The 57,671-nt window shown below is 36.3% G+C and carries 45 protein-coding genes (1 of these 45 running past the window's edge); 25 read left to right on the top strand and 20 right to left on the bottom strand.

What is annotated here, in order from left to right; all coding sequences use genetic code 11:
* The 6 genes from BUB25_RS06370 to BUB25_RS06395 form a co-directional block, all read right to left on the bottom strand.
* Entirely contained in the window at positions 1-552 is a 552-nt protein-coding gene (locus tag BUB25_RS06370; RefSeq protein ID WP_072941937.1) for a DUF1697 domain-containing protein, read from the bottom strand.
* A 101-nt stretch (positions 553-653) separates the two neighbouring features.
* Positions 654-1,718 carry an ACR3 family arsenite efflux transporter gene (gene arsB / locus BUB25_RS06375; protein WP_072941940.1) on the bottom strand — a complete coding sequence of 355 codons (1,065 nt, stop codon included), beginning with the start codon at positions 1,716-1,718 and terminating at the stop codon, positions 654-656.
* A gap of 2 nt (positions 1,719-1,720) precedes the next feature.
* Positions 1,721-2,353, bottom strand: coding sequence for an arsenate-mycothiol transferase ArsC (locus tag BUB25_RS06380; protein ID WP_170860231.1), 633 nt, complete (start codon positions 2,351-2,353; stop codon positions 1,721-1,723).
* Between the two features lie 19 nt (positions 2,354-2,372).
* Positions 2,373-2,843, bottom strand: coding sequence for a DUF6428 family protein (locus BUB25_RS06385; RefSeq protein ID WP_072941943.1), 471 nt, complete (start codon positions 2,841-2,843; stop codon positions 2,373-2,375).
* Between the two features lie 18 nt (positions 2,844-2,861).
* Complete coding sequence (locus BUB25_RS06390) at positions 2,862-3,194, bottom strand: ArsR/SmtB family transcription factor (RefSeq protein ID WP_072941946.1); 333 nt, start codon at positions 3,192-3,194, stop codon at positions 2,862-2,864.
* A 96-nt stretch (positions 3,195-3,290) separates the two neighbouring features.
* Entirely contained in the window at positions 3,291-3,536 is a 246-nt protein-coding gene (locus BUB25_RS06395; RefSeq protein WP_072941949.1) for a heavy-metal-associated domain-containing protein, read from the bottom strand.
* 254 nt (positions 3,537-3,790) lie between these two features.
* Here BUB25_RS06395 and BUB25_RS06400 point away from each other — a divergent pair, with 254 nt between their 5' ends.
* On the top strand, positions 3,791-4,135 hold the full coding sequence (locus tag BUB25_RS06400; RefSeq protein WP_072941952.1) for a hypothetical protein: 345 nt from the start codon (positions 3,791-3,793) through the stop codon (positions 4,133-4,135).
* A 53-nt stretch (positions 4,136-4,188) separates the two neighbouring features.
* On the opposite strand, the gene BUB25_RS06405 is transcribed toward BUB25_RS06400, so the two are convergent.
* Complete coding sequence (locus BUB25_RS06405) at positions 4,189-5,259, bottom strand: DUF3667 domain-containing protein (RefSeq protein ID WP_072941955.1); 1,071 nt, start codon at positions 5,257-5,259, stop codon at positions 4,189-4,191.
* Between the two features lie 206 nt (positions 5,260-5,465).
* Between BUB25_RS06405 and BUB25_RS06410 the strand changes: the two genes are divergently transcribed.
* The gene (locus BUB25_RS06410) at positions 5,466-6,035 is read left to right on the top strand and encodes a DNA polymerase ligase N-terminal domain-containing protein (protein WP_072941959.1); all 570 of its coding nucleotides are present in this window, start codon (positions 5,466-5,468) and stop codon (positions 6,033-6,035) included.
* Between the two features lie 33 nt (positions 6,036-6,068).
* On the opposite strand, the gene BUB25_RS06415 is transcribed toward BUB25_RS06410, so the two are convergent.
* Positions 6,069-6,851 (bottom strand): RMD1 family protein, encoded by a 783-nt coding sequence (locus BUB25_RS06415; RefSeq protein WP_084089436.1) that lies wholly within the window; start codon positions 6,849-6,851, stop codon positions 6,069-6,071.
* A gap of 276 nt (positions 6,852-7,127) precedes the next feature.
* Here BUB25_RS06415 and BUB25_RS06420 point away from each other — a divergent pair, with 276 nt between their 5' ends.
* From BUB25_RS06420 to BUB25_RS06490, 15 genes are all read left to right on the top strand, one after another.
* On the top strand, positions 7,128-8,291 hold the full coding sequence (locus tag BUB25_RS06420) for an acyl-CoA dehydrogenase family protein (protein ID WP_072941962.1): 1,164 nt from the start codon (positions 7,128-7,130) through the stop codon (positions 8,289-8,291).
* Positions 8,292-8,491: 200 nt separating this feature from the next.
* The gene (locus BUB25_RS06425; protein WP_072941966.1) at positions 8,492-9,460 is read left to right on the top strand and encodes a type I phosphomannose isomerase catalytic subunit; all 969 of its coding nucleotides are present in this window, start codon (positions 8,492-8,494) and stop codon (positions 9,458-9,460) included.
* Positions 9,461-9,678: 218 nt separating this feature from the next.
* Positions 9,679-10,689: a LacI family DNA-binding transcriptional regulator gene (locus tag BUB25_RS06430; RefSeq protein ID WP_072941969.1), complete on the top strand. Its 1,011-nt coding sequence runs from the start codon at positions 9,679-9,681 to the stop codon at positions 10,687-10,689.
* Between the two features lie 273 nt (positions 10,690-10,962).
* Positions 10,963-14,079 (top strand): SusC/RagA family TonB-linked outer membrane protein, encoded by a 3,117-nt coding sequence (locus tag BUB25_RS06435; protein WP_072941970.1) that lies wholly within the window; start codon positions 10,963-10,965, stop codon positions 14,077-14,079.
* A gap of 20 nt (positions 14,080-14,099) precedes the next feature.
* The gene (locus tag BUB25_RS06440; RefSeq protein WP_072941974.1) at positions 14,100-16,010 is read left to right on the top strand and encodes a SusD/RagB family nutrient-binding outer membrane lipoprotein; all 1,911 of its coding nucleotides are present in this window, start codon (positions 14,100-14,102) and stop codon (positions 16,008-16,010) included.
* 367 nt (positions 16,011-16,377) lie between these two features.
* Positions 16,378-18,375: a beta-mannosidase gene (locus tag BUB25_RS06445; protein WP_072942107.1), complete on the top strand. Its 1,998-nt coding sequence runs from the start codon at positions 16,378-16,380 to the stop codon at positions 18,373-18,375.
* Positions 18,376-18,433: 58 nt separating this feature from the next.
* Positions 18,434-20,710, top strand: a complete 2,277-nt coding sequence (locus tag BUB25_RS06450) for a GH92 family glycosyl hydrolase (protein ID WP_072941978.1) — start codon at positions 18,434-18,436, stop codon at positions 20,708-20,710.
* Positions 20,711-20,739: 29 nt separating this feature from the next.
* On the top strand, positions 20,740-21,597 hold the full coding sequence (locus tag BUB25_RS06455; protein ID WP_072941982.1) for an endonuclease/exonuclease/phosphatase family protein: 858 nt from the start codon (positions 20,740-20,742) through the stop codon (positions 21,595-21,597).
* A 90-nt stretch (positions 21,598-21,687) separates the two neighbouring features.
* Positions 21,688-23,970 (top strand): GH92 family glycosyl hydrolase, encoded by a 2,283-nt coding sequence (locus BUB25_RS06460; protein ID WP_072941985.1) that lies wholly within the window; start codon positions 21,688-21,690, stop codon positions 23,968-23,970.
* Between the two features lie 4 nt (positions 23,971-23,974).
* Complete coding sequence (locus BUB25_RS06465; RefSeq protein WP_072941987.1) at positions 23,975-25,435, top strand: glycoside hydrolase family 125 protein; 1,461 nt, start codon at positions 23,975-23,977, stop codon at positions 25,433-25,435.
* Positions 25,436-25,491: 56 nt separating this feature from the next.
* Entirely contained in the window at positions 25,492-26,349 is an 858-nt protein-coding gene (locus BUB25_RS06470) for a glycoside hydrolase family 16 protein (RefSeq protein ID WP_084089438.1), read from the top strand.
* A gap of 41 nt (positions 26,350-26,390) precedes the next feature.
* Entirely contained in the window at positions 26,391-28,700 is a 2,310-nt protein-coding gene (locus BUB25_RS06475; protein WP_072941989.1) for a glycoside hydrolase family 20 protein, read from the top strand.
* A gap of 135 nt (positions 28,701-28,835) precedes the next feature.
* Positions 28,836-29,771, top strand: a complete 936-nt coding sequence (locus BUB25_RS06480) for an ROK family protein (protein ID WP_072941991.1) — start codon at positions 28,836-28,838, stop codon at positions 29,769-29,771.
* 30 nt (positions 29,772-29,801) lie between these two features.
* Positions 29,802-30,794: an isoaspartyl peptidase/L-asparaginase family protein gene (locus BUB25_RS06485; protein WP_072941993.1), complete on the top strand. Its 993-nt coding sequence runs from the start codon at positions 29,802-29,804 to the stop codon at positions 30,792-30,794.
* The gene (locus BUB25_RS06490; protein WP_072941995.1) at positions 30,795-31,466 is read left to right on the top strand and encodes a copper homeostasis protein CutC; all 672 of its coding nucleotides are present in this window, start codon (positions 30,795-30,797) and stop codon (positions 31,464-31,466) included.
* Between the two features lie 133 nt (positions 31,467-31,599).
* Here BUB25_RS06490 and nagB read toward each other — a convergent pair whose 3' ends face one another.
* The 4 genes from nagB to BUB25_RS06510 all read right to left on the bottom strand — a co-directional run bounded on the left by nagB (position 31,600) and on the right by BUB25_RS06510 (position 37,103).
* Complete coding sequence (nagB, locus tag BUB25_RS06495; RefSeq protein ID WP_072941997.1) at positions 31,600-33,528, bottom strand: glucosamine-6-phosphate deaminase; 1,929 nt, start codon at positions 33,526-33,528, stop codon at positions 31,600-31,602.
* A gap of 40 nt (positions 33,529-33,568) precedes the next feature.
* Positions 33,569-34,951, bottom strand: a complete 1,383-nt coding sequence (locus BUB25_RS06500) for a sugar MFS transporter (protein WP_072941999.1) — start codon at positions 34,949-34,951, stop codon at positions 33,569-33,571.
* Positions 34,952-35,123: 172 nt separating this feature from the next.
* Entirely contained in the window at positions 35,124-35,999 is an 876-nt protein-coding gene (locus BUB25_RS06505; protein ID WP_072942001.1) for a sugar phosphate nucleotidyltransferase, read from the bottom strand.
* A 27-nt stretch (positions 36,000-36,026) separates the two neighbouring features.
* The gene (locus tag BUB25_RS06510; protein ID WP_072942003.1) at positions 36,027-37,103 is read right to left on the bottom strand and encodes a GHMP family kinase ATP-binding protein; all 1,077 of its coding nucleotides are present in this window, start codon (positions 37,101-37,103) and stop codon (positions 36,027-36,029) included.
* Positions 37,104-37,500: 397 nt separating this feature from the next.
* Between BUB25_RS06510 and BUB25_RS06515 the strand changes: the two genes are divergently transcribed.
* Positions 37,501-38,541: a LacI family DNA-binding transcriptional regulator gene (locus tag BUB25_RS06515; RefSeq protein ID WP_072942005.1), complete on the top strand. Its 1,041-nt coding sequence runs from the start codon at positions 37,501-37,503 to the stop codon at positions 38,539-38,541.
* Between the two features lies 1 nt (position 38,542).
* Here BUB25_RS06515 and BUB25_RS06520 read toward each other — a convergent pair whose 3' ends face one another.
* Positions 38,543-39,193, bottom strand: coding sequence for a sugar-binding protein (locus tag BUB25_RS06520; RefSeq protein ID WP_072942008.1), 651 nt, complete (start codon positions 39,191-39,193; stop codon positions 38,543-38,545).
* Positions 39,194-39,648: 455 nt separating this feature from the next.
* On the opposite strand from BUB25_RS06520, the gene BUB25_RS06525 reads away from it, so the two are divergent.
* From BUB25_RS06525 to BUB25_RS06555, 7 genes are all read left to right on the top strand, one after another.
* A complete protein-coding gene (locus BUB25_RS06525; RefSeq protein ID WP_072942011.1) occupies positions 39,649-40,974 on the top strand; it encodes a DUF3472 domain-containing protein in 1,326 nt (441 codons plus the stop codon).
* 96 nt (positions 40,975-41,070) lie between these two features.
* A complete protein-coding gene (locus BUB25_RS06530) occupies positions 41,071-42,450 on the top strand; it encodes a Gfo/Idh/MocA family protein (RefSeq protein ID WP_072942014.1) in 1,380 nt (459 codons plus the stop codon).
* 357 nt (positions 42,451-42,807) lie between these two features.
* Positions 42,808-43,809 carry an aldose epimerase family protein gene (locus BUB25_RS06535; RefSeq protein ID WP_072942017.1) on the top strand — a complete coding sequence of 334 codons (1,002 nt, stop codon included), beginning with the start codon at positions 42,808-42,810 and terminating at the stop codon, positions 43,807-43,809.
* A gap of 71 nt (positions 43,810-43,880) precedes the next feature.
* Positions 43,881-45,050 carry a galactokinase gene (gene galK / locus BUB25_RS06540; RefSeq protein WP_072942030.1) on the top strand — a complete coding sequence of 390 codons (1,170 nt, stop codon included), beginning with the start codon at positions 43,881-43,883 and terminating at the stop codon, positions 45,048-45,050.
* A gap of 1 nt (position 45,051) precedes the next feature.
* On the top strand, positions 45,052-46,104 hold the full coding sequence (locus BUB25_RS06545) for a UDP-glucose--hexose-1-phosphate uridylyltransferase (RefSeq protein ID WP_072942033.1): 1,053 nt from the start codon (positions 45,052-45,054) through the stop codon (positions 46,102-46,104).
* Positions 46,105-46,185: 81 nt separating this feature from the next.
* Positions 46,186-47,199, top strand: a complete 1,014-nt coding sequence (galE, locus tag BUB25_RS06550; protein ID WP_072942035.1) for a UDP-glucose 4-epimerase GalE — start codon at positions 46,186-46,188, stop codon at positions 47,197-47,199.
* 150 nt (positions 47,200-47,349) lie between these two features.
* Positions 47,350-49,035, top strand: coding sequence for a sodium/sugar symporter (locus tag BUB25_RS06555; RefSeq protein WP_072942037.1), 1,686 nt, complete (start codon positions 47,350-47,352; stop codon positions 49,033-49,035).
* 101 nt (positions 49,036-49,136) lie between these two features.
* Here the strand turns inward: BUB25_RS06555 and nagA are convergent, their stop codons facing one another.
* From nagA to BUB25_RS06590, 7 genes are all read right to left on the bottom strand, one after another.
* The gene (gene nagA, locus BUB25_RS06560) at positions 49,137-50,255 is read right to left on the bottom strand and encodes an N-acetylglucosamine-6-phosphate deacetylase (protein WP_072942040.1); all 1,119 of its coding nucleotides are present in this window, start codon (positions 50,253-50,255) and stop codon (positions 49,137-49,139) included.
* A gap of 78 nt (positions 50,256-50,333) precedes the next feature.
* Entirely contained in the window at positions 50,334-51,479 is a 1,146-nt protein-coding gene (locus tag BUB25_RS06565; RefSeq protein ID WP_072942042.1) for a sialidase family protein, read from the bottom strand.
* 149 nt (positions 51,480-51,628) lie between these two features.
* Positions 51,629-52,813 (bottom strand): AGE family epimerase/isomerase, encoded by a 1,185-nt coding sequence (locus BUB25_RS06570; RefSeq protein ID WP_072942044.1) that lies wholly within the window; start codon positions 52,811-52,813, stop codon positions 51,629-51,631.
* 99 nt (positions 52,814-52,912) lie between these two features.
* A complete protein-coding gene (locus BUB25_RS06575) occupies positions 52,913-54,952 on the bottom strand; it encodes a GDSL-type esterase/lipase family protein (protein ID WP_244533809.1) in 2,040 nt (679 codons plus the stop codon).
* A gap of 185 nt (positions 54,953-55,137) precedes the next feature.
* Positions 55,138-56,382, bottom strand: a complete 1,245-nt coding sequence (locus tag BUB25_RS06580) for an MFS transporter (RefSeq protein WP_072942047.1) — start codon at positions 56,380-56,382, stop codon at positions 55,138-55,140.
* A 74-nt stretch (positions 56,383-56,456) separates the two neighbouring features.
* Positions 56,457-57,590: a tRNA wybutosine-synthesizing protein 4 beta-propeller domain-containing protein gene (locus BUB25_RS06585; protein ID WP_244533810.1), complete on the bottom strand. Its 1,134-nt coding sequence runs from the start codon at positions 57,588-57,590 to the stop codon at positions 56,457-56,459.
* A 76-nt stretch (positions 57,591-57,666) separates the two neighbouring features.
* Positions 57,667-57,671: the 3' portion of a dihydrodipicolinate synthase family protein gene (locus tag BUB25_RS06590; RefSeq protein WP_072942115.1), read on the bottom strand. Its footprint extends 916 nt past the window's final position; the window shows 5 of its 921 coding nt (coding positions 917-921); the start codon falls outside the window, past its right edge; it ends in the stop codon at positions 57,667-57,669.

A 57,671-nucleotide genomic window follows, 5' to 3' on the forward strand; every position in this document is an offset into this window, starting at 1 on the left:
TTATTGTTCTGATTCTTCGTACATTTTCAATAAATTAGTCACAGTATTCCAATTTCGTATTGTGGCGGTAACATTGAGTTTTTTTTCAATATATTTTTGGTCTAACCTGGTTTTTCCTGCAGAAACGGCATATTTTATAAAAATTCGGCTGGAATCAATATAAACTTCATCAGGTTTTACGGAACTCATCTTGAGATCATGAATGCTCTGATCATTTAAGATAGTCGAGATAAAAGCGACATAAAGTTTTTTAGTATCGACTTCAGATTCTTTCAAAAAAGGATTGTTTTGAAAACAGGCCAACAAATCTTCTTTGGCAATGACCACAACCGGAACATCATGCCCGAAAACTTTAAAAATTTCCTGCTTGATATGGAATCCTACGGCGGCGGCATTCTCTTCGGCGGTGTTTACAAAAACATTTCCGCTTTGAATGTAGGTTCTGACGTCCTCATAACCGCTTTTTTCTAATGCTTTTTGCAAAGCATCCATTTTGATCATATTGTGTCCGGAAACGTTGATGCCTCGAAGAAGGGCAAGATGTGTTTTCATATATTTAGAATGCTTTTGTGAGATATGCTACGACGTAATTTGTCGGGACAAATATAGCGAAGAAACATTTGGGAATATTTTGCTTTTATGGAAATAGAATCTTAAGCGGAGAAGTATTTTTTTCGAAACCAAAAAGCGACATTCACTAAAGCGATTAATGCCGGAACTTCTACTAATGGACCAATGACACCGGCAAAAGCCTGTCCGCTGTTGATGCCAAATACGCCTATGGCAACGGCAATAGCCAGTTCAAAGTTGTTTCCGGTCGCCGTGAAAGCAATGGCGGTACTTTTAGAATAATCGGCACCAAAATATTTTCCGGTAAAAAAACTAATGATGAACATCAGTGTAAAATAAATCACTAACGGAATGGCGATGCGCACTACATCCATTGGGATTTGTACGATTAATTCTCCTTTTAAACTGAACATAACCACAATTGTAAATAGTAAAGCTATTAAGGTTATGGGCGAAATAAATGGAATATATTTGGTTTCAAACCATTCGGTTCCTTTCAAATGGATTAAGCCATAACGACTGATAATTCCTAGTGCAAAAGGAATTCCCAGATAGATTCCCACACTTTCTGCAATTTGAGCGATACTGATGTTGACGTCGAAACCAGTATAACCAAAATATGGAGGAAGAATACTAATGAAAATATAAGCATAGACGCTATACAACAATACCTGAAAAATGCTGTTGAGGGCAATAAGTCCGGCGGCGTATTCCCGGTTTCCGTCGGCGAGGTCATTCCAAACGACCACCATGGCAATGCAACGTGCCAGACCAATCAGGATGACGCCAATCATATATTCAGGATAGCCATTTAAAAAAAATAAGGCTAGAAAAAACATCAGGATAGGACCTATGATCCAGTTCAGGAATAGAGAAGCGCCCAATACTTTAGTGTTTTTGAATACTTCGCCCATTTGCTCATATTTCACCTTGGCTAAGGGCGGATACATCATTAAAATCAATCCAATGGCCAGAGGAATATTAGTGGTTCCACTCGAAAAGGAATTAATAAAATCGCCACTAGAAGGAATGAAGTTTCCGATGCTGACCCCAATTGCCATAGCGAGAAATATCCAAAGTGTTAAATTTCGATCCAGAAAGCCTAATTTTTTTCTTTCTGCTGCGGGTGTACAATTAGTTGCTGACATAATTAGGCGTTGATTTGGGAGAAAACATAAAGCATTTCGGTTCCAATTTGAATACTGCGTTCAAGGTATTTTTCAGCTTGTTGGGCTGTGTTGTCAAATATTTTGGGATCTTCAAAAGGTATGGAAATTCGTTTTTCGGCTCCTGTAATAAACGGACAGTCTCCATCGGCTTGAGAACAAGTTAAAATTGCTGCAAATCCAGATTTGGGATTAAAATCATCATCATAGGTTTTAGAAAAACCAATGATAGGATGTTCGTTATCGCTGTATTTTATAGCATAAACCGGGTTGCTGTCTGTTGAAAGTCTTTTTATTTGAAATCCGCTTTGTTCTACTGTTTTGGCAACCATTGGAAATAAAGCAGTAGCTTCTGTACCTCCCGAATAACAAAAAAGATTTTCTATTTTAAAATAGGCTGCAGCAGTTTGTGCCCAAATTTGGGACAAATGACTTCTTCGAGAATTATGGGTGCAAATAAAATTAAGTCTTATTTGTTGTTGATGACTTACTTTTTCTTGTATAAAATCAATCAGCGGTTGTAAGATGATTTTGCGTTCTTCAGTTATATTTTTTAAATCAAAAGTGCTGATTTGGTTTTCAATTGTTTTGAAAAGAATGGTTTTGCGTGGAATCATAGTAAGGAAAACGTTATAATTAGCAGCAACCACCTCCAGGAGTGCAGTTGTTTGTAGCGGATGCAATTTCGGATAATTTTAATTTCTTTTTTTCTGTAGGAATACCACATTGGTCTTCAGCCAAACAAGCTGTTTGTTTGTTTAGTAAGAGAAATTCTTTGCCGTTGAATCCTAAATCATATTTTCCGATGGTTTCTGCCTGATATTCTACTTCAATTTCAGCCTCTTCGATTCCAAGAACTTTCTCAGATAATTCAATGATATTCAAGAGTTTTTTTGGTTTTAGACGGTGTTCAAAATCATTGGCATCCCATAATTGGAAATTAACTACGGTTTCTTTTCTTACTGTTCCTCCACAATCAATGAAGTTTTTGGTAATCAAGCCTACTTCGGTTACATGAAAATGTTCAGGAACAGGGCTTCCATTTGGTAATATAAAAGCGACATTTTCTAATGTAATGAGCTGTTTTTTAATTTCTGATAGTTTCATTTTTTTATATTTTAAAAATTAGCAACATTGTTTTTTCTGGTTTTCAAAATAGTGGTTTAAATGTTGAAAAAAGGAGCTTATTTTATTAAATCCTTCTTCGTTCAGGCAATAACAAATAGCATTTCCTTCAAAATTTCCTTTGATTAGTCCGGCATTTTTAAGCTCTTTCAGATGTTGTGAAACCGTTGGCTGAGCTAGAGGCAATTCGTTTACAATGTCACCACAAATGCAACTGCCCACTTTTATTAAGTGTTCAATTATGGCAATTCGCGCCGGATGACCAATGGCTTTAGCCAGAATGGCCAATTCGTTTTGTTGATCTGTGAAATGTGCAGTTTTAGTAATTCCCATTGCGATATATCTATATTGCAATATTACGATATAAAATTTAAAATAACACAATTTTTATATTTATTTGAAATTTGATTTACATATTCTTTTTGAATTCTACTTTGGAATAGCATGAAAACCAACTGATTTCACCCTTTTTTCAATAGTATCAATGGAGATTATTTTGGTCGTATATACCGTAAATTCTCTGGGAAAAATAGCGGTGTCCAGTACGACATCTTTAATACCGTCCAATTCTAACAGTTTGTTTTTAATCTCTAATAAGTCTTGGTCTTCCTTGGCGTTTGTCCCAAAAATTCGGCCATGATTCCCAGGAATGACATTTTTTGATAATAAGCTCATGGTTTTACTGTTTAAGATTATAGAATGTTTTTTTTTGTTTTTTTTTTGTTTAATTATCTTAAAGTTAGTTATTTAGGATGGTATTGAAGAGGGAATTGAGATTTTTTTTTACTTAAATTTAGGTAAGATGGTTTTTTATTCAGATTTGCGGGGTAAAAGGTATTTGAAACTATTGAATTGACAAATAAATGGCTTTTTGCTTAAAAATCATTAACTTAGTGTGTTGTAATCCAATAATTTAAAGTTTGTTTAAAATGGAAAAGAAAGACGATAATTCAAAAAAAAGCGATAAAAACAAAGTACCAGATTCGCTACTGTATCCTCCGAGTGAAGACATTTATAATAAGTTTCACAAAGAAAGTGATATCAATCCGGAAGATATAAGCAAAAAGAAAATTCCGGTTGAAATAAACAATAAAAGGGAATGGAATGAAAAAGATTTTGAGGAAGATGTCTCGGGAGGTGATTTAGACGTTCCTGGTTCAGAATTAGACGATGAACAAGAGCAGGTGGGTAGCGAGGATGAGGAAAATAATCATTATAGCATTGGTGGGGATAATCATAACGATTTAGAAGAGAATGATGGAGAAAAAATTTAGTTTTTTTGGAGCATATGCATGGGGATTTTTGACTTTCAAATAACAAAATAAGGCTAAGATAGGTTGGTAAAAGTATAGAGGGCAAATAAAATAATCAGGAGGCTAATAATAACTAGATTAATTAGAATAATAAAGCCGCTTTTGAAAAGGGAAGTAAAGAATTGGTCACCATAGAAGCGTCGGTGGGCTGGGAAAAAATAATAAATCATCCAAAAGATACCAATTGATTTTATGCTAAAATGAGTCCATTTCAGGATTGGATCTTTGCCTAATAGAGGAAAGAGTTTGTCCACAAAAAACAGAGTTAATATGAGTAAAAGTAAGAATGAAAAATAATGAAGGGTAAAAATGCCATGATCAAAATAGTACCATCTTTTTTTATCGTGAAAAAGCCACAATAAGAAGGCAAAAACGGGCATATACATGAATAATACTTTGGGTAAATTATGCGAAAAAGATGTTGTGAATTTTTCAATAATCTGTTCGTTTGAATTGTCTTCTTTTATGGCAAGCCATTTTTTTAGAAACCAGTATTCAGTAGAACTCACCTTTAATTTTTCGTTGGCATTTTTTTGGATAGAATCTAATTCATTGACCGATTTATAGCCAAAATCAGCTACCTCTTTTTTGTCAATTATTTTCGTCTGCTGTAATATTTTTTTTATGGTATCATTATTTTGTTGGGATAGTATTCCCACTTTTGTCAAGCCGTCTACACTTTTTTCTTCAATGTGTAATGAATCTATAGTGGGGATAATTAACTCATTTTTATTTGTTTTTTTCAAAGTATTTTTAACCAGAGTAGTTTCATTAGAAAACAACGATAATAATAAAAAAGTGATAAAACTAACGAAGATATAAAGTCTTATAGGAGCAAGAAAAGACAAACGTTTTCCGGCCATATACGCTTTTGTTAAAGAGGCAGGTTTGAAAAATAAATAAAAAATAGTCCTCCAGAATGCATTGTCGTAATGGGTCAAGTCTTCAAAAAAATGGATAAATAGGTGATGGAAAGTTTTACGACTCAAGGTGTTTTCTTGTCCACAATGAGGGCAATAGCGTTCGTCGACTACGTAGTTACAGTTGAGACAGGTTTTATCTATTCGCAGTTTTTCTTTTGACATGAACAATACTAAAATTAATACAAGATTGTAAAATTATTAAAGATTTATCTGTATTTAGTTAGTATTTCGTTAATTTTATTATTTTTTAAGAAAACGGATAGATTTTGTATAATTTAAATTACCTAATGCTTTTATTAATTTAGAATTATGATGATAAAAGTGAAACGGAAATAGTTGTATTCCCTTTTAACGCTAATTTTTATATTATGTCATTGAATAGATATATCCAAAAGCGCAATTTTAGTTCCACTAGCGAGCCGCAAGGCCAGGTAGGGAAATCAAAATCAGAATTGGTTTTCGTGGTTCAAAAACATGCAGCATCCCATTTGCATTATGATTTTCGTTTGGAAATGGATGGCGTACTAAAAAGTTGGGCTATACCCAAAGGGCCTTCGATGAATCCAGCAGATAAAAGACTGGCGATTATGGTGGAAGATCATCCGTATGCTTATAAAGATTTTGAAGGTGTTATTCCAGAAGGAAATTATGGCGCTGGTAAAGTGATTGTTTGGGATCAAGGAACATATACTTTAACGGACGAAAATCTAAAGAAGGAGGCTGTTGCGGCTATTTTTAAATCTAATTTGAACAATGGTCATCTTAGTTTTGTTTTGAATGGAAAAAAATTAAAAGGAGAATTTGCTCTGGTAAAGCTAAAGATCAAACAGAAAAATGCTTGGCTTTTGATCAAAAAAGAAGATCAATTTGCTGCTGCTGAAAATATTTTGGAAAAAGATAAATCCGTGATTTCTGATATTTCTATAGAAGATTTATAAAGAAATAGATGATTTTTTTTCAGAATTGGCTTTTTAATGAGAAAATAAAGCCATTATGATTTCTATGGCAATCAAAATAATGATAATCCATTCTAAGCGAGAGCTTTCACGTACATTTAAAACATCAGTAAAAAGGGTTAAATTGTTCTCTACAATTTGCAGTCGATAATCCAAGTCTTTGAAACGAGTGTTGATGTCAAAATTAGTCTTTAAACGACGATTCAGTACATTAAGTTCTTCGTTATCCCAAACTAAATTTGGGTCATCAAGAATATACAAATTGTCGACAATACTGTTTTTTATATTCAGCACCTTTCCGATGTATTTGAGTAAATTAGTTTTTGAAATACTTATTTTCCCGGACAATTCCAGTTGTTGAATGTACATTTTAGAGGAAGAAATAAGTTCATCAGTCAATACCTCATAGTATTCTAATGCCACCGATTGGCCAATATTGAGCATCACGATTCGTAAAATGGAAGAATCTATTGCAGGAAGAGTGGTGAAATTGTTTTTGACCGTAATTTTATGTGATTTTTCGTCAGTTTCAATTCGGTATTCTTCAGTCAAATCCAAGTCGACAAAATTAGTCGCATACTGTTTTATGAAGAGCATGAATTCGCTCTTGGCAACAGCATCATAATTAGCAAAGACTACCACACCATAATCAAATAGATATAAATAACGCTGTTTGTCCTCGATGGCATAAAAGGCTTCAGTGGTGGATCCCGAATGGATTTCAGCGCGAAATTCAGCGCGAAATTTTTTGATATTGAAGGATTCAGCAATTTGGATTGCTTCGATTTGAATTTCCATAATCAAATGATTTATATAAAATTACGGAAAAATTTCATTAATATATTCTGAGTTATATTTTGTTTTTTAAATTAAGCAAAGATTTATTCTATGAAAAAAAGATGCAATATTATAGATAAAGTTATGGCGATGTTAAGGTGTTGAATAATAGTTTAATGCGGAAAATCTTGTAAATTGCAGATGATTCATTATCTACTTTCATTACAATAAAATAAAAGAAAGGTAGATTATTGGATTAGAAGAACCTTAATTTGAAAACTGTAAAAGCCAAATTTTATGCTACAAGATATTTTAATTGAGCGAAAAATGTATGCATCTGAAGAGCATAAGATGATGCAAAAAATGATTCAAGAGTTCATTGTCAATGAAATTTTGGATCATATTGATGAATGGGAGAAAAACGGAATGGTAAGCCGTAAAATTTGGAAAAGAGCGGGTGAGTTGGGATTATTGTGCTTAGATATGCCTGAAAAATATGGCGGTGCTGGATTAGATTTCAGCTTCAATGCGTTGCTAATTGAAGAATTAGCCAAAAAAGGGATTAATGGACCAGGATTTTCATTGCATTCTGATATTGTTGCTCCTTATTTATTAAAATATGGAACGGAATTCCAAAAGGAAAAATATTTGCCGCAAATGGCCAAAGGAACTATTATTACTGCTATAGGAATGACTGAGCCTAATTGTGGCAGTGATTTGCAGGCTATTCTAACAACGGCAGAAGACAAAGGGAATCACTATTTGGTCAACGGACAAAAGACTTTTATAACCAATGGTTTTATGTGTGATATGGTAATTGTTGCTGTGAAAACGAAGGTAAAAACCGAAGATGAAGGAATTACTTTGCTTATTCTTGATGCTGAAATGGAAGGTTTTGCTAAAGGGAATCCGTTAAAAAAAATTGGGATGAAGTCCCAAGATACTGCTGAATTATTTTTCGATAATGTAAAAGTTCCTAAAGAGAATCGACTTGGTGATGAAAAGATGGGATTTAAAATCATGATGGAGGAACTGGCTCGTGAAAGGCTCACCGTGGCTATTAATGCGGTAGGTTGTGCCGAAGGAGCCATTGAAAACACAATTACTTACACTAAACAACGTACTGCTTTCAAAACAGCTATTGCGGGCTTTCAAAACACCCAGTTTAAGTTGGCAGAATGTGCTTCTCAATTACAAATTCATCAAGCTTTTTTAGATCGTTGCATTGAATTGCTGATAGACCATAAATTAACTTCAGAAAGTGCTTCCATAATTAAGTATTCTGCCACGGATATGTGTTGCAATGTTATCGACGAATGTTTGCAATTGTTTGGCGGTTACGGTTATATGTGGGATTATCCAATTGCCCGAATGTATGCCGACAATCGTGTCGCTCGAATATATGCTGGGACAAACGAGATTATGAAGTTACTCATCTCCCGCAGGCTGTTCAAAGATTGAATAGAATAATTTTAGATCAATGGTTTTGGATTTTTACTATCTAATCTCAATTTCGCAATTTTGAGTAGTATATTATGTTTTTAAGGATAATGATTTTTTAATACATTTGCTAAAACGATTTAGCAAAAATTAAAATGCTTATTGTTTTAGATAATTAGTTAGATTCGCACAAGTCAGTAACCATTAAAAATATAAACATTATGAAAGCGGAATTTTATCCTTTACAATTTGATCCAATTTTGAAAGAAAGAATTTGGGGCGGTGAAAAATTGAAAACGGTACTCAATAAACCCATTGTATCAAAAATCACTGGTGAGAGTTGGGAATTATCAACCGTAGAAGGAGATGTGAGTATCATTGCAAATGGTGATTTGAAAGGAAAATCATTAACGGAAATTATTGAGCAATGGCCTAACGAGGTTCTAGGAACAGAAGTTTATGCGAGATTTGGAAAGCAATTCCCTTTGCTTTTTAAGTTTTTAGATGCTCGTGAAGACTTGTCGATACAGGTGCATCCAAATGATGAATTGGCAAAAAAACGCCACAATTCTTTTGGTAAAACTGAAATGTGGTACATCATGCAAGCAGACGATGACGCCCGAATAATTGTAGGTTTCAAAGAAAATTCGAATGCAAAAGAATATCTCGAAAGTTTAAAAAATAAAACGCTGTTGACATTATTAGATGATGTAAAAGTAAAAGCAGGTGATGTTTTCTTTCTGGAAACAGGAACAGTTCATGCTATTGGAGCTGGTATGGTTGTCGCTGAGATTCAGCAAACTTCGGATATAACCTATCGTATTTATGATTTTGATAGGAAAGACGCTCAGGGAAATACAAGAGAATTGCACGTTGATTTGGCTTTGGATGCTATCAATTACAATAAAGTGGATACTTTTAAGGAATATACTAAAGTAGTAAATCAATCCAATTCTATTGTAGATTGCCCTTATTTTACGACAAATTTTGTTCCATTAGATGGTGAAATCGAGGTGAAAAAAGAAGGAAAAACATTTACCGTATATATGTGTATAGATGGAAACTTTGAAATTGAATATAAAGGTTCTAAATATCATTATAAAAAAGGAGACACTGTTTTGCTAGCTGCGGCAATGAATAGTTACCTACTAAAAGGTAAGGCTTCAATTTTGGAAGTAGTCATCTCATAGTTTTTAAGGGTAAAATACTTATATGTAAAGGATGGTTTATCGTGACTTTCGAATAATCGTGTTTTAGTGATGCTATTATAAAATTTATTTATCACAGAGATTATTGTATTTTATTAACATAAAAAAAACACTTCTTCGAAAAAAAAGTTTACTAAAACGTTTTTGTAAATGTTTTTATATATATTTGTGATAACATTAAGAAAAAAATAAGCCATTAGATGAAAAAAATCACCATTAAAGATATTGCCTTAGAAGCACAGGTTTCTATTTCTACAGTATCTTTTGTACTTAATGACAAAGGTGAAAAAATGGGTATCAGTAAAGCAGTCATAAACAGAGTACAAGATGTTGCCGAAAAGCTGCAGTATAGACCAAATATGATTGCGACTAGTCTTAGAACAGGGAAGACTAGGTCTATAGGACTTATTGTTGAAAATATTTCGAATCAATTTTTTTCTGTTCTCGCCCGAGTAATAGAAGAAGAGGCAAAGAAGTTAGGATATAGAGTTTTTTATTGTAGTACCGGTAATGATGATGAGAGATCAGCTGAGTTGGTTCAAAGTCTTCTTCAGGCAAATGTAGATGGCTTTATTATTACTCCCACGGAAAAACTAGGAAAGAGTATTGATCAGCTTCTGAAAATGAAAAAACCTGTAGTTTTAATCGATAGGTATTTTCCAGGACAAAATGTTAGTCATGTGGTGATGGACAATTATGAAGGAGCTTATGCAACAACTGAATTTTTGATTCAGAAAGGACGTCATAATATTGCTTTGGTCAATAATAATTCGGCAATGATTCAAATGCAATTAAGGGAAAAGGGTTATGTTGATGCAATGAAAAAGGCAGGTATTTATAATGAAGAACTAATTTTGCATTTAGATTATCACAGTAGCGAAGAGCATAAAATTGAAGAAATGATGCGTTTCTTTCAAAAAAATAAATCCATAGACGGGACTTTTTTTTTAGCAAACTATTTAGGACTCGCTGGACTTCAAGCTATTCGAAAAATTGGATTAAAAGTACCCGAGGAGATGTCTGTTATCAGTTTTGATGATCATTATAGTTTTAGATTGCATTCGCCGTCCATTTCTGTTGTTGAGCAGCCATTAGATGCAATTGGAATAAAAGCCGTTGGCTTACTTATGGATCAAATGCTTCATGAAGAGAATTTTGTGGTAGAAAAAGTGCTGCTAAAGGGAACGCTTGTCGTTAGAGAATCGGTATGAGTGGAGTTTGTAATTTGAAGTCCTTTATATAAAGATTTCAGTTTTTTTAATATATTCTGAATTTGATTCTCAAAAGTCTTTTTGATGATCAAAAAACAAATTATGAATTTGGAAAAGGAGTGTTTGTCATTTAGTATTTTTTTTACAATTTACTAAATCGATTTAGTAAGGCTTATAATGGATAATATGGGATTTAAAAAAAAAATAAATATATTGAAATTGAATTTTACTTATTAATATTTTTTACAAACCAAAACCAAAAAACAAATGCTTATGAAACGAATTTTAGCAGTGTTAGGATTAGTTGTGTTTAGCTGCCTTGGTGCAGCAGCACAGAACCGATCTATAACAGGTGTAGTCACAGACGCGGATAAAAAGGGTATTATTTCCGCCACCATCAAGGTAAAGGGAATATCCATTAGTACAGTAACAGATTTTGAAGGACACTTTACAGTGACAGTTCCTGCTGGTAAAGCCACTCTGGCGGTATCATCAGTTGGTTTTGTGTCAAAATCAGTTGATGTTGCCGGAAATGAGAACAATATTACTATTGTGTTGGCCGAAAGTACACAAGAGTTGGGAGAAGTGGTTGTAACCGCTTTGGGAATCAAAAAACAAAAAAAATCTCTGGGATATGCTGTTCAAGAGATAAAAGGGACTAGTCTGGTTGAGGCGAGAGAACCCAATTTGGCTAATGCTTTAACAGGTAAAGTAGCCGGTTTACAGGTAGTACGTTCCAGTGCCGGTCCTGGAGGATCTTCAAAATTGGTTTTGAGAGGTTTTAACTCATTGACTGGAGATAACCAGCCGCTTATCGTTGTGGATGGAGTGCCAATGGACAACTTTACTGGAGCCTCTAATAACGACTATTGGAATCCTAGCCTTGACATGGGTAACGGTATTTCGGATTTAAATTCCGAAGATATTGAAAGCCTTTCAGTATTAAAAGGACCTTCAGCTGCGGCTCTTTATGGATCCAGAGCTGGAAATGGTGTAATTTTAATTACTACTAAAACCGGTAAAAAACAAAAAGGATTAGGAATTACTTTTACGTCTTCTGTTGGATTTGAGAGTATTTTTACGAGACCAAAACAACAAAACAATTTTGGTCAAGGTTCTGATAATATTTCAGATGCGCGTTCTAATTCAAGTTGGGGACCAAAAATTGAGGGTCAAAGTTTGGTGAATTGGAATGGTGTTACTGAGCCTTTGGCTGCTTATGATAATGTGGGCAATTATTTTAGTGCAAGTGGTATCACTAAAAATAACAGTATTTCGTTTCAGCAATCGATCCAAAAAACATCTATTTATACCTCAATAAACCGAATGGAAGATCAAAGTATGGTTCCTGGGGCTAAATTAGGTAGAACAAACTTGCTTGCCAGAGCAGTAACGAAATTTGGAGATACCGACCGTTGGACAGCAGATACTAAATTTCAGTATACTAATGCAAAAGCAAATAACAGAACAGTAGGCGGACCTAATGGGACTAATCCGTTTTATTTATTAAATATTTTTCCAAGATCGGTTGATATTACACAGTTTAAAGATGCTACTGATGCTAACGGAAATATGATTTGGTTTGGTGGCGGTAGCGGAGTTAATCCATATTGGGCTAATAAATATAATGTAAATGAGGATGTTAGAGATCGTTTCATGATGAATGCATCGTTGAAATATGAAGCTACTAGCTGGTTGAATGCTGAAATTAAAGCAGGTGCTGATATGTACACTAATAATTCTAATGCAAGAACATATGCAGGTAGTCCTATGACGGCTACTGGTAGATACAGTTTAGGAAAAAGTACTTATACAGAAACTAATTATCAAGGTTTATTGATTGCTAAAAAAGATGATTTGTTTGGTAAATTTGGAGGTATGGCTACTCTTGGAGGAAACCTTATGGCGCGTAAGTCGTCATCAATAGGGGCTAGTGCAGGTCAATTAGTAGTGCCTAATTTATTCACCATAAATAATGCCGAAGGCAACCCAAGTGTAAATGAATCATTTAGTAGAAAATCAATTAATTCTCTTTTTGGATCGGCTCAGTTGAGTTATGATGGCTATTTATATTTAGATGCTACTTTTAGAAACGATTGGTCATCAGCATTAAGCAAGAAAAACCGTTCTTTCTTTTACCCTTCAGTAAGTCTCTCTTATGTGTTCTCCGATATGTTTGCAGCAATGAATAAAGAGTTGCCAGATTGGTTCTCTTATGGTAAATTGAGAGCGAGTTATGCTTCGGTTGGTAATGATTTAGACCCTTATAAATTATACAATCTTTATGGTATAGGTAAGGATCCTAATGGAAATACAACTGCTTCAAGAGGAAATGTATTATATAATGAAAATATAGTAAGTGAATTAATTAAGTCAACTGAATTTGGTGCTGAGATGCGTTTCTTCAAAAGTAGATTTGGTATTGATGTAACAGTTTACAAATCTAATGCAACCAATCAGCTGATAGAACTTCCAATGGATCCGTTAAGTGGGTACAGAGCGAAGATAATTAATGCTGGTAATATTCAAAACAAAGGGTTGGAATTAGTGGTTGACGGAAAAATATTGACCAATCCAAATTCACTATTATGGAATATTTCGGCTAATTTCTCCACTAACGAAAATAAAATTGTTTCACTTACTGATGATGTATCAGTATATCCTTTAGGAGGGTTTGATAATATTAAAGTTGTAGCCGAAACAGGAAAATTATATGGAGAAATCTATGGTAATAAATTTTTAAGAGTGACTGATGTTAACAGTCCATCATACGGACAATTAATAATTGGTGCTGACGGATTGCCACAAGCGGCTAGTGGTCCTGCTGTAAGTTTAGGAAATCAACAAGCAAAAGCTATGCTTGGATTAACAAATACCTTTGCTTACAAAGGGTTTTCTATGGCGTTCTTGATTGATGCCAGATTTGGTGGACAAATGTTCTCAGGAACTCTTGCTGACATGCAACAAAGCGGAACAGCATCTCAAACAGTAGTAAACGGATTAAGAGAAAACATCATTGCAAATGGTGTGGTTGTGAGTGGTACTGGTTATGCGCCTAATACTACATCAGTAACTCCTCAATTGTATTGGAGTAGGGTAGCAGGTTCAGGTAATCTAGGTATTACGGAGGCTAATATTTATGATGCGAGTAACATTCGTTTAAGAAATGTTCAATTCAATTATGATTTTCCTGCAAAATTCCTATCTAAAACAGCTATCCAAAAAGCAAAAATAGGATTATCTTGTAATAATGTATGGATGATTAAAAGTCACATGAATGGACTTGATCCGGAATCTGTATTTGCAACTGGTTCTAACGCAACTGGTTTTGAAAATGGTTCAGCACCAACGGTTCGTACTTTCTTAGTTAACCTTGCATTGAGCTTTTAATCAATTATAAAATTTTAATCATGAAAAATATAGTAAAAAAATCAGGTTTAGTTTTAGCAATGGTGGCTATGCTAAGTTCTTGCGATAATTTTGACGAAATAAACATAAATCCGACAGCCGCTAATGGGGATCAGGTACAGGTAGAGTATTTCATAAACAACTCTATAATTGGCGCGCAAATGAATCCGGATGTGGCCGAAAGATCATTTGTGCTTTATTGGAAAACAGCAGGACATCAAATGCTAAGCACCGGTATATCTGGCGGTAGTTATGATGATGGTTGGTCCAGTGCGTATTACAATAGTTCTGCAAACTGGTTAAATGCTGTGAATACAGCAATACAAATAGCCGATGAACAGCAAGCTAAAGGTATTGTCAAGCCGTATTCAGGAAATCTAAAACAAGTGGCACGTATTTGGAGAGCTTATTTGATGAGTGAATTGGCAGATAACTTCGGACCTATAGCTATTGAGGCCTTTCAAGGAAAAAATCCAGAATTCAACAACTTGAAAGATGTTTATTATTTTATGTTGGCCGAGCTTAAAGATGCTTCTGAGAAATTAGACGTGTCGGTTTCTAATAACAGTAATGCAAAATTAAAAAACGAAGATCCGGCTTATGGTTATAATTATGTGAAGTGGAGAAAATATGCCAATTCTATGCGTCTTCGTTTAGCTATGCGTTTATCTGAAGTAGATCCTGCAAAAGCTAAACAAGAATTTGAAGCTGCTGCTGCGGGTGACTTATTAAGAGATGCTGCGGATAATTTTCAGGTACAAGAAAAACCGGGTTGGGATGATTTGACAGGTGTAATGAGTCGCGAATGGAATGCACAGATTATATCTGTAACTCTAAATAATCTTTATATCGGTTTGGGTGGTATAAAATCCACAGACCAGTTGGCCCCTTCTTTCCATGCTAGTGTGAAACCAGCCAATTATATAGGATTAAAATTTGCCAATCATTTTGCAACGAAAACAAACGAACCTGCTGCGGGCTATTGGTTAGATGGTTTGCCAAATATGATAGACCCTCGTGCTTATAAAACATTTAGTATTCCTGGGGATTTCACTAATCCTAATTTTTCACCATACCCTTCTTGGGATAATAGCTCAAAAACGACATCAAGAAATTTGAAGGACGCTAATGGTGCAATAGTAAAAACAATTGACGCTACGAATACTTGGAATGCTTTTGCTACAGGGAATTGGGGTACAATGGCAAGTACAAATGAGGTACGAGCTTTCAATGGTACTATGCCAGGTTTATCTCAAGCATTTAGAGCAAGTAAGAGCCAACGTATCTTTTTTGCCTCATGGGAAACTTATTTCTTGTTGGCTGAAGCAGCTGTTAAAGGTTGGGCAGTACCAATGAGCGGTAAAGAAGCTTATGAAGAAGGTATTAAAGCAAATTTTGCCTATTGGGGAGTTTCTTCTCATCTAAGTGCTTATTTAACATCTGAGGATTACAATAGAGCGGGAACTTCTGTAAGTTGGAGTCATACTACGGAACCAGCTGCAAGTCATACTATGAATTATGTTGATGGATATACAAATACTCCTGGAGTGGCTACAATTCTTTATCCTAAAAATAATTTGTATAAAAATGGAGCTGTTAAAAATGATTTATTGACTAAAATTATAACTCAAAAATTCATAGCGCAAACTCCTTGGTTACCTTTGGAAGGATGGAACGATCATAGAAGATTAGGTTTGCCTTTCTTTGAGAATCCTGCAGTAGAACAACCATTAGTAAATTTACCAGCTTTGACTCAAAGTAATTACATGAGTAATCAAGTTAGTTTCTTTCCACAACGATTGAGATATACTTCAGGATTGAGAAATTCAAACCCGAAAGGTTATGCCCAAGCTGTTGAGTTTTTAGGAGGAGATGATAGCGTCTTTACACCGCTTTGGTGGGCTAAACACTAAATAATTAAGTATAAAATTTGAGTTAGTTTGAAATAAGTCGGGTAGCAATCTGCCCGGCTTATTTTTAATAATAAAAGCATTATTAATAAAATAGAGTAGAGCTAAATAGTTGTAGCTACTTATAGAGAGATAAAAAAACAGTTTAATTTTTTTCTTTTTGCATAAAAACCGGAAGTGTTTCCTGCAAAAAAAATAGAATTTAAAATTCGCCTCTTTAATAAATAGCGATCTAAAAAACTTCTTTGTTTGCTTATCGATGCTTTAAAAGCACTAGATTTTACCTTAATTAAATTTTGAAAAAAAGTTAGCTATGTTTGTTTATTTTTAATAGCTACTTTAAGAAATAAACTTTAAAAATATGTTATTAATGAAATGTGAAAAAAGATTTTATTGGTTAATGATTATTTGCCTGACAATCTTATCATTTGGAGCAAATGCTCAAAATAAGACGGTCAATTTACATGACGGATGGCAATTTCGTCAGGTGGGAGAAACGAAATGGTATGCAGCTACAGTGCCCGGAGAAGTGCATAGTGATTTGTTGAAGAACAAATTAATACCCGATCCCTACTACCGTGACAATGAAAAAAAACTGCAATGGATCGAGAAAAAAAACTGGGAATATAAAAAGTCCTTTCAAGTCAATGCCGAAACCTTAAAGAAAAAACATTCAGAACTCGTTTTTGACGGTCTCGATACTTATGCAACCGTTTATCTGAATGACAAATTAGTATTGAAAGCCGATAATATGTTTCGTCAGTGGCGTGTTGATGTGAAAAAGCATCTGAAGACCGGAACGAATAATTTGGTGGTTGTCTTTCAATCGGCGCAAAATGTGGTGGATTCCTTGGCCAAGAAAGATTTGCCTTATGTAATTCCGGATAATCCCCGCGTCTATGTGCGTAAAGCCCAATATCATTTTGGTTGGGATTGGGGACCTAAATTAACTACTTGCGGAATTTGGAAAGCGGTTCGATTAGAAGCTTATGATACGAAAGCGGCAGAGAAAGCTTTTGTTCCAAGCCGAAAAATAGAGTTAGTGCAACAACCGGACAGCCTTGGAAAATCATTTTATTTCAAAATTGATGGGAAAGCCGTTTATATGAAAGGAGCCAATTATATTCCTTCGGATGCATTGCTTTCGCGCATGACCAAAAAAGAGTATGAAAAAATAGTTTTGTCGGCCAAAGATGCCAATATGAACATGCTTCGCATTTGGGGCGGAGGAATTTATGAAGACGATTATTTTTATGATCTGTGCGATAAATACGGAATCAATGTGTGGCAGGATTTTATGTTTGCCGGATCAATGGTACCTGGAGATAAAGCCTTTTTTGACAATGTGAGAGAGGAAGTAAAATACCAAGTAAAGCGTTTGCGTCATCACAAAAGCATTGTTTTATGGTGCGGAAATAACGAAAGCGACGAAGCCTTTAAAAACTGGGGATGGCAAAAATCGATGAATATGTCTAAGCAGGATTCGACCCGTTTATGGAAAGATTATGTTCGCTTGTTTCAGGATAGTATTCCAAAATGGGTGAAGGAAGTTGACCCAAGCCGACCATATATCAGCAGTTCGCCATTGTTTGGTTGGGGAAGAGAGAAAAGTTATACCGAAGGCGATAGCCATTATTGGGGAACCTGGTGGGGATTAGCAGATATTGAAAACGTACAAAACAAAACTGGTCGTTTTGTGAGCGAATACGGGATGCAGGCCATGCCGAATTATTCATCCATAGAAAAATTTACCCTTCCTGAAGACCGCCATTTATTTTCGGATGTATTAAAAGCGCATCAAAAAGCGGGGAATGGTTTCATGAAGTTGAATTCGTATTTGGATCGTTATTTTATCGATTCGACCAAAGTGAAACAGATGAAGGTGGAAGATTATACCTATCTCACCCAATGTTTGCAATATTATTCGCTTAAAAATATTGTTGGGATTCACCGTTCTAAGGCACCTTATAATATGGGAACCTTGGTTTGGCAACTTAACGATTGCTGGCCGGTGGCAAGCTGGAGTATTACCGATTACAATAATCGCCAACCCAAAGCAGCCTGGTACGCCATAAGAGAAGCCTATCGGGATGATAAAATTGCCGAAATAGACCTCAAGCGCCCTAAAGATTTGCCTTTAGAAGATCCGCAGATCAGTTGGAAAATTAAGGGTAATGAAATTATAATCAAAGCGATGAAACCTGCAAAATATGTCTTTGTAGACATTAAAGGTTATACCGGCAAATTGAGTGATAATTATATGGATTTGGAAGCCGGTAAAGAAATGCGAATTTCGTTCGAAGGCAAAATAGCGAAACCTATTATAAAAATCACTTCTCTTTATGAGGTGCTCAACAGATACAAATAAAGAAGAATCCCATTGGTTTTTCTAGATGAATTTAATTTTAAACATAAAATAAAGAATAATGTTTGCAAACTATAGTAAAATAGCGGTTTCAGGAATTACCGTATTGAGTTTGTTTTTTGCCCAGCCGGCAGTATCACAGCTAAAGACCAAAAAACAAGTTCCAGTTAATTACAGTCAATATGTGGATCCACTGATTGGTTCTGCAGGACATGGTCACGTATTTGTTGGTGCCAATGTGCCTTTTGGAGCCGTTCAATTGGGCCCGTCTAATGTTTTTGAGGGTTGGGATTGGTGCAGCGGATACAATTATGCCAGTAATACGATATTGGGATTTACCCATACGCATTTAAGCGGAACAGGAATTGGCGATTTGAATGATATTCTGTTGTTGCCGGTAACCGGAAATGTACCGCTTACTAAAGGAACCAAAGAAGACATGAAAACAGGTTACGGTTCTTATTTTTCTCATAAAAATGAAATCAGTAAGCCTGGATACTATAGTGTTCTACTCGATAAGTATAAAATTAAAGCAGAATTAACAGCCTCAGAAAGAGTAGGTTTTCATAAATATACTTTTGATAGAACGGATGATTCTCACATTTTACTTGATCTTGCCGATGGTTTGGGATGGGACAAACCAGTACAAACATTCATTGAGAAAAAGGGAAGCAATACGATTGTAGGTTATCGTCATTCGAAAGGATGGGCAGATGATCAACGCCTTTATTTTGCCATTGAATTCTCAGAACCTATTGCTAATATTTCGTTATATGACAGCATTAAGGCGGTAAAAGGGAATAAAGGGGAAGGCGTTCGAATGAAAGCGGTACTTGATTTTACAACTTTAAAAAACAAACAGGTTTTAGTAAAAGTAGGACTTTCTCCGGTGAGTTATGAAAATGCTTTGGCCAATATAAAAGCCGAAATTCCGCATTGGGATTTTACCAAAACAGTGAAGCAAGCCAATTCAAAATGGAATGCTGAATTAGCAAAAATTAAGATCGACGCGGATCAAGAAACTAAGAAAGTTTTTTATACCGGTTTGTATCATACCATGTTTGCTCCATCTATTTTTAACGATGTCAATGGCGATTACAGAGGAACCGATAAAAAAGTATATAAAAATGCCGGTTTTACAAATTATACCACATTTTCACTTTGGGATACCTACCGCGCTTTGCATCCTTTGTACACCATTACCCAGCCAGACAAAATCAATGATATTGTTAAGTCATTTTTGGCGATTTATCAGCAACAAGGACGACTTCCGGTTTGGCATCTGATGGGGAATGAAACCAATACGATGAACGGAAATCATTCGATAGCCGTGATTGTAGATGCGTATTTAAAAGGATACAGAGGTTATGATGTGGATTTAGCCTATGAAGCCATCAAAAAAACCTCGATGCAAACGCGTGCCGGGATGGATTATGTTCAAAAGTTGGAATATATTCCTGCTGATTTGCAGTTGGAAAGCGTAGGAAACGCTTTGGAATATGCCATTGACGATTGGTGCGTAGCCCAAATGGCAAAAGCAATGAACAAAACAGAGGATTATGCGTATTTCTCTAAAAGAGCCAAATTGTATGAGCTTTATTTTGATTCTAAAACAGAGTTCATGAGAGGGAAATTGAAGAATGGACAATGGCGCGAACCGTTCAATCCGCTAGCATCTTCACATCGTGAGGATGATTATGTTGAAGGAAATGCTTGGCAATACACTTGGTTGGTGCCGCAAGATCCTTATGGTTTGATAAAATTATTTGGCAGCGAAGAAAAATTCACACGAAAACTGGATTCTTTGTTTACCCAACAAGAAGGAGTTGTGGGTGAGAATGCTTCACCGGATATTAGTGGTTTTATAGGTCAGTATGCACAAGGAAACGAGCCGAATCATCATATTCCTTATTTGTATGCCTATGTTGGGCAGCCTTGGAAAACAGCAAAATTGATCCGCGAAGTTGCTGATAAATTCTATTCTACAAAACCTGATGGTTTATGTGGTAATGAAGATTTAGGACAAATGTCAGCTTGGTATGTTTTATCGGCGATGGGCTTTTATTCGGTTAATCCGGCAAATGGAATTTATGTTTTGGGAAGCCCTTTGGTGAATCAAGCGACTGTGCAAACGAAAAATGGAGTTTCATTCAAAATGACTGCGGTAAATAATAGTGCGGCTAATATGTACATTCAAAAAGCAGAATACAACGGAAAACCATATACTAAATCATACATCACTCATGATATGATTACAAAAGGCGGAGAGTTGAAGTTGTTTATGGGCAGTGTTCCTTCGGCCACTTGGGGAGTAAAAAAAGAAGATAGACCGTTGTAGATTTAAGAAAGTTGACGATTTTATAAGGTATGAGAAAAATAATGATTATTTCGGGCTTGCTTTTCGGTTTTGTAACAGCAGTTGCACAAACTAAAAGACAAACTGATTTGAATATAATGACTTTTAATATTCGTTATGACAATCCGGATGATGGTTTGAATAACTGGAAATTCCGAAAAGAGAATGTTGTAAAAGTGATTCGTTTTCATGAAGTTGATATTCTTGGCACGCAGGAAGTACTTTCGAATCAATTAAAAGAAATCAGCGGGCAATTGCAGGATTATGCTGTCATTGGCGTAGGTCGCGAAGACGGGAAGGAAAAAGGAGAATACAGCCCAATTTTATACAAAAAAGATAAGTTCGCGCTGATCAAGTCGGGTTATTTTTGGTTGAGTGAAACTCCGGAAAAACCTTCAAGAGGCTGGGATGCTGCCTGTGAGCGTATTGCCACTTGGGTACAGTTGAAAGACAAAGCCACAGGGAAGAAGTTTTTTGTTCTCAATACGCATTTTGATCATATTGGTGCTGTTGCCAGAGAAGAAAGCGTCAAGTTAATTTTAAATAAAACGGCCGAATTAAGTGAAGGCTTGCCTCAAATTGTGATGGGGGATTTTAATGCTAGTCCGGAGTCAAGTGTGGTTCAAGGAATAATTCGTCCTACAAATTCGATTGCCCTTTTTGATTCTAAAAAATCAGCTTCATTGGTTTATGGCCCAGATTGGTCTTTTCATGATTTTGGAAGAATCCCTTTTACAGAAAGAACTTTAATTGATTATATCTTCGTAAGCAAAAATGTAAAAGTACTTAAATATGGTGTATTGGCAGAAACGGTAAATGAGTATTTTTTATCGGATCATACACCTGTATTAGTTAGAGTTTCTTTGTAATAAAAGCTAGGGATTCGGTTTTTAGATGACTTGAATTTAAAGAATCACTGGAAGTGTTTGTTTTTATAACACTCCATTAAAAAGATTATAATGATAAAAAAGAATTTAGTTTTTTTCGGCTTGCTTTTTTTATGCCTGGCCGCTAAGGCACAAAATAAAACTTTTGATCCTGTAGAATACGTAAATCCATTGATGGGAACGCAATCGGTGCACAGTCTTTCAAATGGGAATACCTATCCGGCTATTGCCAGACCTTGGGGGATGAATTTTTGGTCACCACAAACCGGTAAAATGGGAGACGGTTGGATGTACACCTATACCGCCGAAAAAATCCGTGGTTTCAAGCAAACGCATCAACCTTCGCCTTGGATCAATGATTATGGACAATTCTCAATTATGCCGGTAACCGGAAAATTGGTTTTTAAAGAAGAGGAAAGAGCGAGCTGGTTCAGTCACAAATCCGAAACGGTTAAGCCTTATTATTACAGCGTTTATCTGGCCGATTATGATGTGACTGCCGAGCTGACTACAACCGAAAGGGCGGCACATTTTCAGTTTACTTTTCCCGAAAATGAGCAATCTTCTGTTGTGATTGATGCTTTTGACAAAGGGTCGCATATCAAAATAATTCCATCGGAAAATAAAATTGTGGGTTACACGACCCGAAATAGTGGTGGCGTACCAGCCAATTTTAAAAACTATTTTGTTTTGATATTCGATAAACCATTTGCTTCGAATCATACTTGGCATGGCAGTGTTTTGGAGAAAAATAAATTGGAATTGACTGACGATCATGTTGGTGCAGTGGTTGGTTTTAAAACCAAAAAAGGAGAGAAAATCAATGTACGTGTGGCTTCGTCCTTTATCAGTATCGAACAAGCGGAGCTGAATTTGACAACTGAATTAGGAAAGGCTTCTTTCGAACAAACTATGGCAGACTCTAAAAAGGAATGGAACAAAGTTTTAGGGAAATTAACTGTCGAAGGCGGCAGCGACGAGCAATTAAAAACATTCTACTCTTGTTTGTACCGCACGGCTTGTTTTCCGCAAAAACAATATGAAATAGATGCTAAAGGCAAAATTGTACATTACAGTCCTCATAACGGAAAGATAGAGTCGGGTTATATGTATGCCGGTACCGGTTTTTGGGATACATTCCGAGCCTTATATCCTTTGTTGAATTTGGTTTATCCTTCGATCAATAAGGAAATGCAGCAAGGTTTAATCAATGTCTATAAAGAAGGAGGTTTTTTACCGGAATGGTCCAGTCCTGGCTATAGAGATTGTATGGTAGGTAATAATTCGGCTTCAGTAGTTGCGGATGCTTATCTAAAAGGAATGCGTGATTATGATATCAATACATTGTATGAAGCTTTAATCAAAGGAGCCAATACTGAAGGTCCGGATGCCACAGGCAGAAAAGGAGTGGAGTATTATAATACCTTGGGCTATGTGCCTTATGATGTGAAGATTAATGAAAATGCAGCGCGAACTTTGGAATATGCTTACGATGATTTTACCATTTGGAAATTGGCGAAAGCCCTAAAGCGTCCGAAAAAAGAGATCAGTTTGTTCGAAAAACGAATGATGAATTATAAAAACGTTTTTGATCCAAAAATCGGACTAATGAGCGGAAGAAATAAAGACGGAAGTTTTCCGGCTAATTTCAACCCATTCAAATGGGGTGATGCTTTTACCGAAGGAAACAGCTGGCACTACAGCTGGAGTGTTTTTCACGACATAAACGGATTGATCGGTTTGATGGGCGGAGAAAAATCATTTGTATCTAAATTGGATTCGGTGTTTACGATGCCACCCATTTTTGACGACAGTTATTACGGATCAGTTATTCACGAAATTCGTGAAATGCAAATTATGAACATGGGTCAATATGCGCACGGCAATCAACCCATTCAGCACATGATTTATTTGTATAATTATGCAGGCCAGCCTTGGAAAACACAATATTGGTCCAGAGAAGTGATGAATCGTTTGTACACGCCAACACCAGACGGCTATTGCGGTGATGAAGATAACGGACAAACTTCGGCTTGGTATGTTTTTTCAGCCATGGGTTTTTATCCGGTTTGTCCGGGCACAGAAGAGTATGTGTTGGGGGCTCCATTATTCAAAAAAGTGACTTTAGAATTAGAAAACGGCAAGAAATTGATCATCAATGCGCCTAAAAATTCAGAAGACAATAAATATGTTCAGGAATTAAAATGGAATAATTCGACTTATACTAAGAACTATATCAATCATTTTGATGTGTTGAAAGGTGGCGAATTAGATTTTGACATGAGCAACACGGCCAATCAAAAAAGAGGAACATCAGCGAGTAGTTATCCATATTCTTATTCAACTTCAAAATAATATTATGCAATCACGTAGAAAATTTATAAAAAACACAGGAATTTTATCAGCAGGATTATTGGCATTGCAAACTCAAGTTTTTGCTTCAGAATCAAATATTTTTAATTTTCCAATGAAAGATTTTATCAGCAAGCGTCCTCCATTGGCCGAAAGAAAATTTACCAGTAAAGCTATCGAAGCGGCTATTGTTAGAATCAAAAAACAAATAGCAAATCCAGAATTGGCTTGGTTGTTTGAAAATTGTTTTCCAAATACTCTGGACACCACCGTAGATTTTGAAATCATCGACGGAAAACCGGATACGTATGTGATTACCGGTGATATTGATGCGATGTGGCTGCGCGACAGTACGGCTCAAATCTGGCCTTATCTTCCTTTTATAAAAGAAGATCCTAAACTTAGAGAACTGATAAAAGGAGTAATCAACCGCCAGACGAAATGTATTTTACTGGATCCTTATGCGAATGCTTTTTATAAAGATTTTAGTCATATAAGCGAGTGGAAAAACGATATTACCAAAATGAAACCGGGAATTCACGAGCGTAAATGGGAGATTGACAGCCTTTGTTATCCTATCCGACTGGCGCATGAATATTGGAAAAATACCGGTGACATCAGTATGTTTGATGCCGATTGGAAAAAGTCTATGGAACTGGTTTTGCAAACATTCAAAGAACAACAGCGATGGGAAAACAAAGGCCCATACACTTTTCAACGTACCACCGCTTGGGCTACTGACGGAGTTCCATTAAGTGGTTATGGTTATCCCGTAAAACCTTGCGGATTGATTGTTTCTACCTTTAGACCAAGTGATGATAGTACCTTATTTGGCTATTTGATTCCTAGTAATATGTTTGCCATTGAAGTGCTTGGTTATTTAGAAGAGATGTTCTCGTCGGCAAAATTAAAGGATGCTGAAATGGTACGTAAAGCCAGTGAATTAAGAAAACAGGTAGAAAAAGGACTGCAAGAACAGGGAATTATTGAGCATCCAAAATTTGGAAAAATCATTGCTTTTGAAGTAAACGGCTATGGTAGTTTCCATATGATGGATGATGCCAATGTACCTTCAATATTATCATTGCCTTATTTAGGTGCGATTGCCCCTGATGATGAGTTATATCTCAATACCAGAAAACTGGTGCTTTCTGAGAATAATCCATTTTTCTACAAAGGAAAAGCGGGCGAAGGAATTGGAGGACCACATACCGGTGCTGATACCATTTGGCCAATGAGTATTATTCTAAGAGCCATTACGAGTGTTGATGAAAATGAAATTAAAAATTGTATCAGCACCTTGATTAAAACGCATGGAAATACCGGTTTTATGCATGAATCTTTCCATAAAGATGATGCCATGCAATTTACCCGTAAATGGTTTGCCTGGGCAAATACATTATTTGGAGAATTGATCGTAAACACAAGTATCAAGCATCCAAAAATACTGGCTAATAAGGATATTTAATTTTGAAATAGCTTTTAAAGCTTGAAAAAGAAACCATAATATAAAACCGAAAATTGATGAATCGAAGAAATGAAAAAAAAGCACTGACGACAAGATTATTTTTTGTTTTAATGTTGATTAGCGCCGCTTCTTTAAACGCACAGAAAAAAGAGAAATGGAAATTAGTCTGGCGTGAGGAATTTAATTATACGGGATTACCAGATTCCGCAAAATGGGGTTATGAAGTAGGACATATTCGAAACAACGAACAACAATATTACACTAAGGCAAGGAAAGAAAATGTATGGGTGAGTAAAGGAGTTTTGGCCATAACAGGAAGAAAAGAAAGCTATCCTAATGAATCCTTTAAAAAAGAAAGTAAGGACTGGAAAACCAAAGATTCTTTGGCGCAGTACACATCGGCCAGTATCAATACACTTGGTAAAGTAGGCTGGAAATACGGAAGAATTGAAGTAAAAGCCAAACTTCCTCGTGGCGGAGGAATTTGGCCTGCAATCTGGATGATGGGAACAAACAGACCCGAAGTAGGTTGGCCAAAATGCGGTGAGATAGATGTGATGGAATTTATAGGAAATCATCCTAAAGACATTTATGGAACCATTCATTATCCGGATCCTGTTTCAAATGGAAACAAATCCAATGGCGGAAAGATTGTGGCTGAAAACCTCGATAGTCAGTTCCATATTTATGCTATAGAATGGAATGAACAAACAATTGATATTTATTTTGATGATAACAAATACCATAGTTTTTCAATTGATACTGCGGGTCAGGGAGCAGATAATCCATTTCGAAAACCATTTTATTTATTGTTGAATTTAGCTATGGGAGCCAACTGGCCAGGTCCCATTGATGATACCGTTTTGCCACAACAATTTCTAGTTGATTACGTGAGAGTTTACCAGAAAAAATAATTTATATAATACAAAATATACCCCAATTTAATAATGAGATAATGAGAAAAATAATTCTATTAGCCAGTTTGCTGTTCACTATGCTGCTACAGGCGCAACAAGCCGTTCATATCATTCCACAGCCTTTGAGTCTGGAAATGAAAGAAGGCAGTTTTATAATTGATAACAAAACATCGGTTAAGATTCCTAAAAATGATAAAGCAACTGCAGATGTGGTTCATTTCTTTACTGAATATGTAAAAAGAGTTAGCGGTTTCGAATTGAAAACCAATACGGGAAAAGGAAAAACAATAGCTTTTAGTATCGAAAAAAACAAAGAAATAGGTGACGAAGGTTATTTGATTTCTGTAAATCCCAATGAAATTAAGGTAAGAGCCAATACTTCTAAAGGCTTGTTTTATGGTGTTCAATCCTTATTGCAAACCCTGCCTTTTATCAGAACCAATGATTTGGTACAAATTCCCAGCATGGAAATCAAGGATTATCCCCGTTTTGGCTGGAGAGGTTTGATGCTGGATGTGAGTCGTCATTTTTTTGCGCCAGAATTGGTCAAAGAATTCATCGATTTGTTGGCGACCTATAAAATGAATGTTTTTCATTGGCATTTGGTTGATGGCGCCGGATGGCGTTTGGAAATCAAAAAGTATCCAAAATTGACCGAACAAGCCGCTTGGCGAGTAGACGATTGGGGAAAATCTTGGAACTGGGCTGAGATAGAATTTAATGCCGACAGAAGCAAGTCGACTTATGGAGGATATTACACTCAGGAACAAGCCAAGGACATCGTGGCTTACGCCAAAGCAAGAAATATTACCGTAGTACCGGAAATTGAAATGCCGGGTCATTCAGAAGCGGCTATGGCTGCTTATCCGGAACTATCGTGTAATCCTAAATATCATTTTGGACAAACAGGTAATTTCTTTGCCAGCAAGGTCGAAAGCAATTATTGTGCAGGAAACGATCAGGCTTTTGCTTTCTTAGAAGATATTCTTACTGAGGTTATGGCTATTTTTCCATCTAAATACATCCATGTTGGAGGTGATGAGGTAGATAAAAAAAGTTGGAAAAATTGTGCCAAATGTCAGGCCAGAATGAAAACAGAGCATTTGAAAGACGAGAAAGAACTACAGAGTTATTTCATCCGTCGAATGGAGAAATTCATAGTTTCAAAAGACAGAAAAATGATCGGTTGGGATGAAATTCTCGAAGGAGGATTGGCTCCCGAAGCTACTGTAATGAGTTGGCAGGGTGAAGCCGGCGGAATTGAAGCGGCCAAGATGGGACATGATGTAATTATGACACCTGGTTATCCTTGTTATTTTGACCATTATCAGGGAGATCCTGAAACGGAACCTTTGGCAATTGGCGGTTTTAATACGTTGAAAAAAGTATATAATTATGAGCCAATTCCTGCAGAATTAACTGCCGAAGAAGGAAAAAGAGTTTTGGGATCACAAGGGAATTTATGGACAGAATATATTCCAACAGCGGAACAGGCTGAATATATGATTCTTCCCCGTATGCCCGCCTTGGCAGAAGTATTGTGGTCTACAAAAGAACAACGCAATTGGGAAAATTTCAACAAGCGTTTGCAACCGCATTTGGTAGGTTTTGAACAAAAAGGACTTCATTATTCCAAAGGAAATTACAAAGTAGATATTAAACCAATTGTGGCTAATAACTCGCTTTCTATTTCCTTGGAAACAGAGAATTCTGATGGCGTAATTTATTATACAACCGACGGCAGTATACCTACAATTGGCAGTGCCAAATATGAAAAACCTTTTGTGGTGACTACTTCCATGACAGTGAAAGCAGTTATGGCCTTGCATAATAAAGTGATGAATGCCAAGCCGGCGGAGCAATCTTTTACATTCAATAAAGCTACCGGAAAATCCGTAAAGTACGACACGGCTAACAGTCGTTATTATCCAGCTAATGGCGCTAATACGTTGACAGACGGTTTTAGAGGAACCAAAGATATTGGGAAACAATGGCATGCTTTCAACGGTAGCGATATGGTGGCTACAATTGACCTGGGAACTCCCGTAACAGCAAGCAGTATTTCATTAGGCTGTATTCAAAATTGGGGACAATGGGTGTTTTTCCCACAATGGGTTAAGTTTGAAGTATCGGCAGACGGAATCAATTTTAAAGAAATAAAGACGGTCATAAACACGATTCCGGTTGATGCAAGAGATACACAAATTATGGATTTCACAAGCCAATTTGCAAGTCAAAAAGTGAAAGCTGTTCGTATTACTGCTAAAAACTTAGGCAAATGTCCTCCGGGACATCCGGGAGAAAATCAAGCTTCTTGGTTGTTTGTAGATGAGATTATCGTAGAATAATCAAAGAATAGAAATAGATCAGTATCCATTTTATGAGCTGAGAAGTTGGTATAGAAATAGTTATGCGCCAGTGATAATTTAATATTTAAAACCTATTAAATTTTAAATGGCGCATGGTACAATTAATAAAAATAAATGAAAAATATATTCGCTATTGGATTAGATATCGGAGGGAGTCACATTACAGCTGGAGTCATAGCGGTTAATGAAATGAAATTGATCGAAGTCTCTTTATACAAAGAATCTTTTGATTCTAATCTTCAGGCTGATCAGGTTATGGATATTTGGGAAAGGGTAATCCGTACTTCATGGAAAAATTCTGGAGTTGAGGAATTTGTCGGAATTTCAGTATGCATGCCTGGTCCATTTGATTATGCAAATGGGATTTGTTGGATAAAAGGACAAACTAAATACGAGCATTTTTATGGTTTGGATGTTAGAAAATTGATCCGAGACAGGCTGAATTTGTCGGATGATTTTCCTGTTCTTTTTGAAAATGACGCCGATTGTTTTGGAAAAGGAGAAGTTTTTAAAAATGCGGAGAATCGTTCTAGAAAAGTGATGGCGGTGACACTTGGAACCGGACTTGGCGCTTGCTTTATAGACAAAGCAGAAGCGATTACTACGGGAAATAAGGTACCAACAGATGGAGAATTGTATAATAGTCCTTATAAAGACAGCATAGCCGAGGATTATGTTTCTGCTCGTGGACTGATTGCACACTATCAGCAATTAAGCGGACGTAAAATTGACAGCGGACTGGAAATTTTTAATTTGGCAACAGCCGGAGATGAAATTGCATCGGAAGCTTTTCGTAACTTAGGCGAAGATTTAGCCGTAATCGTGGCACCTTGGTTAAAAACTTTTGAAGCGGAATGTTTTATTATAGGAGGAAAGATTGCAAATGCAAGTGTCTTTTTCTTGACCGCATTTGAAGAAAAATTAAAAAAACAAGGCTGCGAAGTCCCTGTTTTAATTTCTTCAGATAATGAAATAGCAGCCTTATTAGGCGCAACAAGTTTGATTTATAAAGAATATTTTAATCAAAATGAATCGGCTTTTTTGTATTAAAAAGAAGTAGAGTTAATAAATAGAAATAAGATGAATAACCGTAGAAATTTTATAAAAACGGCAGCGGTGGCCTCTGTGGCGGTGGCATTAAATTCTTTTAGCAGTAAGCCTGAAGAAGAAATTATAGCGCCAAGAAAAGGAAGAAAACCGATTGTGCTTTCGACCTGGAGATTCGGAATTGAAGCCAATGCCGCTGCCTGGGAAGTCTTAAAAAAGAACGGAAGTGCTTTAGATGCAGTTGAAGCCGGCGTAAAAATTCCCGAAGGCGATCCCAAAGAGCGAAGTGTGGGATATGGCGGAAGACCTGATAGGGACGGCCGCGTTACATTAGATTCCTGTATTATGGATGAACAAGCCAATATCGGTTCGGTGGCTTGTTTGGAATACATCAAACATCCTATTTCGGTGGCGCGTGCGGTGATGGAAAAAACGCCACACGTGATGCTAGTTGGAGATGGCGCTTTACAGTTTGCCCTTTCGCAAGGTTTTAAAAAGGAAAATTTATTGACCGAAGAATCTGAAAAAGAATGGAAAGAATGGCTGAAAGACAGCAAATACAAGCCCATTGCCAATATCGAAAATCATGACACCATTGGAATGATTGCTTTGGATGCCAGTGGAAATCTTTCGGGTGCCTGTACCACCAGCGGAATGGCATTTAAAATGCACGGACGTGTGGGTGATTCTCCAATTATCGGAGCCGGACTTTATGTTGATAACGAAATTGGAGCCGCAACAGCTACCGGTCACGGTGAAGAAGTGATTCGAATTTCGGGCTGCCATCTGGTTGTCGAATTGATGCGTCAGGGAAAATCACCGCAAAAAGCCTGTGAGGAAGCCGTTGCCCGAATCATAAAATTAACCAAGAACAGAAATAAGGAATTAAAAGACATTCAGGTAGGTTTTATAGCCTTGAATAAGCAAGGAGAATATGGATCTTATTGTATTCAGGGAGGATTTAATTATGCTGTTAATGATGAAACCGGAAACCGATTGATTGATGCCGAATATTTTTTGAAATAAATGAAAAAAGACCAACTGGAAATAGCGTGTTTTAATTTGCAATCTGCAATTATCGCGCAAGAAAACGGAGCTGATAGAGTAGAATTATGTGCGAACATGAATGAAGGCGGAACAACGCCTGATTTCGAAATTACCGAAGCCGCCCGCAAAGAACTGAAGATAAAATTAAATGTAATGATCCGTCCGCGTGGTGGAGATTTTGTCTATTCTGATGCTGAATTTGAACAAATGAAAACTGAAATCCAACAGTTCAAAAAACTAAATTTGGATGGCTTTGTTTTTGGGATTTTAGATAAAGACGGCAATGTCAATAAAGAGCAAAACAGCGAATTAGTAGCATTGGCACATCCTGTTCCCTGTACTTTTCACCGTGCTTTTGATGTAGTGGCTAATGTTTATGAATCGCTTGAATCTATAATCGAATGCGGTTTCAAAACGATATTGACTTCCGGACAGGAAAAAAATGTGGTGGAGGGAATTGATGTATTGGCTGAATTAGTTAGAAAAGCCGACAATCGGATTACCATTATGCCCGGCGGCGGATTACGCTCGTCGAATATTGGTTTGTTAAAAGAAAAAACGAACGCTATTTTTTACCATTCTTCAGCTATTGTTGATCCAGGTGAAACTGCTAACGGAGAGGAAGTAAAAGCGATGAAATCCAGATTGTAATCTGGGCTTAACGTTGCAATAGAAAGATAGATAAAGAATAGAAAAATAAAAATTCGCCCTAAAAATCTCAAAAGAATGTAGATTTTAGGGGCGAATTTTTTATTTAGTAGAACTGTATTTTATTCGTCTATTGTTAAAATTTCCATCTTACAAAAGCTTCCATAGCCGCATAACTGGACATTCCTAATTGATCGTATAATACTGCCGTTTCTCTGTTTCTGTCTTCGGCTCTTTGCCAAAATTCTCTTGCATCAGATCCTTGGAATACTACACCGTCTTTTTGAGATTGGTGCTTGAAGATTCCATGTCTTTTGGCTAATACTTGGTCTGGGCTCATTGGTACAGCCATTTCGATTTCGTCAATACCCCATTCTTGCCAAGCTCCTCTGTACAACCAAACCCAGCAATCGTTCATAAAATCTTTCGATTTAAGGTTTTTTACCGCTTCAAAAATAGCATCCAGACATACTTTGTGCGTTCCGTGCGGATCAGCTAAGTCTCCTGCTGCGTATATTTGATGTGGTTTTACTTTTTCAATAAGCTCCATGGTCAATTGGATATCTGCCGCACCTAAAGGCTTTTTCTCGATAGCTCCAGTTTCATAGAAAGGAAGTTCCATAAAATGAATTTGCTCATCCGGCAATCCAACAAAATGACTCGTAGCACGGGCTTCTCCTTTTCGAATTAAACCTTTTATATAACGAACTTCAGGAATGTCAATTTCACTTGCTTTTTTATTCTTAAGAAAGCTAATTGCTTTTTCGTAAATATTCTCAGCTTCAGGGCTTTTTATTCCAAATTTCTCATTGTAATCCAATACGAATCTGGCAAATCGCAACGCCTCATCATCTGCAACTGCAATATTTCCCGAAGTTTGGTAAGCCACATGCACTTCGTGTCCTTGCTGTTGTAATCTCATGAAAGTTCCACCCATACTGATGATATCATCATCGGGATGCGGGCTGAATATCAACACTCTTTTTCTTGCAGGTTCCGCTCTTTCCGGTCTGTTAGCATCATCCGCATTCGGTTTACCTCCAGGCCATCCTGTGATGGTGTTCTGTAATTTATTAAATATTTTGATGTTGATGTCATAAGCAGGGCCAGAATCAGCCAATAAATCACTCATTCCGTTTTCAATATAATCAGCATCAGTAAGCATTAAAATAGGTTTTTTCAAATCAAGAGCCAATCCTAAAACCGCTTTTCTGGTTAATCGATCTGTCCAAACAATTTTTTCTACTAACCAAGGTCTGTTGATTCTGGTCAGTTTTGAAGAAGCTTCTTTATCTAAAACAAAAACCGCATTATTGTGTTCCTGCAAAAAGGAAGCAGGAATCTGATTGGTCACTTCGCCTTCAACAGATTTTTTAATAATATCTGATTTTCCTTCCCCCCAAGCCATCAAAATAACTTGTTTGGCTTCCATTATTTTTTTAACTCCCAGTGTGATTGCCGTTCTTGGCGTATTGCTCAATCCTGAAAAATCTTTGCTGGCCGCCACTCTGGTGATATGATCTAAGGCTACTAATCTTGTTTTTGAATTTTGTAAAGAGCCCGACTCATTGAATCCAATGTGACCGTTTCCTCCAATTCCTAATATTTGCAAATCGATTCCACCCAAAGCTTCAATCTTTTCTTCATAAGTGGCACAATAATCCGCAATTTCTTCTTTAGTTAAAGTTCCGTCAGGGATATTGTAATTTTCTGCTAAGATGTCAACATGATCCAGCAATAATTCCTTCATAAATCGCACATAGCTATTTATGGAATTAGGCTCCATCGGATAATATTCATCTAGGTTGAATGTAATCACATTTTTAAAACTCAGTCCTTCTTCTTTGTGAAGACGAACCAGTTCCGCATACAATCCTTTTGGTGACGAACCAGTTGCCAAACCTAATACGCATGATTCGTTGTTGGCTTGTTTTGACTTGATAAGTGTTGCTATTTCTTGTGCAACCGCTTTTGATGCCGCAGTCGAATTTTCAAAAACTACTGTGCCAATATTTTCGAATCTTTTTTCGAAACCTGTCGCCTTATCTATACTACTTTTTAACATTGTTAGTTTATTTTAAAGTTGTGGTATTTAGTATTATGTTTTATTTTTTTGACCAGCTTCTGTATTTATGACCTTTGAATGCGAAGAATATAATCATCATATATGCCGGTAATAACATTAAATAAGCGATTTGGTTTCCGCTTTTTGCCGTTTCTGCAACGCCATTTGCGTGATTAGCCGAATTGATTGTTTCTACCAAAGCACCATAAACTAATGGAAAAACGGCACCTCCTATGATTCCCATAATCAATATGGCACTGGCTATCTTGGTATATCCTCCTAAGTCCTGTAGTGCCATTGGCCAAATGGCAGGCCAGCAAAGCGCATTGGCCAGTCCTAAAAGAGCCACTAAAAGAATTACTACTGGCAAAGCCGGAATTCCCGGTAATTGAACCATTATAGTTGGAGAAATAGCTACAATTAATACCACCAAAATTAAACCCAGAATACCGGAAGCTTTTAATGCCTGAACCTGAGAAACGTATTTTGGTATTAAGCTAATCCCTAAAATATAGCCCACTACCATGGCTGTCATGGTAAATGAAGTTAGTTTTAAATAAAAATTTCCATCTTCACCGTAAACCCCTAATTGCTTACCAAAACCACCAATTGAATCTCCTGCCAATACTTCGGCTGCAAGATACAACATCAAAGTAATGACTCCTAAAACTAGTTGAGGATATTGAAACGCATTTTTAATTTGTTTGAAAATACTCATGTGAGCTACGTTTCCATCTTCGTCCAAATCAATTTCCGGCAAAGGAGATAATTTAACCATCAAAGCCAACACCAGAATGACAATTCCCATATAAATGTAAGGAGTTTGCAATTGCAACGCCAGCGCATCTAATGCTGCTGATTTGGCAACATTGTCAAGAGCTGCGATTTTTTCGGCAGTATAATCCTGCATGTTTGACAACACCAAAGCCGTTAACACTAAAGGAGCTATAAATCCTGCCAGTTTATTGGCAATTCCCAAAACGCTGATTCTGGCCGCTGCACTTTCTCTTGGGCCAATTACGACCACATAAGGATTTGCCGCTGTTTGCAAAATGGCCAGACCGGTTCCCATAACAAATAAAGCGATTAGAAATAGAAGGAAAGTTCGGCTTTCGGCTGCAGGGTAAAACATAAATGCCCCAAAAGCAATAACCACCAATCCTAAGGAAACCCCGTTTTTATAACCCACCTTTTCAATTACCCAGGACGATGGAATCGCCATGACAAAATAAGCGATATAAAAAGCAAAAGCCACAAAATAAGCTTGTGATGATGACAATTCGCAAGCCAATTCAAAAAACGGAATCAGCGGCCCATTGAGCCAGGTTACAAAACCTAAAATAAAAAATAATGCGGTTAAAATAACCATTGGAATCAATGCACTTCCCTGATTCTTATTAATTGTACTTTCAATTTTTGACATCTAAATTTGGTTTAAAATAATGGTTAAATTAACGTGTTTTATTTATTTTTAAAATCAAAAATACCTCAAAAATCCGTTATGGTTTGCTTAGTATGCAAAAAATGGATGAGAAATACTTTTTACTGATTTTTGTAATGATATTATTTTAAAAATCGTTTTTTATCTTCTTTTTTTACACATTCCAATCTAGTTCTGGATAGTGTTTTTTCAAATATTCTTTTACTTCTGCAATATCTTCCTTTGCAGTTAAGTCAGGAACATGCTCAGAAAAAGGGATTCCCAAAGCGACATTCCCTGCTTCTTTCAATGAATTCAAAAGTACGGTAGGCAATTCTTTTTCATCTCTTTCAGGATGTACAGGACAATTTTTTAGATAAGGATATAGCACTTCTCCTTTGAATTTAAAGGCATTCATGCTAACTCTTAATTTTCCTTCGGTATCTTTATAACTTTCTAAAACATCAGCTGTTGGTTTCTCAAGAATATCCAAAAGACAATTGTTCTCGTCTAGTTTTGCAATGGCAAAGCGAGAAATTCGTTCAGATGGGAATAGCATTGCGTCTCTGTCATAGCTGATAAAGGCATTTGGGCTATCTGTTTCTCTGAGAGCCAATAAGGCGGCTGTGGAATATAAATTATCACTGTTGCAAACAGAGTAGTACTGAGAGTTTAGTTCAGGATATTGTTCTACTGCTTGAAATAAAGCATCGGCGGTACCAAATGGTTTTACCCTTCCTTCGGGAATATATTGAGTGGCAAAAGAGATATTTAAGCCATGAAAATCATTGTTTTTATTTTCGCTACCGTAAAATTCTTTGAATAAATCTCCTTGCTCGCCTATGATGATGTATATATTTTTATATCCAGCTCTTTTAGCATTTAATAAAAGATAGTCTAATAGTGGTCTGCCGTTTGGGCCAACGCCTATAAGTCCTTTACTTCTTTCGTTAGCTTGTGCAATTTCTTCCTCGCTTAAATTGTCTAATACAACTTGCTTTTTCATTCTTGAAGAAGCACCACCGGCTAAAATGATTAAATTGTTATGCATGATTAGTTCTTTAAAGATTTAATTTATTTATTCTATTCTTGATCCGGGATCAACAGTTACTGCGTAGGCTTCAACTGCACCCGCAGCTAGTAAAGCTTCGACTACAGGAGCTTCATTTCCTGGCTCGGCCATTACTACAATGCTACCACCACCTCCTGAACCAACAATTTTAGCACCATAAGCGCCTGCTTTTAACGCGGCATTAATCATGGCATCTATCCTTGGGACGGTTATTTTTAATAAATCCCTTAATACGGCATGATGCTTATTCATCAATGCGCCGATTTTTTTTAAATCAAGTACAGGTTTTTGAAATTCAATCAATGCCATTTTGGTATAATGATGATTTTTGATGGCAGCTTCGAAGAAAGGAATTAAGCGATCCGGTAAATAATTGCGGTATTTATCTAAGTCTTCAATTTCGGTTTGGTGTAAATCAAAATCGGGAAAACTCTGTTTTATGGTACCTATGGCCAATAAAGCATTTCCTTTCAAATCCCCGATCAGACCGATTGTTTCTTTAGGAACGCCCGAAACGCCGGTTATAAGTCCGCCTAATTCATTTCCAATAACGGTAAAAGAAAAAGGATCTCGGGTGTCGATGTGCACGATATTACCAACGCCAATGCTGTAATGATCCATCATTCCTCCGGGCTCTCCATGTTCCACCACTTCAGATAAATAGCCCATTCTGGAAATGAATTCAGGAGTAATTTCTTCATTCACTCCATAAGCGGTGACTAAAAAATTAATCCATGCTAATAATAAGGCAGATGAACTTGAGGTGCCTGAGTTAATTGGGATATTTCCGGTTATTGTAATGTCGTAGCCAACATTTGGAATGCAGCCATGTCTTCTGAGTACTCTTAATGAAGAGGCGAAATAATCGCGTGGCTCTAATTGGGAAAAGGTTTGATTGATGTCTATGATTCTGAGTTGATCAATATCGACCATATTCAGTTTGAATACCCCACTATTATTTTGTACTGCCGTTAGCTTGATACTTCTACTGATTGCACAGGCGATGACAGGTAAACCCAGATAATCTTGATGATCTCCAAAAAGACAGGTTCTGCCAGGTGCCAATGATATGATTTCCTTCACTTTGAATTTGTTAAAAATATTACTAAATAGCTATTTATATTGCTGTTGTTTGCTGATTATTTTATTTCTTATGCTTTTAATACACGAAACTATAGATATAATATCAATAAAACAAGTAAAAGCATTAAAAATGTGTTCGAACACATTTTTTACACTAATTGATAATAAAAAAATCAAAAATAAGGGTAGTTTTTAAATATATAACACCGGTACCTACCGGTTTTTGGGTGTACTGCAAGTCAGTATTACTTTGTTTAAGAAGATTATTGTTAATTCTAAGTGTTTTAAAAGTATATTGAGTTAGGATTTTGGTAATAAATATTGAAATAGTGTTAATTCATTATTGATTTTTTAATTCAAAATGATTTAATCTAAAGTTTTTATATATTTGTCGGTGATGGATAAAAAACTTACAATTAAAGATATTGCTCGGTTAGCCGGAGTTTCCAAAGGAACGGTGGATAGAGTCTTGCATAAAAGAGGAAAGGTTTCTCAGAAAGCTTTTGACAGTGTAAATGCTGTTCTAAATGAGATGGACTACGAACCCAATCTGATTGCAAGAAATTTAAAAAATAATAAGATTTACTCTATTAGTGTCGTTATTCCTGATCCCTCATTTGATTCCTATTGGCTTCCATGTGTAAGAGGAATTGAAGAGGCGATTAGAGAATTTAAGGCATTTAATTTGTCTATCAAAACCCATTATTTTAATCCCGAGAGTACCAAGTCATTTATAAACGTGAATGAAACTGTTCTGGCTTTAGCACCCGATGCTGTTTTGCTGGCGCCTTTGTTTTATAAAGAAGCTTTAAATGTTGCTGAAAAATACCATGAAGAGGGGATAATTGTTAATACTTTTAATAATCAGGTACAATCCGAAGCGATTAAAAACTTTGTAGGGCAGGATTTATATCAAAGTGGGAGAGTGGCGGCCAGGTTATTGGATTTACTTTCCAATAATGAACAACTTGCTATTATACACCTTAACGAAAGTTACAAGAATGCGGTACACATGCAGGAAAAAGAAAGAGGATTCAGAACCTATTTTAGTGAGAATAACGGACAGGATTCAAAAATTATTACGCTCAAATTAAAGAATCCAAGCATCGAAACTAATTTGGTTCAATTTCTTGAAGAAAATCCTAATGTAACCGGAGTTTTTATTACCACATCCAAGGCATACCAAATTGCTAAAATTATTGGTGAAACTGAACACAGAAAAATAGCAATTATTGGTTATGATTTAATTGAGGAAAATGTGGCTTATTTGAAACAAGGAACTATTGATTTTTTGATACATCAAAATCCAAAAAGGCAAGCCTATCTGGGGATAACCTGCCTAGTGGATCATTTTATTTTTAGCAAAGAAATTCCTAAAACAACTCTTTTGCCTATTGATATTGTTAACTCTGAAAATGCCAGTTTTTATATGGAATAGTTTAAGGCATTAAATGCAATATTCCAAAAGAGGTTGGCGTATGAAAATTAGGGGTTTCGGTTTTAGGGTTAATCCAAGTAATCCAAGTAGGTTCGAAGTTCTTGTTGTCTATTGAATTGTATTTTGCCCTAAAAATTCCAGTTTCTATTTTGTCACCTTTAATCAAATGAAACTTTTTTAGGGATTCAATACTAATGGCTCCTTCAACGGTAAAACTAGTGTCGTTTTTGGATGATTTGACTGTGATGTCATTTTCTGGCCAATTCCAATTGTAGTCAAATTTTTTATTCGGATAGGCAATAAAATCCATTATTCTGGCTTCGGTATCCATTTCAAGACAGTAGTAAGGATTCAAAGAACGATCAGGTCTGAAGAAAAGTTCTACTCGGTCAGAATTACCAATGCTGTATACGCTATTGTCTTTTTTGTCTATATGAATGTTTGTGTCATATACTTTAAAGCAAAAAAACAGATAATTTTTATCCCACAAAGCTCTAAACTCAATTCTTGAAGGATTTTCACTACTCCAAGGAGATATGAAATTGGATAAAACGACTGCGTCTTTCCATAAAATGTTGTCTCCTTTACCTGTAATTTTTAATTTTTCATTTGCAATTAAATGTACTTCGTAGGTTTTGGCGTTTTGTTCCATATTTATTGATTTCTGTTTACTTATTTGGTGTTTTTTTTTGAACTAAATTTATTGTTAGGCTGTTGCGAGAGATTAGGTGCAACAAAAAAATAAATTTAAACAAAAAATACGCTTATCAAAGTCAAATGTATAATTTTTTAAGAAAGGCTCTTATTGGTTTATTTTGTTTGAAAGGCTAAAATTCAGAAAAAAAATTGTTTTAACAAGTTTTTTTGTGCTCGACAACATAAATATTATGTGTTCGAACACATTTTTACTGCCTTTTCTTGGTTTATTTAAATTTAATATATAGTTTCGTCGTATGTACTAATGTCATAAAGATTAATTAAGTGATTTTTATTTTCATTAAGAATACTGAAAAGTTTTAAATAAGATCCAATGCAAAATTGAAAAACCGTTTGCAGTAAATTGAATAAAGTTTTAAAAACTGAACATTAATAATTTATCCCCTAAAAATGAAAAATATATTTTATTTGTTTTTTGCTTTTTTATCGACATTGGTTTCTTGTGCAAGCAACAATGATTACTCGCAAAAAGCATCTGATAAAGAAGAACCAAAAGTTCAAATTTCATTGCCTTTAGCCGGTAATGCATATAGTTCTATGCATTTAGATAGTAGGACGATTACTGATAATGGTATAGAAAACTGGACGGATTCGAAAGAGTATTTTACAGCTTATTTTAGAGTTTCTAATCCGGGGACTTTCCAGGTTACAATAGAGGAATCAGTTGTGATTTCGGGTAAATCAGAATTGGAGTTTTCAATCAACAAGGAGTCAAAAAGAGTAAAACTAGATGCTTCTGCCCAAAAGAAAGCAATTGTAGTAGGAAATTGGAAAATTGCCAAAGAAGGGTATGTGGCCATTGTAATTAAAGGTTTAAATAAATCGGGAACAAACTTTCCTGCCATTAGCCGTTTGACTATCAGTAGTACTGATTATGTAGGAAAAATAGCTTACGTTCCTAATAATGAAGGTAATTTTTATCATTGGGGAAGGCGAGGGCCATCAGTGCATTTAAATTATCAGGCTCCTGAAAATGTGAATGCCGAATGGTATTATAATGAATTGACCGTTCCTGCGGGTGAGGATAAAATAGGTTCTTATTTTATGGCCAATGGTTTTGGTGAAGGTTATTTTGGTATCCAAGTGAATTCGGATAAAGAGAGAAAAGTTTTGTTTTCTGTTTGGAGTCCTTTCACGACAGATGACCCGAATAGTATTCCGGAATCGCACAAAATTAAATTGTTGAAAAAAGGGAATAATGTAACCACAGGTGAATTTGGTAACGAGGGTTCAGGCGGACAAAGTTATTTGAAATACAATTGGATAGCCGGTACTACTTATAAATTTTTGCTTAGAGGTACACCTCAGGGAAATAATTCTACAAACTATACCTCCTATTTTTTTGCCCCAGAAACGGGCGAATGGCAATTAATTGCTAGTTTCAATAGGCCTCAGACTAATACTTATTTAAAGCGTTTTCATTCGTTTTTAGAAAACTTTATTCCTGCTCAAGGGGATTTTTCGAGAAGGGTGGTATTCAATAACCAATGGTATTGTGATGACAAAGGGAATTGGAATGAATTGAATACCGCAAAATTTTCTGTAGACAATACAGCTAAACAGGGTTACAGAATGGATTATTCTGGAGGATTAGACTCTGGAGGTTTTTATCTTAAAAATGGAGGTTTCTATAATGACTATTCTGTTCCGGGAGCTGTATTTACCAGACCTCTGACAAATAAAAAACCAAATATTAATTTTAACAGCTTACCTTAGAAAAGATTTATATTTTTGAAAATCAAGGTAGAAAACATAAAAATGATACCGTCTAAGTATCATTCCTATTATTAAAACTAAATAAATTAATTTGACATGAAAAGTAGTATTTCTAAATTTTTTCTGATAGCTTGTCTATTAGTGGGTTGGGCTAATGCGTCTGCCCAGATGATTAAAACACCAACACCAAAACGCCCTAAAGGACAAACGGATGTGTTGAGTTTAGCCACGGCGCCATTACCAACAGTGCGTGTGGCTTTTATTGGATTAGGTATGAGAGGACCTGGTCACTTGGAGAGTGTGATTAATATTCCAGGAGTAGAGGTTGTTGCTGTTTGTGATATGCTTGAAAAAAATACTAAATCTGCCAATGAAAGATTGGTAAAAGCCGGTTTCCCTAAAGCACTAGAATTTTTTGGTGATGAAAATGCTTGGAGAAAAGTAACTGCACTACCTAACGTTGATTTGGTCTACATCTCTACAGACTGGAAAACTCATGCAAAAATGGGCGTTCAAGCGATGAAAGACGGAAAACATGTAGCAATTGAAGTTCCAGCTGCAATGACAATGGAAGAGATTTGGGATCTGATCAACACTTCCGAAAAAACACGTAAACACTGCATGCAATTGGAAAACTGTGTGTACGATTTCTTCGAATTGACTACATTAAATATGGCTCAACAAGGCGTATTTGGTGATATCCTTCATGCAGAAGGCGCATATATTCATAACCTTGAACCTTTCTGGGGAGATTACTGGAATAATTGGCGTTTAGACTATAATGTGAAGCACCGTGGAGATATTTATGCAACTCATGGTATGGGGCCAGCTTGTCAGGCTTTAAACATTCACCGTGGTGATAAAATGAACTATTTAGTTTCTATGGATACTAAAGCGGTGAGTATTCCTGCTTTTATAAAAGAAAAAACAGGCAAAGAATTGAAAGATTTTAAAAATGGAGATCACACGATGACTATGATTAAAACGGAAAAAGGAAAAACAATCCAAATTCAACACGATGTGGCTAGTCCTCGTCCATACAGCCGTATGTACCAATTGACAGGTACTAAAGGTTTTGCTAATAAATATCCTTCTGAAGGATATGCTTTGGATTCCAAAGAAATAAGCGCCGATCTTAAGCCAAATCATGAAAATTTTTCTGCTCATAGTTTTGTGCCAGCAGATGTGAAAAAAGCATTGATGGAAAAATACAAGCATCCAATCGCTGTTGGATTAGAAGAAAAAGCTAAAAAAGTTGGTGGTCATGGTGGTATGGATTTTATCTTAAATTACCGTTTGATCTATTGTCTTCAAAATGGACTTCCTTTAGATATGGATGTGTATGATTTAGCCGAATGGTCTTGTTTAGCTCCATTAACTGAACTTTCATTAGAGAAAGGTTCTGTGCCGGTTGAAATTCCTGATTTTACCCGTGGAGGCTGGAATAAACTAAAAGGATTGGAATTTGCTAAATAAGCAATCTGGCATAATTTGGAGAGAATTACTTTTATAAAGTTTGTCTTTCTCAAACCCAAAATAAAAAATACCCTTATGAATTTGTGTAAAATTTATAAGGGTATTTTTTTGTTCTAATCAGTAATAAACAGTTTAAATATTCTTTTATATTCTATGTAAAAACTGTCTTTTTTTGTCGAATCCCGTAAGGTTAATACTGTTTTGAAGTCACAGGATTTGGATTGCTCTTTTTTTTATAAAAAAAACTGGTAGGTACCGGTACGTGTTTTTATTGCTTTGTTTTACTTTTGATTTTCAGAATTTAATAAATAAAGATAAAAAATAAAGCTAATATCGTATTTTAAAGTTAATTATATAATGGAATTATTTGGTTTATTGCCTGATGGGCAAGTTGTTAATTCTTTTGAATTGATTAACGAAAAAGGGATGAAATTAAAGGTAATCAATTATGGTGCTACCATAACATCCTTAAAAGTTCCCAATAAGGAAGGTGAATTAGTAGATGTAGTTTTGGGTTTTGATACTTTAGCGTCATATATGAAATCATTTGAATTGGCAGGAGCACCTTATTTTGGGTCAACTGTAGGAAGATTTGCAGGACGAATTAATAAAGGAGAATTTAATCTGAATGGCGAGGCTTTTCATTTGAACAAAAACAATAATGGACATTCACTGCATGGCGGAATTCATAATTTTAGCCAAAAACTGTGGAAGTTAGAAAAGCAAACCCAAGGTGAAAATCCATCGGTAAGTCTATCTTATGTTAGTCCTGATAAAGAGGAAAATTATCCGGGGGAATTATCTGTAAGCTTGACTTATACTTTATCCGAGGACAACGAACTAATTATTGAATATCTGGCTAACACTACTAAAGATACGGTGGTCAACTTGACGCATCACAGTTATTTTAATCTCGACGGTCACAAATCAACTATTTCTGATCAGGATTTAATTGTAAATTCATCCAAAATATTGGAGAAAACAAATGATAATATTCCGACAGGGAAATTTTTAGAGCTGGCAAATGGCGCATTCGATTATAAAACGGCTAAAAAATGTCCTTCTAATATTGACGATACTTTTGTTTTGGAAGACAAAAATGAATTTGCGGCCGCACTTTTTAATAAGGCCAATGATTTAAAAATGACCGTTTATACTGATCAGCCTGCAGTTCATATTTATGTGGGTGGCGGTTGTGAAGACATAAAGGGGAAAGAGGAAGCCGTGTATCATGCATTAAGTGGAATATGTTTTGAGACACAAAATTTTCCTGACGCTCCCAATCAAGGGCATTTTCCTACTGCTATTTTGAAAAAAGAAGCAAGCTATCATCAGAAAACAAGATATAAATTCGAATAGATTTCATCAATCTGATTCGTTTTTTATGCGATAATTTAAAGTAAATAAAAACTCTTAGAAACCCCAAGATAATGAATGAAGTTTTAATAAATAAAACGACAGCCTATTTCCAAAATATTTTTGGTTCATCACCTGAAAAAGTAGTACTTTCACCGGGAAGGATAAATATAATTGGCGAACACATAGACTATAATGACGGCTATGTTTTGCCTGCGGCGATTGATAAAATAATATGTTTTGCTTTTAGGAAAAATAATACTAATAGCTCTAAAATGATTGCCATTGATCTTGAAGATGAATTTGAAATTAATCTTAGCGAAACTCCACAGTTAGACGAAAAAGTGTGGACTAATTACCTTCGCGGGATTATCAATCAATTGAAAATTAACGATTTTGAATTCGAAGGTTTCGACTGTGTTTTTAGCAGTAATATTCCTGTGGGTTCCGGTTTATCCTCTTCGGCAGCATTGGAATGCGGTTTTTTATTTGGAATAAACGAACTTTTCAATTTGAATATTAAACCAATCGATATTGCCCTTATGGGACAAAAGTCAGAGCATTGGGTGGGTATCAATTGTGGCATTATGGATCAGTTCTCGAGTGTTATGGGAGTTGAAAATAAAGTCATAAAAATTGATTGCAGAACATTAGAATTCGAATACCATGAGGCTGATTTTAGTGATTATTCACTGATTTTATTTGACAGTAATGTAAAGCATTCCTTGTTTACATCGGCATACAATAAAAGAAGGGAAGAATGCGAAACAGGATTGGCAATCATTAAAAATCATTTCCCTGAAGTGAATAGTTATAGAGATTGTACCGAAACGCAAGTTTTGAGTTTAAGAGATAAGATGAGCGATGACGTTTTTAAGAGAAGTCATTTTGTTGTAAACGAAATAAACAGAGTCATCAAAGCTTGTGAGGCTTTGGACCAGGGCGACATTAAAGGCCTTGGACAATTGATGTTTGAAACTCACGAAGGTTTATCTTCGGAATATGAGGTAAGTTGTGCCGAATTGGACTTTTTGGTCAATACCTTAAAAACGGAAGAATCAGTGGTAGGTTCCCGATTAATGGGAGGCGGTTTTGGCGGTTGCACCATTAATTTAATCCAAAAAGGACATGAGGATGAAATTAAGAAGAAATTGACTCAATTGTATATGGATGCCTTTGGCATAGAATTGAAAATTTATGATGTAAAAATAGGAAACGGAACATCACTTTACACCCAGAATTAAAATGAGAAAATTTGATATCAACGAAGACCCTCACAGACGCTATAATCCGTTAATTAACGAATGGGTTTTAGTTTCTCCGCACCGATCAAAACGACCTTGGCAAGGGCAAAATGAAGTGCTGCCGTCTGATTCTTTACCGGAATATGATCCCACTTGCTATTTGTGCCCGGGAAATGTGCGCGTCAATGGAGAGCTGAATCCGGCTTATGAAAAGAGTTTTGTTTTTGAGAATGATTTTGCTGCTTTAAAACAGGAAGAAATTGCTTTTGAGGATAGTAAAGAAGAAACTTTTTTCAAGGCTCAACCTGAAAGGGGGATTTCCAGAGTGGTTTGTTTTTCGCCAAAACACAATCTGACTTTACCACAAATGGAGGTTGCATCCATCGAAGATGTGATTGCTACCTGGCAAAGAGAGTATACTGATTTGGGCAAAATTGATTACATCAATCATGTTCAGATTTTTGAAAATAAAGGAAGTGTGATGGGCTGTAGCAATCCGCACCCGCACGGACAAATATGGGCACAATCCTCATTGCCAACCGAAGTGGAGAAAACCCAGAATAATCTAAAAGCGTATTTTGATAAGCACAAAAGTAATCTTTTGTTGGATTATTTGCAGCAGGAGTTAAAACTAAAGGAACGCATTGTAATTGAAAATGAGCATTTTGTGGCTTTGGTTCCTTTTTGGGCAATTTGGCCTTATGAAACCATGATAATTGCGAAGCGTCATTTGGAAAAAATAACTGATTTTAGCCAGGATGAGGTAACAGCCTTTGCTACAATTTTGAAAGAACTGACTATACGCTATGATAACCTTTTTGAAACCTCATTTCCTTACTCGTCAGGAATTCATCAGGCGCCAACAGACGGAATAGCGCATCCGGAATGGCAATTCCATATGCATTTTTATCCGCCTTTATTGCGATCGGCAACGGTCAAAAAATTTATGGTAGGTTATGAGATGATGGGCGAATCACAAAGAGATATCACACCCGAAAAAAGTGCCGAAATATTAAGATCTCAATCTGGGATTCATTACAAAGATCAAAAATAAAGGAATATTAATTTAGACCGTCTCGTTTTTTTAAAAGTTAAAAAGGGGATGGTTTCTATGATTAACTAAAAAAAATAAACGATGAGAATATTAGTTACAGGAGGCTTAGGTTTCATTGGTTCCCATACGGTTGTCGAATTACAAAATGAAGGCTTTGAAGTTGTCATCATCGATAATCTTTCTAATTCTTCCGAAGAAGTTTTGAAAGGGATAGTAGCGATTACCGGTAAGATGCCTATTTTAGAAAAGCTGGATTTGAGAGAGAAATCGTCTGTTCAGGATTTTTTCAAGAAATATCAAGATATTAAAGGAGTCATCCATTTTGCCGCTTCAAAGGCAGTGGGCGAGAGTGTTGAAAATCCTTTGTTGTATTATGAAAATAATATCAGCGCCTTGATTTATTTGCTTCAGGAATTGGAACAAAAACAAGAGGCTAATTTTATTTTTAGTTCTTCCTGCACCGTTTACGGTCAGGCCGAAACCATGCCTATTACAGAAAATGCATCCATTCAAATAGCAATGTCTCCTTATGGAAATACCAAACAAATTGGTGAGGAGATCATTACTGATGTTGCAAAAGTGAGCGGGATTAATGCCATTTTGTTGCGCTATTTTAATCCGATTGGTTCACATCCATCAGCCGAAATAGGGGAATTGCCTATTGGAGTTCCGCAAAACTTGGTGCCTTTTATTACCCAAACTGGTTTTGGTTTGCGTGATGTTTTATCAGTTTATGGAGATGATTATCCTACTGCTGATGGAACAGCGATTCGCGATTATATTCATGTGGTTGATTTGGCTAAAGCCCACGTTATTGCTTTACAAAGATTAGTAAACAAAAAAAATGAGAATAAGGTGGAGACTTTTAATCTGGGGACGGGTAAAGGAAGTTCTGTTTTAGAAGTAATTCACGCTTTTGAGAAAGTAAGCGGTAAAAAATTACCCTATAAAATTGTTCCTCGAAGAGAAGGTGATATTACAGAAGCTTACGCCAATACTGATAAAGCCAACAAGATTTTGGGATGGAAAGCCAAATCTACTTTGGAAGAATCAATAGCAAGTGCTTGGAAATGGGAGCAAAAGATTAGAGGATAAAGGATTCCTTTGATTTTGAAAAGTCATTTTAAGGCCTTTAGGGCAGTCAGTACTTTTAACATAAAAACCAAATTTAAAGCCAAATGCATTAAATAGCTCACGTACTACAAATGCATTGATGCTTATTATTTATACAAAAACTATTTACACATGAACCAAAACCTTGCTTTTGCTGATTACGCAGTATTTATTATTTATTTTATTGTAGTGTCTTCCTATGGTTACACTATTTATCGTAAACGAAAAAAAGATGAACACGATGCCAAAGCTTACTTTTTGGCAGAAGGGACATTAACTTGGTGGGCAATTGGAGCCTCATTAATTGCTTCTAATATTTCTGCTGAGCAGTTTATTGGGATGAGTGGAGAAGGATTTTTCCTCGGAATTGCTGTTGCTGCTTATGAGTGGGTTGCTGCTATTGCGTTAATTATAGTGGCAGTTTGGTTTATTCCTGTATATCTTAAAAACAAGATTTACACCATGCCTCAGTTTTTAAAAACCAGATACAACGAGTCAACAGCTTTGATTATGGCTGTGTTTTGGTTGTTCCTCTATGTATTTGTCAACCTGACCTCTATTTTATATTTAGGAGCTGTGGCCATTAACGGAATGGCAGGCGGAGAATACCTGCATTTTATTATGATAGGATTGGCCGCTTTTGCTCTAATTATTTCTTTGGGCGGTATGAAGGTTGTGGCCTATACAGATGTAATTCAGGTTGCGGTATTAATTATTGGTGGTTTAGTGACCTCTTATATTGCTTTGACTACCGTTGGAGAGCGTTTTGGTTTTGGTCAGGATGCTATTGCTGGTTTTAAAGTATTATTGAACGAAGCACCGGAACATTTTAAAATGATTATTCCTGAGCCAACAGCTGCATCTTCTCAACTGGAGATTAACAAATACCTTACTTTTCCAGGTGTAATGGCTTATTTAGCCGGTATTTGGATTATTAATTTGAATTATTGGGGTTGCAACCAATACATCACCCAAAGAGCTTTGGGTGCTGATTTACAAACGGCCCGTACGGGAATTTTGTTTGCGGGAATATTAAAATTAATGATGCCAATCATTGTAATGTTGCCGGGTATTGCCGCTTATGTTTTGTATACTAATGGGCATTTACCTCAGTTAGTGGGAGGAAAAGACGGTGCCTATTCAGCAGTTTTGACCTTTTTGCCTACAGGTCTAAAAGGATTATCAGTTGCAGCTTTGACTGCCGCTATTGTTGCCTCTTTGGCAGGTAAAGTAAACAGTATTTCTACTATCTATACCTTAGACATACACAAAAAATACATTCAGAAAACCGCTGGTGATAAACAACTGGTGAATATTGGAAGATTTGCTATTTTTGCAGCAATATTTCTTGCCATTTTATTTACTTGGGATGACACTTTAGGAATAGGCAGTGTAGGTGGATTCACTTATATTCAAAAATATACAGGCTTTATTAGCCCTGGTGTTTTCGCTATGTTTTTCCTTGGAATGTTCTGGAAAAGAACTACCGGAGCTGCTGCAGTAGTAGGAGTTTTGGCCGGATTCTTTTTATCAGTTTTCTTTAATGAAATGGCGCCGGCAGTATTGGGTAACGAAACTTTCTTATATACCGCTTATTCTAACGGTAAAGGCGGATTCGAAATACCGTTTCTTATCTGTATGGGATTGTCCTTTTTCTTTACTATGTTGCTGATGATTGTAGTGAGTTTTGCCGGACCAAAAGTAAACCCTAAAGCATTCGAATTAGATACAGAAATGTTTAAATTAAAACCGCAAACTACGGTACTAATTGTAATAACATTGCTGATTATTGCTGCTTTGTATGTGAAATTCTGGTAAACAGAAAGTTTTATAGAATAAAAAAAAGTGCGATTAAAGGAATTTAATCGCACTTTTTTTATTCTATAAATGAAGCGTTTTGAATCTGTTTTAGTTAAAATCTAATTGAAATTCAAGGTTTCTATTACCGATAAATCATCGTTGAATTGAACAAAACAGGCTGGATATCCGGCCTTTATTTTACCAATTTGATTTTCCATATTGATGGCACTTGCAACGCGCGAAGTTGCCATTTTGATGGCTTCATCAGCAGATACATGGAGATGATTAAAAGCATTTTGCACGGCTTCCAGCATCGAAATACTCGCGCCGGCCAAATTGCCTTCTTCGTTTCTGTAAAAACCGTTTTCGAGATGCGCATCAAAGTTTTCCCATTTGAAATTTTCCACTTTTCGACCTAAAAAGGCCGCATCGCTAATCAAAAAGAATTTATCTTTCTTTAATTTGTAGGCCAATCTTGCTGCGGCATAATCACAATGGGCACCGTCCAAAATAAGCGGTGCATAGACAGCTTCGTTTTCGAAAGTGGCGCCAACCAATCCCGGTTCACGATGACCAAACTGCGTCATGGCATTGAATAAATGTGTTACCAGTTTAATCCCTTTTGAAAAATAATATTGCGCTTCCTTATAGGTCATGGTCGAATGTCCCGCCGAGATGACAATGCCGCTTTCCAATAGCATGTCCAGTTGTTCATCGGTGAAACATTCCGGGGCAATGGTGATGACTTTTATCACATCTTTGCCATAACGGATGATTTCTTCCAATTCAGAATTCGTTGGTTTACGAACCTGATTTAGGCTGTGTGCGCCGCGTTTTAGAGGATTTAGAAAAGGGCCTTCTAAATGCATTCCTAGTACTCCGTTTTTGTATTTTTCCTTATAATTTCGTACGGCTTCAATTCCCTGAAGAATCGTTTCATTTGAAGACGAAATTAAGCAGGGCAGGGTGTGGGTGGTACCGTATTTTAAACTGGAATCATGAATATCCTGAATGGTTTTTTCATTTGGATATTCACTGAAATAATAGTGTTCTCCCCCGTTAATTTGAATATCGATAAATCCGGCCGAAACATGATTTCCTTTCAGGTCTGTTGTTTTAATATCGGTTGGGATTTCTTTTTGAACCGAAAGAATTTTTCCGTTTTCTATAATAATAACTCCGTTGTCAATGATCTCATCTCCAGTATGCACGGCAGCATTAATAAGAGCTTGTTTCATTTTATTTGGTTTTTTAAATTAATTTTTTAAAAAAATAAATCCTCCATGAATTTAGAATTTATGGAGGACTAATGAATGTTATTTTTTTATATTTTTTCTTTTTTTAGATGCCTTTTTGAATTTGTCCTTTCCATCAGTAAGCCATTTTAAAGAAAAGCTTACAAACTCATTTTTAGTATGCTCATCTTTTTCAAAAAACACGGCGATGTCTCCATTTTTCAATACAGTAAGCGAAGAATAGGCTGAACTTCCTGGATAAATAGTTTTTCCTTCTGACCATGTTTTACCTTCGTCATAACTGATACGAACGTTCAAATTCATACGCCCTTTTTCCATTTTTGCATTCGAGAAAATGATTCGGTCTTTATCATAACCATCCGCTTTTGCGGTGTATCTAATAATACTACCATTACAACTTGGATCAATCAGCGCAGGCTCTGGCTTACTTGTCCATGATTTTCCTTTATCTGATGAAGTATGTACATAACGCATTTTTCCACCATTTACCCTTGAATTAACCATCCAAGTTCCGTCTGCTAATTCAATAATTTTTGATTCATCAGCTGGCTTTATTGGAGTATCAATAAAGTACCAAGTTTTACCATGGTCATCACTTCCGAAAATGAATAGACCTTTACTCAGATTCACTAAAGTATGTAAAAGTTTCCCGTCTCTAGTTTGAATTCCGCGACCTGAAGTGATGAATTTAAAGTCTTTATGCCATTCTGGTTTTGCAATTTGGCTTGTAATGTCTTCTGGTTTACTCCAAGTTTTTCCGTTGTCCTTGCTTTTAACTACATGTAAATAATAAATGTCTCTTTCTTTTTCAAAATCCATGTAATTATAGAAAAGAATAATTTCTTTCGTATCTCTATCTACAATCATAGAAGGATCTGAAGCTGATAGTCCCATTGGAAAATTAACTACCGTTTCAATTCCAGACCAAGTCTTACCATTGTCGGCACTTCGTCTTACAACAATATTAATATCACCGCTTCGGTTTAAATCACCGCAGTTAGGAACACGTTCATCAATGGCAGCAATAAGATCACCATTTGGAGCGGTAACTATAGACGGGATTCTAAAACAGGACACGCCTTCAACCATGGTTGTATTAAAAAGATCCTGATGAGTAATCACCCCATCTGCTATTTTGTGGGTTGTATTTTGAGCCGAAAGTCCCATTGCAGTAACTAACATTAGCGATATAAAAATTCTTTTCATGATAAAAATAGATTTTAAGGTTGTTTTATATTTTTTGTTATTGAGTAAAATTATTGTCATAAATGATTTCTAATACATTTTGTTCGATTTGTATGTACAGAAAATTTTTGAAATGACATTTTGAGTAATTTTTACCAATATATTTAAAATTATTTGTTGAGATGCTCATTTAGAATTTGTACGCAATACCATTCTTGTCTTGGTAAATGAAAAGGTCCTTTGAACATGTTTCCTTTGGCCGTTTGGGCAATAGTTCCGTCTTTATGTAAGTAACCAAACCATTCTCCATTTGCTGCATCGTGAAATTTCCCGTACGCATAATCATGCACCATTTTGTGCCATTTTGCGTATTTTTCGTCGCCGGTCATTGTGTAAGCAAGAAGTGTTGCAATAATGACTTCGTTATGCGGCCACCAGAACTTCATGTCCTGCCAATATTCCTGTACCGGTTTGTCATAGACATCGCGGAAATATAAAATACCGCCATCTTCTTTATCCCAGCCGCGTTCCCACATATAATCCAGCATTTTGCAGCCCAGTGCAATCAAGTGAGGATCATTATTCCTGTATTTGGCCTCGTGCAAAATAAACCAAGCTCCTTCAATGGCATGTCCGGGATTCAAGGTTCTTCCGTCTATGTGGTCAATGATGGAACCGTCTGGTGCCACTTGCTCCATTACGCATTTGATGTCGTCTTTTACAAAATCGCGCTCAATTTCGGCAATCCATTTGCTAATCCATTCGTCGCAACGCGGATCTCCTATGTTTTCTCTTAATTGTTGGGCCGTATTCATCATAATCATCGGCACTCCGATTCCTTTTGACGGGCGGGTTGGCATAAATTTGGGCTGCAACAAACCCGGCGTACTGGAATATTCGATACATTTCCCGAATAAATAACGCGCTTTTTCGGCCGCAGCTTCGTCTCCGCTTGCTTTTGCGTAGGCTGACATGGCGATTACCGCAAAGGTTTCTGAAAAATAATAACGGCGTTTGCGTATCGGCTGTCCGTCACGAGTAACGTGAAAGAACATTTGTCCGTCGGTGTCGAAACAATGATTGTTTAAAAAATCGATACCTACTTTAGAACCTTCGAGCCACTCTTTTTTTGGTTCGACAGTATTGTAAAGTGTGGCCAATAACCAAGCGGCCCGGCCTTGTATCCAAACTGCTTTATCGTCGTCAATCAAACTTCCGTCCTGATCGCGCATTAATAAATAACCACCAAATTCAGTATCAATAGAACGAGGAAACCAAAAAGGCACTGTGTCATTTACTAACTGATTTTGATAAAACTCTTTGAGGTTTTGGAGATCTGTTTTTGAATAGCTCATTTTTTTAAGTATTTTATAGACTGTTTTTAAAACAACTATCTGCTTATTTTAATTTTTTTATGTTGTCGAAACATTCTTACGAATGCGTATTTATTGATCTTAATTTAGTTCTAATTTAAATGTCGAACAGGGCAAAGCGGATTCGTTTACCAAATTGGCAGTGGTAAAAGGTTTCCAAGCATATAAAACCGCCCTTATTTTTTCTCCTTTAGGGATATTGATATGCACTTGGTTTTTTATAATTGTAGCTTTACTTTGAATATGATTTCCTTTATCGGTTACTAATTCAAAACCGATTAATTCTTTTTTATCTGAGGTTGCCAATTGTTTTGCAAAGGCAAATGAAACAACGATTGTATTATCTTTTTGTACCGCTTTCAAAGGCGATGGACCATTTGCAGTAACTGATTTTCCATAGGTATAGCGCAATGCCAGGAGCGCCAAACGATCGGCCACTTCCTTTTTCTTAAGGGGATGCACATTAGAAATATCGCCATAATCCATACTAATGGCCATGCCGCTGTTTGGGATTTGTTTTTGAATTCTGTTTTGTGCGTCTCTAAATGCCGGCCATGACGGACGGTCGATACCGGATAATTGTACGTAATAGAACGGGAAATTACTTCCCCAGGCTTTGCGCCAGCTTTTCACCATTAGCGGCATCAGATGTTCGTATAATTCAATATTATGTGCGTTACTTTCTCCTTGGTACCAAATCACTCCTTTTATAGGGAATTGGGTAAAGTTTTTTACACCTGCTTCAAAATTATAACAAGGATCATAAGGATGACGCTGTTTGGTATTGGTTGCGTTTTTCAAATTTACGTCGGCGCGTTCTCTAACCCAAGGCATAAAGAAATCTGATTTGCGCCAATTGGTCAATAGATCAATCACTTTATCGTCATGTTCCAATGTGTAACGGTCAATCCAGGATTCTATCGGAGATCCGCCAACGGCAAGCTGTATCAAACCGACTGGGACATTTTCTTCATGGGCGATATTTTTACCAAAATAATAGGCAATTGCCGAAAAATCTTTCGCAGTTAAAGAATCACAACTAGTCCAATTACCGGAAAAGAATTCCAATTGATTGGTTTTTTCCAATGATAGGGGATCCCAGGCCGCGTTATCAGTTTCCTTAATAGCTTTAAAATTCAATAAACGGAGGTTCGAATTTTGAATCGCTTTTTTTATTTCTTCCTTTCCGTTTTCAGATTCTTTAAGCTGAAAAGCCATGTTGGATTGGCCAGAACAGAACCAGACATCGCCAAGCAAAATATTCTTTAGAACAATGTTTTTCGTCTTAGATAGAATATTCATTTCATAAGGACCACCATGAACCATGGCAGGAAAAGTAACTTTCCATTTTCCGTATTTATCCGTTATTGCGTTCTTTTTTTGTTGGTTAAAGCTTATTTCCACTACATCGCCGCTATTGGCAGTTCCATAAACTGGAATGGGCTGATTGCGTTGCAAAACCATATTATCAGAGAAAACAGCAGCCAGTTTCAATCCGCCAAAATCTTTTGTAATATTTCCATAAACGGTCTGAGCCAAAATTGCCGCCCCTTCTTTTATTGGATGTAAGGCATCGGGAAAAAGATCCGGGCGAGCATATAATTTTTCGTGTAAGTCAATTAAACCCACTTGATTCGCTTTGGCAATATTGCTAATATGGGATTGAATTTGCCAATACCAATCTCTGGTTCCCGATTTAAAGCGGGAATGTTCATTGAAGATAGGCGTCATTCTACAGATGTATAATTTTACGTCCGGATTTTGTTTCTTTAAGGTATCCAATAACCAAGCATAATCGGCATCAAAATCATCGTTGTAATTAGGCCAATTTCTGGGATCGGTATCATTTAAACCCAAATGAATAATGGCAATATCCGGTTTGAATGCAATGGCATCGGCACATTCTTTGGTCTTATAATAAGGTTTATGGCCTTTTTTCAAAAGAGTGGCTCCACTATAACCAAAATTTTTAACCTCATAATTTTCTCCCATTAAAACTTGAAGTTGGGACGGATAGGAATCAGTGGTTGGATTAGCCAAAAGGTAACCGGCCGTTACAGAATCGCCGATACAAGCCACCTTGATAGCGGTCTTTTGTGCAATAGCATCAAACCCTATCATTATAGAAATTATAAAAAATAGTAAGAGAGGATTTTTCTTCAAATGATTCATCATCTTAATATATCAAAGTGTTTTTACAATTTATCTGCTGAGACGAAATATATTAATTTCGCCTCAACGGATAAAAACCAACCAAAACCAAACAATTTATAAAAACATAGTAGTTATACTATGTTTTGAGAATTTTATGCATCAACAAAGTCATTCACTTTCGGACGTAAAAAACTGATCTGAACAACCAAGGCGATTAAAACAATTCCCGACATTAATGCAAAACCATAGCCTAAATCGCCACTGTCCGATGATTTACCAAGCAATGAGGTTACTAAAGCACCACAAGCCACTCCGGTCATATTTAAAACACCATAAGCAGTTCCTCTGTATTTTGATGAAACAAATTGGCAAAGGATAGGCATGTTATTAGCATCAAACATTCCGTAGCCAATACCAAAGAAAAGTCCTGCTCCAACGACATGATATAGTGAATTTCCAAAACCAATCAATAATAAAGCCGGAATGGTCAGACTTAAACCAATGGCGCTGGTGTAAACCCTGCCTTTAACATTTTTCTGCACCCATCTATCCGATAAAATACCGCCAAAAATAACTCCCAATAAAGACGAGAATGAGATGGTGATGGTGGCCAGCGGACCCGCCTGTTCCATTGGAATTCCTAAGTTATCAGAAAATAGGGTAGGCAGCCAGTTTTTGGTAGCCCAACCCGGTAAACTTATGATGGCGAAATAAAATAAGATAATCCAAAAAGAAATATTGGTAAATAATAATGCCAAACCTTGAAAAACAGATGGCTTTTCGCCAGATGTAACAATATTTAGGTCGATGGTTTTTTCTTCTACAGTTTTTTTCTCTTGTAATAAAAAAGCCAAAACAACAGCATATATAATACCCGCTATTCCGAAATAGTGAAAAGTAGTATGCCAGGAATATGTAGCAGCTATGGTTGCTCCAAAGCCTCCTAAGGCCGATCCCACATAAAGCCCGGTCATGTGAATACCGATGGCGAGTGATCTTGTTTTTTGCTGATGGTAATCGGCTATAAGTGATAAACCAGCCGGAATATATATGGCTTCGCTAACGCCCATAAGCGCTCTTAACCAATATACCTGATTATAGGTCGTTGCTAATCCCATGGCATAAGTAACCGCTGACCATACAAAAAGGCTACCTACAATTAACCATTTTCTGTTGAATTTGTCAGCTATGATACCTGATATAGGGCTCATTAAGGCATAAATCCAAAGAAATATGGCCATTAAACGCCCGAAATTCTCACCTGAAAGCAGTTCTGGAATATCAGTCTCCATCGAAGGACGCATCGTTGCCAGCATCTGGCGATCCATATAGTTTAGCAAGGCAACAAACCAGAGTAGGCCTACGACAAACCAAGGATAATATTTTGAATTTTTCATGTTTAATCTGCTTTATTTATCAGTTGTTGTGCAACAGCTTTTAAAGAAAGCATCACACAGAAACCAGAATTGTTTTATTTTTTTAGGGTTCCTAACATTATATCTGGGGTGCGAATTCCGGGTTTTATTTCTCCGTTTGATAAGATTATTTTTTTATCCCATAGCACCGCTGGTGTTGTAACATGAGGAAGAAATGGCAATTCGCCTATTTTTTTCCATTGATCTGTTAGGGTATTGTATAGTAAGATACCATTGTAAAATCCGGGATGATTGGTAACTAGTTTATTCTTTTTGGCGATGAGCTCCGTCTTTTGCTCAGGGGCTTCGGCTTGGGCAATTTGGGATAGATAAGTCTCAATTTGATGAAAAATTTCTCCATTATCACCGCCAACGATTAAAACGGAATGATTCCCAACAGCTACTCCGGCTCCGGCCGAAAAATTAGTGGTGTTTTTTCCATCGGATATAGGGGCGACACTTTTCCATTGCTGATTTTTCAGATCAAAAACAAAAGTAGTATTATGTAAATCGCTTATTCCTGAAGCCGTTTTTGTTCTTCCGCCTACAACATAAATGTTAGTTCCATTTTTACCTTTTTGAGCAATTGCAACTGAATTGGCTAAAGCCAAAGGTAGTTTAGGCAATGTCTTCCACTCTGGATTTGCTTCGTTTAGATCAAGACTGGCAAAATAATCAGAGGATTTTGTGGCTTCGTCGCCACCTACGGCATAGACCACATTGTCTATGTGTGTAAGCGCTATATTGGCAATAGCCAAAGGGAAATTAGGCAACGATTTTGTTTCCACCTCTTTTGTAGCCGCATTCCATTTCAATATATAGCTCTTATTGGAAAGTCCATTTTCATTTTCTCCACCCACATATACCACGCCTAAGTCAGTAGAAGTTGTTCCACAATAGGCGATAGGTTCCGCTAAAGTACTTTTTACTGCTGCAATCCAAGAAAAAGTATCGCCACATTTTTGTAATACGTGAATTGTTTTAGAATAACTTTTTTTTCCTCCTTCCCATGGCATTTTATCAGGGAAATTAGCGCCACCCGTTACAAGCAATACGTCGTTACTGATACCGTTGATGGCTCCTGCAAAGCCTATTGAAAGACTTCCGTCCGGGTTTTGCAATTGGGCAGCAGTTTTCCATTCAACATGCTTAACCTCTTTTTTTTGAGAAAATGAGTCAGTTGTAGACATAATCAGCGATATAAAAATTAGAGAAAAAATAGATTTAGTCATCGTTTTTATTTTTAAATAAAACGTGCAAAATAGATTATT

Source organism: Flavobacterium granuli, from assembly GCF_900129705.1.
GTDB classification, from domain to species: domain Bacteria; phylum Bacteroidota; class Bacteroidia; order Flavobacteriales; family Flavobacteriaceae; genus Flavobacterium; species Flavobacterium granuli.

Bases quoted from the DNA above. Each gene is read 5' to 3' on its own strand.
- BUB25_RS06520 (WP_072942008.1), bottom strand. From the start codon at position 39,193: ATGGAACAAAACGCCAAAACCTACGAAGTACATTTAATTGCAAATGAA.
- BUB25_RS06410 (WP_072941959.1), top strand. From the start codon at position 5,466: ATGTCATTGAATAGATATATCCAAAAGCGCAATTTTAGTTCCACTAGC.
- BUB25_RS06515 (WP_072942005.1), top strand. From the start codon at position 37,501: ATGGATAAAAAACTTACAATTAAAGATATTGCTCGGTTAGCCGGAGTT.
- BUB25_RS06460 (WP_072941985.1), top strand. From the start codon at position 21,688: ATGATAAAAAAGAATTTAGTTTTTTTCGGCTTGCTTTTTTTATGCCTG.
- BUB25_RS06485 (WP_072941993.1), top strand. From the start codon at position 29,802: ATGAATAACCGTAGAAATTTTATAAAAACGGCAGCGGTGGCCTCTGTG.
- BUB25_RS06450 (WP_072941978.1), top strand. From the start codon at position 18,434: ATGTTTGCAAACTATAGTAAAATAGCGGTTTCAGGAATTACCGTATTG.
- BUB25_RS06575 (WP_244533809.1), bottom strand. From the start codon at position 54,952: ATGATAGGGTTTGATGCTATTGCACAAAAGACCGCTATCAAGGTGGCT.
- BUB25_RS06390 (WP_072941946.1), bottom strand. From the start codon at position 3,194: ATGGGAATTACTAAAACTGCACATTTCACAGATCAACAAAACGAATTG.
- BUB25_RS06400 (WP_072941952.1), top strand. From the start codon at position 3,791: ATGGAAAAGAAAGACGATAATTCAAAAAAAAGCGATAAAAACAAAGTA.
- BUB25_RS06380 (WP_170860231.1), bottom strand. From the start codon at position 2,353: ATGATTCCACGCAAAACCATTCTTTTCAAAACAATTGAAAACCAAATC.
- BUB25_RS06525 (WP_072942011.1), top strand. From the start codon at position 39,649: ATGAAAAATATATTTTATTTGTTTTTTGCTTTTTTATCGACATTGGTT.
- BUB25_RS06585 (WP_244533810.1), bottom strand. From the start codon at position 57,590: ATGTCTACAACTGACTCATTTTCTCAAAAAAAAGAGGTTAAGCATGTT.
- galE (WP_072942035.1), top strand. From the start codon at position 46,186: ATGAGAATATTAGTTACAGGAGGCTTAGGTTTCATTGGTTCCCATACG.
- BUB25_RS06500 (WP_072941999.1), bottom strand. From the start codon at position 34,951: ATGTCAAAAATTGAAAGTACAATTAATAAGAATCAGGGAAGTGCATTG.
- BUB25_RS06425 (WP_072941966.1), top strand. From the start codon at position 8,492: ATGAAAGCGGAATTTTATCCTTTACAATTTGATCCAATTTTGAAAGAA.
- BUB25_RS06555 (WP_072942037.1), top strand. From the start codon at position 47,350: ATGAACCAAAACCTTGCTTTTGCTGATTACGCAGTATTTATTATTTAT.
- BUB25_RS06580 (WP_072942047.1), bottom strand. From the start codon at position 56,382: ATGAAAAATTCAAAATATTATCCTTGGTTTGTCGTAGGCCTACTCTGG.
- BUB25_RS06530 (WP_072942014.1), top strand. From the start codon at position 41,071: ATGAAAAGTAGTATTTCTAAATTTTTTCTGATAGCTTGTCTATTAGTG.
- BUB25_RS06480 (WP_072941991.1), top strand. From the start codon at position 28,836: ATGAAAAATATATTCGCTATTGGATTAGATATCGGAGGGAGTCACATT.
- BUB25_RS06570 (WP_072942044.1), bottom strand. From the start codon at position 52,813: ATGAGCTATTCAAAAACAGATCTCCAAAACCTCAAAGAGTTTTATCAA.
- BUB25_RS06490 (WP_072941995.1), top strand. From the start codon at position 30,795: ATGAAAAAAGACCAACTGGAAATAGCGTGTTTTAATTTGCAATCTGCA.
- arsB (WP_072941940.1), bottom strand. From the start codon at position 1,718: ATGTCAGCAACTAATTGTACACCCGCAGCAGAAAGAAAAAAATTAGGC.
- BUB25_RS06465 (WP_072941987.1), top strand. From the start codon at position 23,975: ATGCAATCACGTAGAAAATTTATAAAAAACACAGGAATTTTATCAGCA.
- BUB25_RS06430 (WP_072941969.1), top strand. From the start codon at position 9,679: ATGAAAAAAATCACCATTAAAGATATTGCCTTAGAAGCACAGGTTTCT.
- BUB25_RS06505 (WP_072942001.1), bottom strand. From the start codon at position 35,999: ATGCATAACAATTTAATCATTTTAGCCGGTGGTGCTTCTTCAAGAATG.
- BUB25_RS06455 (WP_072941982.1), top strand. From the start codon at position 20,740: ATGAGAAAAATAATGATTATTTCGGGCTTGCTTTTCGGTTTTGTAACA.
- BUB25_RS06370 (WP_072941937.1), bottom strand. From the start codon at position 552: ATGAAAACACATCTTGCCCTTCTTCGAGGCATCAACGTTTCCGGACAC.
- BUB25_RS06420 (WP_072941962.1), top strand. From the start codon at position 7,128: ATGCTACAAGATATTTTAATTGAGCGAAAAATGTATGCATCTGAAGAG.
- BUB25_RS06415 (WP_084089436.1), bottom strand. From the start codon at position 6,851: ATGGAAATTCAAATCGAAGCAATCCAAATTGCTGAATCCTTCAATATC.
- BUB25_RS06405 (WP_072941955.1), bottom strand. From the start codon at position 5,259: ATGTCAAAAGAAAAACTGCGAATAGATAAAACCTGTCTCAACTGTAAC.
- galK (WP_072942030.1), top strand. From the start codon at position 43,881: ATGAATGAAGTTTTAATAAATAAAACGACAGCCTATTTCCAAAATATT.
- BUB25_RS06395 (WP_072941949.1), bottom strand. From the start codon at position 3,536: ATGAGCTTATTATCAAAAAATGTCATTCCTGGGAATCATGGCCGAATT.
- nagB (WP_072941997.1), bottom strand. From the start codon at position 33,528: ATGTTAAAAAGTAGTATAGATAAGGCGACAGGTTTCGAAAAAAGATTC.
- BUB25_RS06435 (WP_072941970.1), top strand. From the start codon at position 10,963: ATGAAACGAATTTTAGCAGTGTTAGGATTAGTTGTGTTTAGCTGCCTT.
- nagA (WP_072942040.1), bottom strand. From the start codon at position 50,255: ATGAAACAAGCTCTTATTAATGCTGCCGTGCATACTGGAGATGAGATC.
- BUB25_RS06565 (WP_072942042.1), bottom strand. From the start codon at position 51,479: ATGAAAAGAATTTTTATATCGCTAATGTTAGTTACTGCAATGGGACTT.
- BUB25_RS06385 (WP_072941943.1), bottom strand. From the start codon at position 2,843: ATGAAACTATCAGAAATTAAAAAACAGCTCATTACATTAGAAAATGTC.
- BUB25_RS06535 (WP_072942017.1), top strand. From the start codon at position 42,808: ATGGAATTATTTGGTTTATTGCCTGATGGGCAAGTTGTTAATTCTTTT.
- BUB25_RS06445 (WP_072942107.1), top strand. From the start codon at position 16,378: ATGAAATGTGAAAAAAGATTTTATTGGTTAATGATTATTTGCCTGACA.
- BUB25_RS06475 (WP_072941989.1), top strand. From the start codon at position 26,391: ATGAGAAAAATAATTCTATTAGCCAGTTTGCTGTTCACTATGCTGCTA.
- BUB25_RS06440 (WP_072941974.1), top strand. From the start codon at position 14,100: ATGAAAAATATAGTAAAAAAATCAGGTTTAGTTTTAGCAATGGTGGCT.
- BUB25_RS06545 (WP_072942033.1), top strand. From the start codon at position 45,052: ATGAGAAAATTTGATATCAACGAAGACCCTCACAGACGCTATAATCCG.
- BUB25_RS06470 (WP_084089438.1), top strand. From the start codon at position 25,492: ATGAATCGAAGAAATGAAAAAAAAGCACTGACGACAAGATTATTTTTT.